Here is a 45,039-nt window from a genome sequence, read left to right as displayed (position 1 = left end):
CGCTGGCCAAACCCGCGTTTTTGTCACTTTTCGTACTGGATCTGGCTAAATTCCTGGGCAAAGCGGTCGACCTGTTGCCAATCTGTGTACTCCACTTCCTTACTGGTATCCGTTTCACCGCCCGTCATACGCATAATGAATTGAATCATGATGCGATCGAACCAGCGATAGCGCGGATAACGCAATGCGCCGGCAAACACCGCGCACTGTTTTGGCTGCCACGGCGAAGCCAACAGGAACTTGCGGGTATAGGCGTTGGTTTGTGGCGAACGCTTTTCCGGTTTACGCGCGGTCAGGTTGACGGCAAAGAATGCGCTCGGCATCCGATTCAACTGCTCGGCATGACGCTTGACGAATTTATCCAGCACCGAGTTAAAGTGCCCATAACGGATAGAAGCGCCGATCATCACCTGCTGATATTGGCTAAGATCGACCTGTTCTGCCTGCAGCAGATCGATCACCTCACAACGCAGCGTGTCCTGCAACTTGCTTGCTATATAAGAAGCGATAGCACGTGTTTGCCCGTCACGGCTCGAATAAAGTATCAATGCCTTCATGGCGTACTCCTTATATCAGGCTTACTCACGCCAGAAGGTTGGCGTGAACAGCACCAGCAATGTAAATACTTCCAGGCGCCCGAACAGCATCGTCACCACCAGGACCCACTTGGCCGCCGCCGGCATCGTGGTGAAGTTATCCGCCACTACGCCCAGGCCGGGGCCAAGGTTATTGAGCGTTGCCGTCACTGCGGCGAACGCGGAAAAGTCGTCAACGCCGGTGGCAATGATCGCCAGCATGCTGACGATAAACACCAGCGCATAGGCAGAGAAGAATCCCCACACCGCCTCCAGAATGCGTTCCGGCAGCGCGCGGTTGCCCAATTTGATGGTATAGACCGCGTTGGGGTGCACCAGCCTTTTCAACTCACGCGAGCCTTGCAGGTACAGAAGCAGGATACGGATCACCTTCAGGCCGCCGCCGGTCGAGCCGGCGCAACCGCCGATGAACGCCGAGCACAGCAACAACATCGGCAGGAACAGCGGCCACTTGGCGATGCTGTCGGTCGTGAAACCGGCCGTAGTCGCCATCGATACCACCTGGAAGAACGCCTGATTGAGCGTTTCCATACCGCTCTTATAGACGCCATGTCCCCAGAGCACCAACGTACACACCACCACCAGCGTCAACTGAACGAAGATAAACATGCGGAATTCAGGATCGCGCCCATACACCTTCAGGCTGCGGCCGCTCAGCAAAGCGAAGTGCAGGCCGTAGTTACAGCCGGAAATCAGCAGGAACACGGCGATGATGGTGTTGATGGTCGGGCTGGCGTAATAACCGATACTGGCGTCGTGGGTAGAAAAACCGCCGATGGCGATGGTCGAGAAACTGTGGCCGATGGCATCGAACACCGACATCCCAGCCCCCCAGAGCGCCAGCGCACAGGCGACGGTTAGCAACACATAGATTAGCCACAGGGTTTTGGCGGTTTCGGCGATGCGTGGACGCATCTTGTTATCTTTCAGCGGCCCGGGCATTTCCGCCCGATACAGCTGCATGCCGCCGACGCCGAGTATCGGCAGTATCGCCACCGCCAACACGATGATCCCCATGCCGCCCATCCATTGCAGCATTTGGCGATAGAAAAGAATAGCCTTCGGCAGCGAGTCCAACCCCACCAGCGTCGTCGCACCGGTGGTCGTCAATCCCGAGAAGGATTCAAAGAAGGCGTCGGTCAGCGACAAATTGGGCCGTTCCGAAAACAGGAACGGCAATGCCCCCACGCTGCCCAGCACGGTCCAGAACAGCACGACGATCAGGAAGCCTTCACGCGGCTTCAGCTCGTGTTTTTGCTTGCGGTTCGGCCACCACAGCATCAGCCCGATGGTCAGCGCCACGAAGAACGTTTGGCTGAACGCGCGCCCCGCCCCATCGCGATAAATCAATGCCACCAGGCCGGGAATAAACATCGTCCCGGAGAACAGGATGACCAGCAGACCAACGATACGGGTTATGGCGCGAAAATGCATTTCAGCACGATCCTTAGCAATTCAATTGGGAGGAATTATTGCGAAATGGGGGTTAATTGCAAATTACCGCGACTGAGATCACGCAATTTATTCCCAAACAGCTCGACCTCGGTGGCCGGCAACGCCAGATGCAGCACGACGGCGGCACCGTATTCGCCCTGCAGGATCCGACCTGCGGTTTGCTGCAGCAAGTTCTCCACCAGCGCCAACTGCGCATAGTCGCACTGCAAGATATATTCGGCTTCCGGCACCTTTTCTACCAACACCAGCTGCTTCAACGCCTGTTGAACACCGTTGCCATAGGCTTTCACCAGCCCGCCGGTGCCCAACTTGACGCCGCCATAGTAACGAACGACCACGGCGGTCACTTCGCCGATACCGCTGCCCATCAGCTGCGCGAGGATCGGTTTGCCAGCGGTGCCCGACGGTTCTCCATCGTCGGAGAACCCCAGCTGCTGTGAGTCATCGGGGCTACCGGCGACGAAGGCCCAACAATGGTGCCGCGCCGCCGGGTGCTCATCCCGCACCTGCTGAATAAACGCCTTTGCCGCTTCTACCCCGCTGGTTGGCGCCAGCAGGGTGATAAAACGGCTCTTCTTTATTTCTTCGGTAAAGCGGGTTGCTTCCGCCGGTATCGGGTACGGCCGCATCAGGCCAGGTTCAGATCGCGCGTCATGTTCTCGATACGCTTTTCATGGATCACGATGTTGTCTTCGATGCGAATACCGCCATACGGTTTCAGCGCATCGATGCGATCCCAGGCGAAGTGCTGCTTGAACTCACCGCTGCGCCACGGCGCCAACAGAGATTCGATGAAGTACAGACCCGGCTCGATGGTCAACACCATGCCCGGCTGCAACACGCGGGTACAACGCAGGAACGGATACTTGGACGGCGCCGCCAGATGGGTGCCTTGCTCATCCTGCATAAAGCCAGCGGCGTCGTGCACCTGCAGGCCCAACGGATGGCCCAACCCGTGCGGCAGGAACGGCGTGGTGATGCCCGTTTCAACCATCGCCTCTTCGCTGAGGCCATTCACCAGTTTGTGATTCTTGAGCAACTTGGCGATGCGCTGGTGCATCTGCACATGGTAGTCGGTATAGCGCACGCCGGTTTTAATGGTGTCGATCAGCGCCAGCTGTTCACTATTGAGATCTTTCACCAGATGAGCGAACTCGCTGCCGCTTTGCGCCGCATAGGTACGCGTCAGATCGGCGGCGTAGCCGTTATATTCTGCCCCGGCGTCGATCAGAAAACTCAGGGACTCGGCCGGCGGCTGATGATCCAGCTTGGTGTAGTGCAGCACCGAAGCGTGCTCGTTCAACGCCACGATGTTGTCGTAAGGCACATCGGTATCGCGGTGGCCGGTCGCCGTCAGGTAGGCCAGATTGATGTCGAATTCGCTCATGCCGGAGAGGAAGGCCTCATGCGCGGCACGATGGCCGGTTACCGCCGTCTTCTGCGCTTCGCGCATGCAGGCCAGCTCATAGCCGGTTTTAATCGAACGGTGGAAATCCAGGTAGTTCAGCACCGCTTTCGGGTTGATGTTTTCCGAAGGGATGCCGAGATCGCGGGCGCGCTGTTGGGCATAACCGATATAGCCGACGCGCTCACGCTGCGGCGGCAGCTGCTGCGCGATGGCGTCGGCGTTGGCCAGCGGCATCAATTCGAGGGATTTGGTCCAGAAACTGTCCGGCAGCGGCTCTACGCTGTGCCAGTAGTCAACCGGGGAGTAGAACCACAGCTTCGGCTTGTTGACGCCATCTATCCACAACCAGCAGTTCGGCACCGACGTCACCGGCACCCAGGCTTTGAAATGCGCGTTCACTTTGAACGGATAGCTATGGTCGTCCAAAAATACCTTTTGCAGTTCCCCGGAGTGAATCAGCAGCGCATCCAACTTGTTGCGCTCCAGCACTTCGCGCGCGCGTTTTTGCAGCTCTGCTAGGTGGTCGTTATACAAAGAAGCCAGCGTTTCCATCACAGTACCCTTATGCCTTAGCACGAAAGAAGTCATCTTAACACAGCGCTCCGACGCTCCAACCTCATCGCGTTGGGCATGCGGAGCAGCTCGCAATTCCCTGCAAATGCCGTTACATCCGCAGCTTAACCATTAACCAGCCGCCCAAACCGAGCAGCGCTATCGCCAGCGCCCACAGGCCATGGTGTTCCAACAACACCGCACCGGCCGCGGCGACGCCCGCCAGACACTGCTGCAGAAAGCCGCACAGCGCCATCGCATAGGCACCGTACTCTTTGGCATCGCTGACCGCCATCGCCATGCTGTTGGGAAACAGCACCGCCTGGCCAAAAATGGTCAGGCAATACAGCGCAATGAACAGCGCCATACCGGAAAGGCCGGCCAGGACGCCGCTCCACCACAGCAGCAGGATCGCCGCCGTCGCCAGCGCCACGATGCCGCTGCCGGCCTGCATCAGTTTTTTCCCGCCGAGACGCGCCACCGTACGGTTCACCGTCAGCGCCCCGCTGAAGTAGGCGACGCCGATCACCAGCCCCAGCGCGCCGAACGCCGTGACGTTGAGACCAAACCCCTGCTGCATGACGAACGGACTCACTTCCTGCAGTGTCACCGTGGTGGCAAAACCCAGCCCACCGACGCAGGCCGGCCAAAAAAATCCCGGCCGCCGCAGGATGGCGAAGTAGGTGGCCGCCATCGCCGGACGTGGCCCACGAGCGCGCCCTGCCTCCAGCGGCAGCGTCGCCATCAGCGCCAGAATGGCCAAACCGGTGGCGCCCATCAAGACGAAGCCCATCTGCCAGTGTGAATATTGGCTGAGCAGGCCGCCGACGAACTGGCCGCCGCCCAGCGCGGTGATAAAAGCGATGGAGAGCACCGACAGCCGTCGCGCCAGCTCGTCACCGCTCCAGTTATCCCGCACGATGATACGCGCGATGATCGCCGCACCGCCGGCACCCACGCCCTGCAGCGCACGCAGCGTCAGCAATTGGGCGCCGTTGCTGCACAGAGCCAACAGCCCGCTGCAGCCAATGAAAAGAAACAAAGACAGCGTCAGGGGCGCGCGGCGGCCAAAGCGATCGGCGGCCGCGCCCCAAAACAGCACCGGCAAGGCGGCGCCGATGACGAAGATTGAAATGGACAGCTCGGTGGCACGCCGGCTCATCGCCAGCTCCCGCATCACCGTTGGCAGCGAAGGCAAATACACGGTCGTCGCCATTTGCGCCATAAACACCAACAGACACGCCAGCGCCATGGTTCTGGCGGGAATGCTCCACAAGCCGCTGCGTTTAACACAAGCCGCCTTAGTCATGCGTAACCTCGTCTGAATGTTCATTCGCTGCGAGCAAGTGTATGAGTGCCGACACACTCCAGCAAATGCCGATAGCACATAAAATATAACTTCGTTTCAAATCAAAAAACTAACTTGGCGACATGTGATCCGACCAGCAAATATGCAATCTCTCATTTGCATATTTTTAACATAAAAACCACACTCCTCTTCATCTGGTCATACCAGATCATACGCTGATTCAGGAGATAGACATGCTCTACCAAGGCGAAACATTACAACTGCACTGGCTCGATAACGGCATCGCCGAGCTGGTGTTCAACGCATCAGGCTCGGTCAACAAGCTGGACACCCGTACCGTCGCCAGCCTGGGTGAAGCGCTCACCGTGCTGGAAAACCAGCCTGAGCTCAAGGGGTTGCTGCTGCGCTCCTCCAAAGCCGCGTTTATCGTCGGCGCCGATATCACCGAATTCCTTTCTCTGTTCGCCGCACCGGCTGAAAAGCTGCACGAGTGGCTGGTATTCGCCAACAACGTCTTTAACCGGCTGGAAGATTTGCCGGTACCGACCATTTCGGCCATTAACGGCTATGCACTCGGCGGCGGTTGCGAATGCATTCTGGCGACCGATTTCCGCGTCGCCTCACCGGACGCGCGCATCGGCCTGCCGGAAACCAAATTGGGCATTATGCCGGGCTTCGGCGGTTCCGTCCGCCTGCCACGCCTGCTGGGTAACGACAGCGCGCTGGAAATCATCGCCGCCGGCAAAGACGTCAGCGCCAAAGACGCGTTGAAAGTCGGCCTGGTGGATGCGGTGGTAGCACCGGAAAAACTGGCCGAAGCGGCGCTGAAAATGCTGCAACAGGCGATCGACGGCAAGCTGGACTGGCGCGCCGCACGTCAACCTAAGCTGGAGCCGCTGAAGCTCAGCCCGATCGAAGCGGCAATGAGCTTCACCACCGCCAAAGGCATGGTGCTGCAGACCGCCGGTAAACATTACCCGGCACCGATGACCGCGGTGAAAACCATTGAAGCCGCCGCCAAGCTGGGCCGCGATGAGGCACTGAAACTGGAAACCGCCAGCTTCGTGCCGTTGGCACGATCCAACGAAGCGCGTGCGCTGGTCGGCATCTTCCTTAACGATCAGTTCGTGAAAGGCCAGGCGAAAAAGCTGGCCAAGAATGTGGACGCGCCGAAACAGGCGGCGGTGCTGGGCGCCGGCATCATGGGCGGTGGCATCGCCTACCAATCGGCGCTGAAAGGCGTGCCGGTGATCATGAAGGACATCAGCGACAAATCACTGACGCTGGGCATGAACGAAGCGGCCAAGCTGCTCAATAAGCAGCTGGAACGCGGCAAACTGGATGGCCTGAAAATGGCGCAGGTGCTGTCGACCATTCAACCAACGTTGGACTACGCCGGCATCGAGCGCGCGCAGGTGATCGTCGAAGCGGTCGTGGAGAACCCGAAGGTCAAAGCCGCCGTACTGTCGGAAGTGGAAAACCTGATCGGCGAAGAGACCGTTCTGGCGTCGAACACCTCGACCATTCCGATTAATCACCTGGCAAAATCGTTGAAGCGCCCGCAAAACTTCTGCGGCATGCACTTCTTTAACCCGGTACACCGCATGCCGCTGGTTGAAATCATCCGCGGCGAACAAACCAGCGACGAGACCATTGCCAAAGTGGTGGCCTACGCCAGCCGCATGGGCAAAACGCCGATCGTGGTGAACGACTGCCCGGGCTTCTTCGTCAACCGCGTGCTGTTCCCATACTTCGCCGGTTTCAGCCTGCTGCTGCGCGACGGCGCCGACTTCCGTCAGATCGATAAAGTGATGGAAAAACAGTTCGGTTGGCCGATGGGCCCGGCCTACCTGCTCGACGTGGTGGGCATCGACACCGCACACCACGCGCAAGCGGTAATGGCGGCCGGCTTCCCGGAGCGCATGAGCAAAGACTATCGCGATGCCATTGACGTGATGTTCGACAACCAGCGCTTCGGTCAGAAAAACCAGCTGGGCTTCTACCGCTACAGCCAGGACAACAAAGGTAAGCCGCGCAAGGACAACGACGAGCAGACCGATGCGCTGCTGGCCGAAGTGAGCCAACCGCGCCAGACCATCAGCGACGAAGAGATCGTTGCGCGCATGATGATCCCGATGATCAACGAAGTGGTGCGTTGCCTGGAAGAGAAGATCGTCGCCAGCCCGGCGGAAGCCGATATGGCACTGGTGTACGGCATCGGCTTCCCTCCGTTCCATGGCGGCGCATTCCGCTACCTGGATACGCTCGGCACCGCCAACTACGTTGAGCTGGCCCAGCGTTACGCACACCTCGGCGCCCTGTATCAGGTGCCGGCCGGTCTGCGCGCCAAGGCCGAGCGCAATGAAAGCTACTACCCGGTGGCGACACCGCTGTCCGACGTCGCTACCCGCCAACCGGCATGAGGTCATAAAGATGGAAAACGTAGTTATTGTTGATGCCGTACGCACGCCGATGGGCCGCTCCAAGGGCGGCGCCTTCCGCCAGGTGCGCGCCGAAGATCTCTCCGCTCACCTGATGCGTGAAGTGTTGAGCCGTAACCCGGCGCTGGACGCCGCCGAGATCGATGACATTTACTGGGGCTGCGTGCAGCAGACGCTGGAGCAAGGCTTCAACATCGCCCGCAACGCCGCACTGCTGGCCGAAATCCCGCACCGCGTGCCGGCGGTGACCGTCAACCGCCTGTGCGGCTCTTCGATGCAGGCATTGCACGACGCGGCGCGCGCCATCATGGTTGGCGACGCACACGTCAGCCTGATCGGCGGCGTGGAACACATGGGCCATGTGCCGATGAACCACGGCGTGGATTTCCATCCGGGGCTGAGCCGCAGCGTGGCAAAAGCCGCCGGGATGATGGGGCTGACCGCCGAAATGCTGGCCAAGATGCACAACATCAGCCGCCAGATGCAGGATGAGTTTGCTGCCCGCTCCCACCAGCGCGCACATGCAGCGACGCTGGCGGGTTACTTCAAAAACGAGATCATTCCGACCAACGGCCACGACGCCGACGGCGTGCTGACCCGTTACGATTTCGATGAAGTCATTCGCCCGGAAACCACCGTCGAAAGCCTGTCGGCCCTGCGTCCGGCGTTCGATCCGGTCAACGGCACCGTCACCGCTGGCAGTTCTTCCGCCCTGTCGGACGGCGCTTCCGCCATGCTGCTGATGAGCGAGTCGCGCGCCAAAGCGCTCGGTTTGAAGGCCCGCGCCCGCATTCGCTCGATGGCGGTCGTCGGCTGCGATCCTTCCATCATGGGCTACGGCCCGGTGCCGGCCAGCAAGCTGGCGCTGAAACGCGCCGGTCTGAGCGTGCAGGACATCGATCTGTTCGAACTGAACGAAGCGTTCGCCGCCCAGTCGCTGCCGTGCATCAAAGATCTGGGGCTGATGGACAGTATCGACGACAAGATCAACCTGAACGGCGGCGCCATCGCGCTCGGCCACCCGCTGGGCTGTTCAGGCTCCCGCATCTCGACCACCCTGTTGAACAACATGGAACGTCGCGACGCACAGTTCGGTCTGGCGACCATGTGCATCGGCCTAGGCCAGGGCATCGCCACCGTATTTGAACGCGTTTAGCTGTGTCTATCTTGGGATGACCGCGTCACCACTTCAAATCGCGGCATCCCGCCAAGTTTAGTTGCCGTTCTTCCCGCCTGTCAGGGGCGGGTTTTTTATGCCTGAAGTTTGCCGGCGCCCAAATAAAAACGGGGCGACCCTCGGCCACCCCGTTCACTGCGTATCGCCTCGGTCAGATAAACGAAAACGCGTCGCCAAACATATGCGCTTCCTGCGCGCCGCGTTCGGCGCAGAAACGCTCGCGGGCGATTTTCGCCATCTCGAAACGCCCGGCGATGTAGATGTCGTGCTCCGCCAGCGTACCGAAATCCTGCAGCACCGCGCTGAGCACGGTGCCGCTGCGGCCGCGCCATTCGGCTTCCGGCTGCTCGACCACCGGGATCACCTTCAGATTCGGATGCTGCAACGACAGCGCTTCCAGCTCGCTCAAATCGTACAGGTGCTTCAGCTCACGCCCGCCCCAGTAGATTGAAATGTCGCGATCGGGCTGCTGCTCCAGCGCGGTCAACAAGATTGAACGCGCGTAAGAGAAACCGGTGCCGCCGGCGATCAGCACCAGCGGACGGCTGCCCTCTTCCCGCAGCCAGGCGTCGCCGTGCGGCACGTCAACGGTGATCGCCTGCTCTTTCAGGATGCGATCCATCACCGCCATGGCGTACAGATTCAGCTCCGAAGCACCGATATGCAGCTCGATGTACTCTTGCTGCGTCGGGGTTGATGCCAGCGAGAACGGGCGCTTGTCGCGCTCGTCCATCACCACCATCAGATATTGCCCTGCCTTGAAAGAAAACGGCTGCTCGGGCACCAGACGTACCCGATAAACCGTATCGGTAATGGCCTCTACCGAGGTCACTTTACAGCTCAATATTGTCATGCGTTCCCTCTGTCGGGTCATCAATGCAAAGCTGAGAACAGGGCCTGACGCTACAGCGTCGGTTCCCTGTCACTGAAGATTGCGAGCTCATCCCAGATTTCGTCGACGCGCGCACGTACCTTTTCATCCATCTGAATCGGACGGCCCCATTCGCGATCGGTTTCACCCGGCCATTTATTGGTGGCGTCCAGCCCCATCTTCGAACCCAGACCGGAAACCGGCGAGGCGAAGTCCAGATAGTCGATCGGCGTATTCTCCACCAGAACGGTATCCCTTGCCGGATCCATTCGTGTGGTGATCGCCCAAATTACGTCGTTCCAGTCGCGCGCATTGACGTCGTCATCGCAGACGATAACAAATTTGGTGTACATAAACTGCCGCAGGAACGACCAGACGCCCATCATCACGCGTTTCGCATGGCCGGCGTACTGTTTTTTCATGGTCACTACCGCCAGGCGGTACGAGCACCCTTCCGGCGGCAGATAGAAATCGACGATTTCCGGGAACTGTTTTTGCAGGATCGGCACGAACACTTCATTCAGCGCCACGCCCAGGATCGCCGGCTCATCCGGCGGGCGGCCGGTATAGGTCGAGTGGTAGATGGCGTTGCGGCGCTGGGTGATGTGGGTGACGGTGAACACCGGGAACTGGTCGATTTCATTGTAGTAACCGGTGTGGTCGCCGTAGGGGCCTTCCGGCGCCATTTCACCCGGCTCGATATAACCTTCCAGCACGATTTCGGCGCTGGCTGGCACTTCCAGATCGTTGGAAAGACACTTGACCACTTCGGTTTTATTGCCGCGCAGCAGCCCGGCAAAGGCATATTCAGACAGGGTATCCGGCACCGGCGTGACCGCACCGAGGATAGTGGCGGGATCGGCACCCAGCGCCACCGCAACCGGGAAACGCTCACCCGGGTGCGCCTGGCACCACTCCTGATAATCCAGCGCGCCGCCGCGATGCGACAGCCAGCGCATGATCACTTTATTCTTACCCAGCACCTGCTGACGATAGATGCCGAGGTTTTGCCGTTCCTTATGCGGGCCACGGGTCACCGTCAGCCCCCAGGTGATCAGCGGCGCGGCGTCTTCCGGCCAGCAGTGCATCACCGGAATACGGCCCAGATCGACATCCTCACCCTGCCATACCTGCTCCTGACAAGGCGCGGACCCCAGCACCTTGGTCGGCATGTTCAGCACCTGCTTGAACTTCGGCATTTTGTCGAACAGATCGCGGAAGCCTTTCGGTGGCTCCGGTTCTTTGAGAAACGCCAGCAGTTTGCCGACTTCGCGCAGCGCGCTGATGTCTTCCTGCCCCATGCCCATCGCCACGCGATTGGCGGTGCCGAACAGGTTGCACAGCACCGGCATGTCGTACCCTTTCGGGTTTTCAAACAGCAATGCCGGGCCGCCTGCCCGCAGGGTGCGATCGGCAATCTCCGTCATTTCCAGGTAAGGATCGATCGGCTGGCTGATGCGTTTTAGTTCCCCTCTCTTCTCCAGCAACGAGAGGAAATCGCGTAAGTCACGGTATTTCATGCTGATCATTATAACGGCCTGTGGGGAGGGCATTATAAGCCCTCTTCACGGTTGTTGCTGCAATTTTGTTAACGCCGCCCGCTGCCGGGTGGCTCTCAGCCGCAGTTGAACGGCACCAGCGCAGCCAGCGCGCGCGTATCCTGATATTCGCGCGTCTCCTCGCCATGGCGGAACACCTTGAAGCCCTGCCCATTAGCGCAGAAGTAACGCAGCGCATTGCCTTCAACATGCAGCAGGCTGCCTTCCCGCAGCGCCACCACCGATTCGCTCGGGTTGATCGCGCAGAACTCCGCCAGGCGCTCGTCACGGGTTTCGCCCATGTGGCCGCTGATGTGCGCGTCGATGTAATGCGGGTTGATCTGTACCGGGAACAGCCCCAGCGCCGACAGCACCACGCTGCAGCGCACCGGCATGTCATTGGTGGTGCGAATGCTCGGCGTGGCCACATTGCAACCGGCGCTCCAGCCGACGTAAGGCACTTCACGCTCGCGCACCGCGCGCTGGATAGGCACGATCAGGCCTTGCTCATGCAGCATTTGGTTCAGCAACCAGGTATTGCCGCCGCTGACCAAAATGCATTCCGCCTGCGCGATCGCCGCCGCCGGTGAAGCGGCGTGGTGGATGCTGGTGACTTCGATGCCCAGCGTTTGCGCCAGTTCCTGCGCACGCTGGTCGTAGTCGTAACGGATCAGGGCGTAAGGGATAAAGACGGCGGATTTGATGCCACGACGCGCAATCATCGCCAGCAGTTGGCTTTTAGCGTACCCCAGCAGCTCGGCTTCACCAGACAGCTTGCCGTTGCTCAACAGAAACAGCTCCATTTCTTTCTCCCTCGGTCGAAAACGATGAATAGCGTCACAGCCGGTAGCGCAACGCCTTGCCATACTGTGACGGTAACAAATTTTTAGCCCTCTGTTATACCAGCGCCGTATCGATAAGTGTGTGACCCCTCGCTAATAGCCGCAGATTCATAGAGATAGGTGATGTTACACGCTGAAACTTGCATCACTATGTATCCGGAATAGCTTTTGATATGCTTACCGGCTGGCAGAAAGGCATGTGAAACTATGGAATCCTGGTATCTACTTTATTGCAAACGCGGTCAGCTGTTGCGAGCGCAGGAACATCTGGAGCGGCAGCAGGTAAACTGCCTCAGCCCGATCATCACGCTGGAAAAGATCGTGCGTGGTAAGCGCATCGCGGTCAGCGAACCCCTGTTTCCCAACTATCTGTTTGTGGAGTTCGACCCGGAGCGCATTCACACCACCACCATCAGCGCTACCCGTGGCGTCAGCCACTTCGTGCGTTTCGGCACGTTGCCGAGCGTCATCCCGAGCAAGGTGATCGATGAACTGCGCACGCACGCCTGCGAAACCTATGTCGATCCGGAAACCCCACAGCCGGGGGATACCGTTCTGATCGTCGACGGCGTGTTCGAAGGGCTGCAGGCGATCTACACCGAGCCGGACGGCGAGGCGCGTTCCATGTTGTTGCTGAACCTGATCAACAAGCAGGTCAGTCAAAGCATCGACAACCGACAGTTCCAGAAGATGTAATGCAAAAGGCGCCCTCAGGCGCCTTTTTGTTGGCTCATGTTCCGCTTAGCGGCGCATCGCGTCGTCGTGCAGCCACTGGGCGACACGCTTGGCGAAGTAGGTCAGCACGCCGTCGGCGCCGGCGCGTTTGAAGCACATCAACGACTCCATCACCGCAGGTTGCTCCTGCAGCCAGCCGTTCTGAATCGCCGCCATGTGCATGGCGTACTCGCCGGACACTTGATAAGCGAAAGTCGGCACACCGAAGGTATCCTTCACGCGGCGCACCACGTCCAGGTAAGGCATGCCCGGTTTCACCATCACCATGTCCGCACCTTCCTGCAGATCCTGCGCAATCTCCTGCAGCGCTTCGTCACTGTTGGCCGGATCCATCTGATAGGTTTTTTTGTTGCCGCCCTTCAGGTTGCCGCTGGAACCCAGCGCATCGCGGAACGGACCGTAGTAGCAGGAAGCATACTTGGCGGAGTAGGCCATAATCTGGGTATTCACCAAACCCTGCAGTTCCAGACGATCGCGGATCGCCCCGATACGGCCGTCCATCATGTCGCTCGGCGCCACGATTTCTGCGCCTGCTTCGGCATGAGACAGCGCCTGACGCACCAGAATGTCTTTGGTCACGTCGTTAATCACGTAGCCCTGCTCATCGATCACTCCGTCCTGCCCGTGGGTGGTGTAGGGATCGAGCGCGACGTCGGTCAGAATGCCCAGCTCAGGCACCGCGTCTTTCAGCGCGCGCACCGTGCGCTGTACCAGCCCTTCTGGGTTATAGGCTTCTTCCGCATGCAGCGATTTCAGACCCGGCTCGATCACAGGGAACAGGGAGATCACCGGCACGCCGAGTTTGGCGATGGTTTCCGCTTCCTTAATCAGCAGATCGATCGTCATGCGCGATACGCCCGGCATCGAGGCCACTTCTTCCTGGCGGTTACTGCCTTCCATGACAAACACCGGATAAATCAGGTCATTGACCGTCAGTTGGTTCTCGGCGACCAGGCGGCGGCTGAAGTCATGACGGCGCACGCGGCGCATACGACGACCAGGGAAGGTACCCGGAAATGCATAGCTCATAGTTTTCTCCTAGCTCAAACCAGCCGGAATAGCCGGCGGGCGTTCTCATCGGTTTTTTGCCCCAGCCATTGCGGCTCTTCCTGTCGCCAGACGGCGACCTGATGCACGATATGGGGCAGGAAACAGGGTTCGTTGCGGCGAGATGCGGGTTTAGGCTGTAAATCCCGGGGCAACAGATAAGGGGCGTCCGTTTCCAGCAGCAGACGCTCGGCCGGGATCTGCGGCAACAGGGCACGCAACTCCAGGCCGCGCCGCTCGTCGCAGACCCAACCGGTAATCCCGATCGACAGGCCTAGCGACAGGCAGCTTGCTAATTCTTCGGCGGTGCCGGTGAAGCAGTGCACCACGGCCGCGGGCAGTTTATCCAACCACGGCGTCAGTAGCTCGGCAAAACGTGCGTGTGCGTCGCGGCAATGAAGAAACACCGGCAATGCCAACTCCGCTGCCAGCGCCAGTTGCGCAATGAACGCCGCTTCCTGCTGCTCCGGCGTCGAGAAGTTGCGGTTGAAATCCAGACCGCATTCACCGATCGCCACCACTTCTGGGCCGGCGGCCAGGGCATAAATCTGCTCGGCGCTGTGTTCATCCCAGCTGCTGGCGTTATGCGGATGCACACCGGCGGTGGACCAGCAATAGCCCGCATGCTGCTGCGCCAGTTTGGCGGCCTCGCGGCTCTCAGGCAGATCGGTGCCGGTAATCAACATCCCGGTAACACCCGCCGTGCGAGCGCGCTCCACCACGGTCTCGCGGTCTTTGGCGAATTGGCTGCTGGTGAGGTTAACGCCGATATCAAACATGGTTTTTTCCAAAGCAAAAGCCGCCCAATGGGCGGCTTAGCAATCAAGATGGATCAGGGGGCAGGGGGTTCGTCACCCTCGTCTTCTTCTTCCGCCTGTGGACGACGTTTTCCGGTATAGAAGCGAGCGAAGAACACCCCCACTTCAAACAGCAGATACATCGGTATCGCCAACAGGGTTTGCGAGAACACGTCCGGCGGCGTCAACAACATGCCGACCACAAACGCGCCAACCAACACATACGGCCGTTTCTTCTTCAGATCTTCCGGCGAGGTGACGCCACTCCAGCACAGCAGAATGATGGCGACCGGCACTTCGAAAGCGACGCCAAACGCCATAAACAGCGCCATGACGAAATCGAGGTAGTTTTTGATATCGGTCGCAATGGTCACCCCCATTGGCGCGGTCTTGGCGAAGAAACCGAAGGCCAGCGGGAACACGATGAAGTAGGCGAAAGCCATGCCGAGGTAGAACAACAGGCTGCTGGACACCAGCAGCGGCATCATCAGGCGGCGTTCATGCTTGTACAGCGCCGGCGCGATGAATGCCCACACCTGATACAGGATCATCGGCGCAGAGACGAACACCGAGACGATCATGGTCAGCTTGATCGGCGTAAAGAACGGCGACGCCACGTCGGTAGCGATCATGCTCGCTCCGGCCGGCAGCTGCTTGAGCAGCGGCGCAGAGACCAGCTGGTAGATGTCGTTGGCGAAAAACACCAGCACCACGAACACCGCCAGCACGCAAATAATCGAGTTAAGCAGCCGCTTGCGCAGCTCTATCAGGTGACTGATAAGGGGTTGGGTATCTTCAACAGCCATGTATTAACGATCGCCACTAGGTTGGTGAGACGCTGGGGTTTTATCCGCAACAGGTTCGACAGGAGCAGGCACGGTTTCCACCGGCGCTTTAGCCGGTTGCGCCGCCACGACGGCTTCAGGTTCCACTGCCGGTTTAGGCACCGCGGCGGGCGCGCTGGCGCTGGTTGCCGCTTCCGCCGGCGTCACGCCGTCGTGCAAAGCTTCCGGATCGATGGCCTGCGGGTTATGAATGGTGTTCGCCAGCTCTTCTTTCTCGCCCCGGTAGGTGCGTTTCAAAGATTCCGTCGCGTCTTTCAGCTCATCCATCGACGCCTTCAACTCCGGCGTCAGGTTCTGCAGGCCGGCCTGTTCGGCTTTTTTCAGGCTGTCCTGCAGCTCCTGCAGCTTCAGCTCCTGAGACAGTTCGTGCTGCACCGAGGCCGCCAGCGAGCGCAGCGCGCGGATCCAGCCCGATACCGTTCTGACCGCAACCGGCAAGCGTTCCGGCCCCAGAACAACCAGGCCGATCACCAGCACCAGCAGCAGCTCACTAAACCCAATGTCAAACACGGTTTATACCTGCTCTTTGTTCTTCGACTCTTCCGGTTTCACTTCCGGCTGCTTATCGGTAATAGGCTTGGCCGAGAAGTCAGCATCATCCAGGCTGCTTTTTTCAGCCGTATTGGGGGTCGACGGCGTATCGTCACCGATCGCTTTTTTGAAGCCCTTGATCGAGGCGCCGAGATCGGAGCCCAGCGTGCGCAGTTTTTTGGTACCGAACAGCAGCACCACGATCACTGCGATGATCAACAATTGCGTAATACTAATACCGCCCATTTTAATTACCTCTAATTTTAAAGGGTCTTTTAAAGCCAGCCCGCATTATAGAGCCGACTTTACCAGAGTAACGAATTAAATCAGGTGGTTCGCTTCCAGCCAATCACCCAGCATACGATGCCGGCGGCCATCATCCAGGCGGGAAACACCTCGATTTGCCCCAGCAGCAACAGCGTGCCGCTTACCAACAGTGTAGCGCCAACGCCGAACAAATAACGTGACTGCCCCTGACGAACCCGCTGAGCCTGCATCTGGTTGGTCAGCTTATCAACGCTTTGTTGCAACAGTTTATGCTGCTGCAGGCTGTCGTAAAACAGCTCGGGCAGTTCGGGCAGTTTCTCCGCCCAGAACGGCGCTTTCTCTTTCAACGCACGCACCACGGCGGGAATGCCGACCTGATCGCGCAGCCAGCTCTCGAGGAACGGCTTGGCGGTGGTCCACAGATCCAGCTGCGGGTAGAGCTGACGCCCCAGCCCTTCAACATACAGCAAGGTCTTCTGCAATAACACCAGCTGTGGCTGCACTTCCATATTGAAGCGGCGCGCGGTGTTAAACAGATTCAGCAGCACGTTGCCGAAGGAAATCTCCGCCAGCGGCTTCTCGAAAATCGGTTCGCACACGGTACGGATGGCGAATTCGAAATCTTCCACGTTGGTGTCACGCGGCACCCAACCGGAGTCGACGTGCAGTTCCGCCACCTTGCGGTAATCGCGGTTGAAGAAGGCGATGAAGTTTTCCGCCAGATAGCGTTTGTCATCCTTGTTCAACGAACCCACGATGCCGCAGTCGATGCCGATGTAGCAGGGATCTTCCGGATGTTCGTAGCTGACGAAAATATTACCGGGATGCATGTCCGCATGGAAGAAGCTGTCGCGGAAGACCTGGGTAAAGAACACCTGAACGCCACGTTCCGCCAACAGTTTCATGTTGGTGCCCTGCTGCTCCAGCGTGGCGATGTCCGAGACCGGAATGCCGTAGATACGCTCCATCACCAACACGCTTTCGCGGCAGTAGTCGGAGTAGACTTCAGGCACGTACAGCATCGGGCTGCCGTCGAAATTGCGACGCAGCTGAATGGCGTTGGCCGCTTCACGCAGCAGATTCAATTCGTCCAGCAGGGTTTTCTCGTACTCGCGTACCACTTCGCGCGGACGCAGGCGGCGGCCGTCCGGCAACAGCTTCGGCACCCAACCGGCCAGCCGGTACATCAAGCGCACATCGGCTTTGATAATCGGCCCGATATCCGGCCGGATCACCTTCAGCACCACTTCCTGGCCGGTGGTTTTCAACCGCGCAGTATGCACCTGCGCGATCGAGGCAGAGGCCAGCGGCTGCTGATCGAAGTCGTCGAACCAGGCTTCCAGCGGGCCGCCCATCGCCAGCTCGATATGCTTGCGCGCCAGCGCACCGTCGAAAGGCGCCACCCGATCCTGCAGCAGCGTCAGCTGATCGGCAATGTGCGGCGGGAACAGATCGCGGCGGGTCGACATCATCTGGCCGAACTTGATCCAGACTGGCCCCAATTCCTGCAGCGCCAGCCGCAGACGTTCGCCCAGCGGTTTGTCCTTGTGCCGATTAGGCATCCAGAACAGCAGCCGGCGGCCGAAGCGCAGCGGCAGCGTCAAACGCATTGTCGGGATCAGCTCGTCCAGCCCATAGCTGAGAAAAACGCGGACGATAAAATACAAACGACGCAGTTCGCCTGGGGTCATCGCTTGCCCTCCAACTTATCCATGCGGGCAATCAGCGCTTCCGCGCCGCGGGCGAGCGCATCCACTTCTTCATTGAACCACACCACTTCCAGCGGCCCCGGCGCCAGACGCCACTCTTCAGTCAGCGCCTCAGCCATGTCTTGCTGCCGACGCATCAATCCGGCCTTGAGTAACGAAGCGCCTTTGCCCAGCGCCTGCGTAATGCCCTGAGCGGCGATATCGCCGATATAAGGTGCCAGCCATTCCGCCGGATCCCACTCCGCCAGATCGAGCAGGCCAACCAGCTGTTGCACCACCTGAATATCGCCTTCCACCGTCAATTCGCCGCTGCGCATCAGCACTGGCAACTGCTGGCGATCGCGCAGCTTCAGTAAGGCGGGAATGCGGCTGCGCACGGTGCAATCGGCACTGTCTTCAGACTGCCCCAGCACGTCCACACGCAGTTCGCTGAACACCAGCACCAGCGGTGAAGCCAACTCTTCCAGTTCGATGCGCAGCACCTTGCCCGCCAGGCGTTGGCGAGCGGCTTTCATGCTGCGATCGCGAAACAGCAGGTTATTCAGCGAGGTTTCCAGCGCACCGGTCAGCAGAGGGGTAAACAGCATCGGCATCTCCCTCTCAGAACTTGAAGCCGCGATGCAGGGCGACAATCCCACCGGTCAGGTTGAAATAGGTGACGTTTTCAAAACCGGCGTTGCCCATCATGCCTTTCAGGGTTTCCTGATCGGGGTGCATACGGATCGATTCCGCCAGGTAACGGTAACTGTCCGGATCTTTCACCACCAGCTCGCCAATCTTCGGCAACACATGGAAGGAGTAGGCATCATAAGCCTTGCTCAGCGGAGCCAGCAGCGGCTTGGAGAATTCCAGCACCAACAGGCGCCCGCCCGGCTTCAGCACGCGGAACATCGAGCGCAGCGCTTTGTCTTTGTCGGTCACGTTACGCAGGCCAAAGGAGATGGTGATGCAATCGAAGTAGTTATCCGGGAACGGCAACGCCTCGGCGTTGGCCTGCACGTAATTGATATTGCCGACGATGCCGCGATCGCGCAGCTTCTCGCGCCCCATCTTCAGCATCGAATCGTTGATGTCCGCCAGCACCACCTGCCCCTGCTCGCCGACCATGCGGGAGAACTTGGCCGCCAGGTCGCCGGTACCGCCGGCCAGATCCAGCACGCGCTGCCCACGGCGCACGCCGCTGCAGTCAATGGTGAAACGCTTCCAGATACGGTGGATGCCGAACGACATCAGGTCGTTCATCACGTCATACTTTGCCGCTACCGAATGAAAAACGTCCGCCACCATGGCCTGTTTTTCGTCTCTAGCGACGGTGCGAAAACCGAAATCGGTGGTTTCCTGCGGTTGATCTGCCATTGTCCTGCCTGCTATTCAGTCAATTTTGTGTTGATGAGTGTACCAGAAGCCTGGGGAATACCCCACCTCGCCACGGCCTCAGCCGTGCGAAACGAAGCCCGGCTCCCCGGCGGTATCGTCATCGTCTTTCGTCTGCGGCAGCGCGGCGACATCATCGTCGTTCGCCTCTTCCGCGTCATCGTGTTGCGCGCCGGCTTGCTGCGCCAGCAGCGGGTTGATCGGCCGTTTGACCTCAACCCCCAGCGCGCGGAAACCTTCAATTTGGCCGATAAGATTACCACGGCCTTCGCTCAGTTTGTTCATCGCCTGACGATAACTGCCCTGCGCCTTGTCCAGGCTCTGCCCCAGCGCGGACATATCGTCCACGAACAGCCGCATCTTGTCATACAGTTTCGCCGCGCGATCGGCGATGCGCTGGGCATTTTGGCTCTGATGCTCATAACGCCACAGGTTGGTGATGGTACGCAGCGCCACCAGCAGCGTGGTCGGGCTGACCAGCATGATGTTGTGCTTGAGCGCTTCGCTGATCAACTCCGGCTCGCGATCGATAGCCAGCAGGAAGGCGGGCTCGACCGGAATGAACATCAGCACATAGTCCAGCGAGCGCAGCCCCGGCAGTTGCTGATAGTCCTTGCGGCCCAGCATGCGGATGTGGCCGCGCAGCGAGGCGATATGTTCGCTCAGCGCCGCCTCGCGCTCCGCCTCATCCTCGCCGTTGAAATAGCGCTCGTAGGCGATCAGCGACATCTTGGCGTCGATCACCACATCCTTGCCCTGCGGCAGGCGTACGATCACATCGGGCTGCATGCGGCTCTGGTGATCCACCCGCACGTTGACCTGCGTTTCATACTCATGCCCTTCGCGCAGGCCAGAGGCTTCCAGCACCCGGCTCAGCACCACCTCGCCCCAGTTGCCCTGCGTTTTGTTGTCGCCTTTCAGCGCCTTGGTGAGGTTGATCGCCTCGCGTGCCATCTGCGCGTTCAACTGCTGCAGATTGCGTATCTCGTGCGTCAGCGTGTGGCGCTCCCGCGCCTCCTGGCCAAAGCTGTCCTGAACCTGGCGGCGGAAACCGTCCAGCTGTTCGCGCAGCGGCAGCAGTAAACGATCCAGGCTTTGCTTATTTTGCTCGTCCACCTTGCGGCCGCTGTGTTCAAAAATGCGGTTGGCGAGATTTTCAAACTGGGTGGTGAGGCGCTGTTCGCTGTTGATCAGCAGGCGTTGCTTCTCCTCCGCCGCCATACGCGTCTCTTCCAGACGGATGGTGACTTCGCGCAGCTCGGCCTCCTGCGCGCTGTTAACCTCGCGCTGAGCGCGCAGCTCCTGATTGAGCAGCTCGCATTCGTTGCGCCAATGATTGAGCTGTTGCAGCTTCTCATGTCCGGCCGCCAGCTGGCTGTGCAGGTTGCGCAGCTCCAGCTCGCTCTGGCGCAACTGCTGCTCGTGACGCTGCAGGGTATCCTGCCGCACGGCCGTTTCCTGCTGCGCCTGCTGCAATGCTTGCTCCAGCAACCGCAGTTCGGTTTCATGTTGCGCATTCGTCTGCTGCACCCGCAGACTGGCGATCAGCCACCCCAACAGCATGCCGATCGCGACGCCGCCAATCCCATAAATCAGACTGGTATCCACCCTGCCTCCTGTTGCACCTTGCCGTTCCGGCGTTTCGCACGCCCATTGCCCGTCACGTTAAGGGGAGGCTGTATGGATGTCCAGCCTGATTTTGCCCGCCGCGCACAATATTGCGCGGCGCTACGCAATTTAGCGAGAAATCAGCCCAGCCACTGGCTGAGCCACTTGATGCCGAATGCCCCCGGCGCCAGAATGCCGAACGCCCAGATCATCGCCGACGTGACGTTGGCCAGTTGGAAATAGCGCTGCGGCATGCCGCAAATGCCGCCCACCAGCGGCACCACGGCGCGCAGCGGGCCGAAAAAGCGGCCGATGAAAATGCCCAGCACGCCCCAGCGCTCAAAGAAGGCATGGCCGCGCGCCAGCAGCTGCGGATTGCGCGACAGTGGCCACATATGGGCCACGCGATCCTGATAGTGATAGCCGATCCAGTAAGAGAGCCAGTCGCCGAAAAACGCCCCGGCGGCGGCGGCGGCCCAAATCGGCCAAAAGGCGATGCCGCTTTCGCCGATCAGCGCGCCCAGCGCCAGCAGGATCACCGTGGCCGGCAGCAGCAGCGACAAAAACGCCAGCGACTCACCGAACGCCAGGAAGAAGATGATGGGAATGGCCCAGCCTTCGTGCTGACGCACGACGTCGCTGACCCAGTTGATAACGTCATTGAGGCTCAATGCAGGGCTCCTGATACGCGATGGTTCGCCGCCTAGGATAAGCCGGGGCGAGTTAAACCCCGGCTAAACACGCGGTAATTTACTCGAGGTAAAACGCCTGCAGCGCTTCGCGCTGGGCCGCGCCCAGGCCGTATTCCGCTTCCAGCCAGCGGTCAGTGGAGCCGTATTGCTGACGGATGCAGCCCAGCGCCGTCATCAGGAACTCCTCGCGCGCGCTGAGCACGTAGGCGAATTGCTCCAGCGCCGCCGCATTCAGCTTGATAGACAGCTGATCCAGCATCTGCTCGCGGAAAGTGGCCAGCGTGGTTTCAGTCAGCAGATAGTCTTCCAGCACCGTCGCTTCGTCGGCGCCCAGCGCGAACAGCACCAGCGCCGAACCGACGCCAGTGCGATCCTTGCCGACCGCGCAGTGCTGCACGATCGCGCCGCCGCCAGGGTTGCTCAACAGCTGCGCCAGCCGCTGATAGGCCGCATTGCCGAACGGCAGGCGGCGATACAGCTCCAGCATGAACGCCCGGGCGTCGAAAGCGGCCAGCGTTTCGTTGGTGAGCTTTTCCAGGTTGGCGTTAACTTCGCTGCTCAGCGGGTTAGCCGGCACGTGGTGATAGTCGGCGCCATTCCACAGAATATCCGGTTTGGCCTGCACCTCGTCGGCATCGCGGTAGTCCAGCACGGAACGTACCGGCACTCCAGCGAGGAAAGTACAGTCGTTTTCCGTCAGCCGCTCGAGAGAACCGGAGCGGAACAGCAGGCCGCGTTTGATGCGGCGCCCGTCGGCCACGCCGTTGCCACCGAAGTCGCGGAAATTGATGCCACCGTCGAGCGGCGCAAGCGAAGGATGAAGCAGGATCTGGGCGGTCATAAACGTCCTCGTTGTTTTTGTTATGACAACGCGCGGCAGCCATCGGCGCAGCGCTGAGGAGTATCACCGTAACAGATTCGCCGCGAATGGAAAAACGGGCCGCGTCAGCGGCCCGTTCAGTTCGTTGACAAAGGAGGAAAAAACGCGGTTTTTCCTCCTTTGTGGTCATCAGCCGAAAATCAATGAATTGATTTTCCCTGTTTGTTATCCGCAGCTCTTTGCAAACCCGGCAATGGCATGAGGTTTGTCATCAACCTCAACGGGCCGCGTCAGCGGCCCGTTGAGGGAAGGTGATTACAGCAGACGGCGGGCGGCATCCACCACGATCTGCACCGCTTTGCTTTCCGTGTTTTTCATGGTTTCGGCGTTCGGGATCTCTTGCTGGGTGCGGTTAACGATCACCCCAGCCACCATGCCGGCGCGCAGGCCCTGGCTGGCGCACATGGTCAGCAGCGTGGCGGATTCCATTTCATAGTTCATCACGCCCATCGCCTGCCACTCTTCCATCGAGCCTTTAAAACGGCTGACCACGCGGCCGGAGTAGGTGTCGTAACGTTCCTGGCCCGGGTAGAAAGTATCGGAAGAGGCGGTCACGCCAATGTGGGTGGTCGCGCCGCTGGCCTTGGCCGCTTCCACCAGCGCAGTGGTGCAGGCGAAGTCCGCGACCGCCGGAAACTCCATCGGCGCAAAGTGCAGGCTGGCACCGTCGAGGCGTACCGCCGCCGTAGTCACCAGCACGTCACCGACGTTGATATTGGCCTGAATGGCGCCGGTGGTGCCGATGCGCAGGAAGGTGCGAATGCCCAGCTGCGCCAGCTCTTCCACCGCGATAGAGGTAGACGGGCCGCCGATACCGGTGGAGCAGACGATCACCGCCTTGCCGTCCAGCTCTGCGCGCCAGGTGGTGAATTCACGATGGGAGGCCAGATGCACCGGATTTTCCATCAGCTTGGCAATCTTCTCTACGCGCTGCGGATCGCCCGGCACGATGGCAAGCTGGGCCCCTTGTAAATCGTTCTTGGTGAGGCCGAGATGAAAAACATCAGACTGAGACATACGAGACTCCTCATGGATCATGTTTATTGGGAGGAACAAAAAAGCACTCTACTGAAAATCGCCGCTTAATTTCGTGACGATAGTCACTATGAAAAGAGAAACAAATCACATGCTACATATTTTTTGTGATTTTTATCACGAAAAAAATCACTATGACGCATCCAGAACGCACCGCTAAATCTCAGTCTAGCCGACAAACCTTGCCGCTCCCTGCCCGTTGGTTGCCGACTGAAACTATTTAGCTCATCAATTCGAAATACCCCCATCTTATCGGTTGCTTAGGGACAAAAAAGCCCTCTAACGCACCTTATGGCACTTACGTGGGCCAAAACGCGTAATAACATGATAAAAAGCGCTTAAAAATGCCGCAAAGCCAGATAATTAGCCGTTTTTTATCGACTTGTCCGAAAGTGCGCCACGCAGCGCCAATAATGGGTAATCTTTCCTATAGTTAATCTCAGCGCTTTTTTCTATTGCACGGAGACCGCAATGAAAACCGAACATGTGATGACATTAGAACAGGCTCAGGGGGGATTCGCCCCGGCCGCCGCGCCGTTGGCCGCCTCCGCGATTATCACCGACGAACAGGGCATTCACGCCGGGCAAACGACCATCCCTTCTCAGGGCGACGCGCTGCCGGCCTATGTCGCCAAACCCGCCGACCATAACGGCCCCTTCCCCATCGTGCTGGTGGTACAGGAAATCTTCGGCGTCCATGAGCACATTCAGGATCTGTGCCGTCGCCTGGCCAAGCAGGGCTATCTGGCAATCGCGCCCGAGCTCTATTTCCGTCAGGGCGACGCCAACGACTACACCGATATCGGCGAACTGTTCCAGCAGTTGGTGACCAAGGTGCCGGATCGTCAGGTGCTGTCGGATCTGGATCACGCCGCGCACTGGGCTATCCGCCACGGCGGCGACGCCGGCAAGCTGGCGATCACCGGTTTCTGCTGGGGCGGCCGCATTACCTGGCTGTACGCGGCGCACAACCCGCAGTTGAAGGCGGCGGTCGCCTGGTACGGCAAACTGGTCGGCGAGAAAACGCTGAATTCACCGAAGCATCCGGTCGATGTCGCCACCCACCTGTCAACGCCGGTGCTGGGGCTGTATGGCGGGCAGGACAGCGGCATTCCGCTGGAGACGGTGGAAACCATGCGTCAGGCGATCCGCGCCGCCAACGCCGAGGCCGAAATCGTGGTATATCCTGGCGTCGGGCACGCATTCAACGCCGACTATCGCCCCAGCTACAACGCCGAAGCGGCGGAGGACGGCTGGCAGCGCATGCTGGCGTGGTTCGCCCAGCACGGCGTCAAATAATTTCCCGCGCATAAAAAAGGGCGCCGAAGCGCCCAATCATCACACCAGTAAATCTATAAGCGGCGGTTTACCCGCCGCACGGCATCACGCGTGCTCGCGCAGGCGCTGTGCCGCCAATACCATGTTGGCCAGCGACTGCCGGGTTTCCGGCCAGCCACGGGTTTTCAGGCCGCAATCCGGATTGACCCACAGGCGTTCCGCCGGGATGTTCTGCGCCGCTTTACGCAGCAACGCTTCAATCCATTCCACGCTCGGCACGTTCGGCGAGTGGATATCGTAGACACCCGGCCCGATTTCGTTCGGGTATTCGAACTCTTTGAAGGCTTCCAGCAGATCCATATCGGAACGCGAGGTCTCGATAGTGATCACATCGGCGTCCAGCGCGGCGATGGAGTCCATGATGTCGTTGAACTCGCAGTAACACATGTGGGTGTGGATCTGGGTGTCATCCTGCGCCACGGCGGCATTCAGTTTGAAGGCGTCCACCGCCCAATTCAGGTAGGCGGCCCAGTCGGATTGGCGCAGCGGCAGCCCCTCGCGCAGCGCAGGCTCGTCGATCTGGATGATGCCGATACCGGCTTTTTCCAGATCTTCCACCTCGTCGCGCAGCGCCAGCGCAATCTGCTTGGCGATCACTTCGCGGGTCACGTCTTCACGCGGGAACGACCAGCACAGGATGGTCACCGGCCCGGTCAACATGCCTTTTACCGGCTTGTCGGTCAGCGACTGGGCGAATTTGGCCCATTCGACGGTGATGGCTTCCGGGCGGCTGACGTCACCGATGATGACCGGCGGCTTCACGCAGCGGGAGCCGTAGCTCTGCACCCAGCCATTCTGGGTAAACACGAAGCCGTCCAGGTTCTCGCCGAAATATTCCACCATGTCATTGCGCTCGGCTTCACCGTGCACCAGTACGTCAAGCCCGAGGCGCTCCTGCTCGACGATCGCCTGTTTGATGTGCTCACCGATGCTGGTGCGGTAGTTGTTGCCGTCCAAACGGCCCTGTTTGAAGTCCAGACGCAGGCCGCGGATCTCGGTGGTCTGCGGGAACGAACCGATGGTGGTGGTCGGCCAGGCCGGCAGGTTGAAACGCTCGCGCTGCGCCCTGGCGCGCTCGGCGTAAGCGCTGTGGCGTTCGCTGTCCTGCGCGGTGATCGCGGCCAGCCGGCGCTCAACCTGTGGGTTATGCACGCGGCTCGACTGACGGCGGGCGCGGATCGGCGCGCTGTAGGCGTCCAGTTCAGCCTGTTTCGTCGTGTCAGGCGCGTTCAGCGCCGAGCTTAATAGCGCCAGCTCGGCGCATTTTTGCAGCGCGAAGGCGAACCAGCTTTTCACTTCTTCGTCCAGACGGCTTTCCACGCTCAGGTCGATCGGACTGTGCAGCAGTGAACAGGAGGAGCCAATCCACAGCGGGCGGGTGCCCACCAGCGGCTGCAGACGTTCAAACCAGCGGCTCAGATCGGCGCGCCAAACGTTGCGGCCGTTGATCACCCCCAGCGACAGCAGCCAGTCTTGCGGCAATGCGGCGCTCAGCGTGGCGATATCGTCATGACCGGCGACCAGATCGACATGCAGCCCCTGCACCGGCAGCGTGCGAATGGTGTCGAGGTTGTGGCCTACGCTGTCGAAATACGTGGTCAACAGCAGCTTCACCTGCCCCTGCAGCGCGTCGTAAGCCGGTTTGAACGCGTCCAGCCAGGCTTGCGGCAGCTCCAGCACCAGCGCAGGCTCGTCAATTTGCACCCACTCGACGCCGCGCTTCGCCAGCTCGGCCAGCACCTGCTGGTAAACCGGCAGGATCTCTTTCAGCAGCGACAGGCGGTCGAACGGCTCGCCCTTCACTTTCCCTAACCACAGATAAGTCACCGGGCCAAGCAGCACCGGCTTGATGCGATGGCCGAGCGCCAGCGCTTCATCCACTTCGTCCAACAGCTGAGTCCAGCCCAGTTTGAACTGCTGGCCTTGCTGGAATTCGGGCACCATGTAGTGATAGTTGGTGTTAAACCATTTGGTCATTTCCGCCGCGGCCGCCGGCTCGCCGGTCGGTGCGCGGCCACGGCCGATGCGGAACAGCGTGTCCAAATCGATCGAGCCATCCGCATTCTGATGGCGCGCCGGCACGTTGCCCAGCAGCAGGCTGGTGGTCAACACATGATCGTACCAGGCGAAATCGCCGACCGGCACCAAATCCACCCCGGCCTGCTGTTGCTGTTGCCAATGACGAGCGCGCAGCTCGCGGCCAACCGCCAACAGCTCTTCCTGCGTTGAGTTGCCTGCCCAGTAGCTTTCCTGAGCTTTTTTCAGCTCACGTCGTAGCCCAACGCGAGGAAAACCCAGTGTGTGATTCAAAATTGCCATCGTCATATTCCCCATTTAGCCGTCCAGATGTTTACACATCCATAATCAGCAGGTACTGTATTAACCACAAGCGCAATTTATTCACTGTCAATGTGAAGGACTCTCATGATCGAACTGAAACATTTACGGACGCTGCAGGCCCTGCGCAACAGCGGTTCGCTGGCGGGGGCGGCGGCCCAACTTCACCAGACGCAGTCTGCCCTGTCGCACCAGTTCAGCGATCTTGAGCAACGTCTGGGCTTCAAGCTGTTCGTGCGCAAGAGCCAGCCCTTGCGCTTCACCGCCCAGGGCGAGATCCTGCTGCAGCTGGCGGAGCAGGTCCTCCCGCAGATCCAACAGGCGCTGCAGGCCTGCCACGAGCCGCATCAGACCACGCTGCGCATCGCCATCGAATGCCACAGCTGCATTCAGTGGCTGACGCCGGCGCTGGACAACTTCCGCCAGCGTTTCCCGCAGGTGGTGATGGACTTCACCTCCGGCGTCACTTTCGATCCGCAGCCGGCCCTGCAACAGGGCGAGCTGGATCTGGTGATGACGTCGGATATTCTGCCGCGCAGCGGCCTGCACTATTCGCCGATGTTCGATTTCGAGGTGCGTCTGGTGCTGGCGCCGGATCATCCGCTCGCCGGCAAGCCGCACATCGAGCCGGAAGACTTGAGCGATGAAACACTGTTGATTTACCCGGTGCAGCGCCAACGGCTGGATATCTGGCGGCATTTCCTGCAGCCGGCGGGCGTCAACCCGGCATTGAAGAACGTCGATAACACGCTGCTGCTGATCCAGATGGTATCGGCGCGGATGGGGATTGCGGCGCTGCCGCACTGGGTGGTGGAGAGTTTCGAACGGCAGGGGCTGGTGGTGACCAAAACCCTGGGTGACGGCCTGTGGAGCCGCCTCTACGCCGCCGTGCGCGACGGTGAACAGCGCCAGGCGGTGACCGAAGCCTTTATCCGCTCGGCCCGCCAGCACGCCTGCGATCATCTGCCGTTCGTGCGCGACGCCGCACGCCCTGGCGCGACCGGCGCCAAAGCGTTGGCGGCCGGCGTATAAACTGCCGGCCCCCGTTTAGCCGAGCTGCTTCGGCGCCACCCAGCGTCGATGCACCCACAGTGAAGCGACGATCACCGCCCCGCCGATGATAAAGCTCGGCCAGTGCGGCTGCTGCTGCCAGATGGCCAGATTGACCAGCAGCCCGGCCGGCACATGCATGTTGTTCATGATGCCGAGCGTGCCGGCATCGACCTGCGTCGCGCCATAGTTCCACATGAAGTAACCCAGTCCCGACGCCACCACGCCCAGCCAGATCAGCACGCCCCACTGCAGGTTGGTGGTTGGCAGCTGCTGCGGGTTACCCCACAGGAACCAGGCCACCACCGCCACCACCGCCGCCCCCAGGTAGAACCAGGAAAAGGCGGTGTGCTGCGGCAAGGGGTGCACTTCCATCAGGCGCTTATAGCCGACCATGCCGATGGCGAAGCTGATATTCGCCGCCTGCACCAACAGCAGCCCCCACCAGAAGTGTTCACTCAGTTGGTGATAGCGAATGATCGCCGCGCCCAGCACCGCCAGCAGCGCGCTGAAGACGTAGCCCCAACGCAGGCGTCGGCCGCTCAGCAAGTCGTAGATCAACGTGATATACAACGGCGTCAACACGGTGAACAGCAGGAATTCGGGTACCGTCAGGTAGAGATAGGCGCGGAAGCTGAACAGGTACATTATGCCCAGCTGGAAGGCCCCCACCAGCATATACAGCAGGATCACCTTGAGTTTGATGTTGCGCCAACGCAGAAACGGCAGAAACACCAGCGCCGCCAGCCCGATGCGCACCAGCGCCGAGAATCCGCTGTCGACGTGGCCCGCCAGGTACTCGCCAATCAGGCTGAAAGAAAATGCCCACAGAATGGTGGTTATAACCAAAAGCAGCACGATGGGTTCACCCTAAAAAGACCGAAAGGGCGATTGTAACGGAAGATGGACGCCTAAGGGGATGAAAGGCAGTTTACATCTGAACAAAAGACAAACTACCGGCAAAATTTCACCGTTGGGTTAGGCTTAATAAAAAGGCGAGGTAACCATCATGAAAACGTCTCACATTCTGTTCGCTCTGCTGTTGCTGCCTGGGTTGGCGGCGGCGGCCAACGGCGTAACCGACCTGCGCTCACAGCAGCAGTTACTCAACCAAAACAACCAGCAAGCGCAGCAACAGCGCCTGTTGAACAACCGGCAGATGGATCAACGCCGCCTGCAGCAGCAGCGACAGTTCGACAATCAGCGGCAACAGCTGATGCAAACCACGCCGAACGGCGGGCAGTTGCTGCCTAACGGCAACCAGCCGCGCGATCCGTTCAACCGCACCGCACCGGCGGTGCCGCAGGCGCCGATGCCGGCTATGCCCGCACGCCCATAACGGTGAGGATCAGCGGCGTGGTGATCGCCGCCAGCACGGTAGACATCACCAGGCTGGTGGCGGCCGGGCCGGTGAGCGTATTGAACTGGCGCGACATCAGGTAGACGTTCACCCCCACCGCCATCGATCCAAGTAGCACAACAACGCGGGTTTCCATCGGCGGCAGATCCATCATCCAGGCCAGCAGCCAAATCACTAGCGGCTGCACCAACAACTTCAGCACGCAGATGGCGCTGCTCAGCTGCCAGCCTTCGCTGATGCGGTACTCGGCAAGCCCCATGCCAAGCACCACCAGCGACAGCGGCGCCGCCACCTGGCCGAGCATGCTGACCGGTCGATCGACGAAGTCCGGCAGCGGCAAGCCGGTCAGGCTAAACAGCGTGCCGGACAAAATGCCGACGATCAGCGGGTTGGTCAGCACGCTGCGCGCGGTTTTAGCGAAACCACTCAACGTCGGCGAGCCGTTGCGCGCCCATTCGATCGACACCGTCACCAGCGTCCACAGGATCAGGCCGTTGAACACCAGCACCAGCGCCACCGACGGGATCGCCGCCTGCCCCAGCATTACGCTGGCGATAGGTAAACCGAGCATCACGTTATTGGAGAAAATACCGCCTAACGCAAACACCGATCCGGCGACGCCATCCAACCGGAAGAGGTGCCGGGCGACCAGGCGGCCAAGCACAAATACGATCAGGCAGCTGCCAAAGAACGCGATCAGCAGCCGGGCGTCGACCGCCGGGCGCTGCGAGAAGTCGCACATCATGCGAAACAGCATGGCGGGCAAGGCGAGGGAAAACACGAAGCGCGTCAGGCCATCGGTGATGCTGGAGGGCCATTTCCCCCAGCGAATCAGCCCATAACCCAATGCGATCAGGACGAACAGCGGTAAAGACAGCACGATCTGGTGCCACAGTGACAGGATAAAGCCAGGCATCGCATTCCTTCCGGTGGTGCGGCGGCAAGGCTTGTCGTCGCGGGATTCATCGGCGCCGGATTAAAAAGCCGGGCCAATCAAATCTATCCGGTCGGTGCAAATGCAGTCAACGCCCCAGTCGAGCAGCAGGCGCGCGCGATCCGGTTGGTTGACGGTATACACCAAAATACGCAGCCCGGCGTCTTTCAACGCTTTCACCCGCTCGGCGGTCAGCGCTTTGTGGTCGATATGCAGCGAGACGCAGTCCAGACGCTCCGTCAGCTCGCGCCAGTTGTCGTCCCAGGCCTCCAGCAGCAAGCCGCGCGGCAAATCCGGCACGGTGCGCTGCGCCGCCGCCAGCGCTTCTACCGAGAAGGAAGAAAGCAGCGGATCGGTCTGCCCTTGCCACAGCAACCGCGCCGCCAGTGCCACCACCCGGCCGGTTTCATCGTCGCTGCCGGTGGTCGGTTTGATCTCGATATTGGCCATCAGGCCGTGTTCCCGGCAGCGTTCCGCCACCTCCGACAGCAGCGGCAACCGCTCGCCCTTGAAGGCCGAGCTGTACCAGTTGCCGGCGTCCAGCTGCACCAGTTTGTCCCACGGCAGCTCGCCCGCCACGCCCCAACCGTTGCTGGTGCGATCCAGCGTGTCGTCGTGCAGCAGGAAAATTTGCCCGTCCTGCGCCAGCTTGGCGTCGAACTCGATCATCTTGTGGCCGTGGCGCGCGCCGACGTCGATCGCCGCCAGGGTATTTTCCGGCGCCAGAGAACCGCCGCCGCGGTGGGCGACAATATGAGGGTAAGGCCAGGGTCTTGTCATCAATCCATCCGTAATCCGCTGTGGGTGTCAAAGAAGTGCAGCGCCTGAGCAGGCAGCTGCAAATATAGCGTACTGCCCGCCGTCGGCAAGGTTTCATGCGACAGCCGCGCGATCACCCCGTGACCGCCCCACTGGCCGTGCGCCAGATTGTCGGCTCCCAGCAGTTCCAGCGTCTGCAGCTGCAGCGGCACGCCCTGGCCTTGCGCCACCAATTGAATATGCTCCGGCCGAATACCCAGCGTCAACGGCCGCCCCGCCCACTGCGGCTTGGCCGCCGGCAACGGCAGCGTCATGCCGTCCGCCAACAGCAGCTGGCCGCCGTCGGCGCTCAGGGTGCCGGGCAGCAGGTTCATCGCCGGCGAGCCGATAAAGCCGGCGACGAACAGCGAAGCCGGCCGTTGGTACACTTCACTCGGCGTGCCGATCTGCTCCGCCACGCCCTTATTCATCACGATCACCCGCTGCGCCAGCGTCATCGCCTCCACCTGGTCGTGAGTCACGTACAGGCTGGTGGTTTTCAGACGGCGGTGCAGCTGTTGCAGCTCCAGGCGCATCTGCACCCGCAGCTTGGCGTCCAGGTTGGACAGCGGCTCATCGAACAGGAATACCGCCGGTTCGCGCACGATGGCGCGCCCCATCGCCACCCGCTGGCGCTGGCCGCCGGAAAGTTCGCGCGGTTTGCGCTTGAGCAGCGGCTCCAGCTCCAGGATGCGCGCCGCCTCCTCCACCCGCTGGCGGATATGTTCCTTGCTGAAACCGCGGATCTTGAGGCCGTAAGCCATGTTGTCGTACACGCTCATGTGCGGATAGAGCGCGTAGTTCTGGAACACCATCGCGATGCCGCGATCCTTGGGCTCCAGATCGGTCACGCGCCGGGTATCGATATAGATATCGCCGCTGGTAGTGCGCTCCAGCCCGGCCACCATACGCAGCAGCGTAGATTTGCCGCAGCCGGACGGGCCGACCATCACGATGAATTCACCGTCCGCCACGTCGAGGTCGATCTGTTTGATCACCGGCGTTTTACCGTCGTAAGACTTGGTGACCGCCTGTAGTTTTAATCCTGCCATCGTCGTTATTTCTCGCTATCAACCAGACCGCGCACAAACCAGCGCTGCATCAGAAGCACCACCGCCAGCGGTGGCAATAAAGTTAGAATCATCGCCGCCATCACCTGGTTCCACTGGGTCGGCGCGCCGGAAGTGGAGATCATGCTCTTGATGCCCGCCACCGCGGTGCCCATCGAAGCGTCGCTGGTGATCAGGATCGGCCACAGATATTGGTTCCAGCCGTAGATAAAGGTGATGACAAACAGCGCCGCCAGATTGGTTTTCGACAGCGGCAGCACGATGTCCCAGAAGAAACGCATCGGCCCGGCGCCGTCGATGCGCGCCGCCTCCAGCAGCTCATCCGGCAGCGTCATGAAGAACTGGCGCAGCAGGAAGGTCGCGGTGGCCGAGGCCATCAGCGGCAGCGTCAGGCCGGTGTAGCTGTCCAGCAGGTTGAGGTTGGAGATCACCTCCACCGTCGGGAAAATGCGCACTTCCACCGGCAACATCAGGGTGAGGAAAATCAGCCAGAAAAACAGGCTGCGCAGCGGGAAACGGAAATACACGATGGCGTAAGCCGACAGTACCGACACCGCGATTTTGCCGCAGGTGATCGCCAACGCCATGATCACGCTGTTGAGCAGCAGCAGCGAGAACGGCACCTTGAGGTTGCCCACGCCGCCCTGCCAGATATTGCGAATGTTCTCCCACAGGTGGCCGCCGGGCACCAGCGTCATCGGCACCTGAAACACCTGTTTGTCATCCAGCGTGGCGGCGACAAAGGCCACGTACAGCGGGAACAGCACCACCAGCACGCCGATAACCAGCATCACATGGCTGAAGATGTCCAGCCCGCGTCGATTCTCAATCATTGATAGCGCACCTTACGTTCAACGAAGCGGAACTGGATCACCGTCAGGCCGATCACCAACAGCATCAGGATCACCGACTGTGCGGCGGAGCTGGAGAGGTCCAGCCCGGCGAAGCCTTCGCGGTAGATCTTGTAGATCAACGTGGTGGTGGACTGCACCGGCCCGCCGCCGGTGGCGGCGTCGATCACCGGGAAGGTATCGAAGAAGGCGTACACCAGATTGACCACCAGCAGGAAGAAGCTCACCGGCGCGATCAGCGGCAGCACCAGATGGAAGAAGCGCCGCACCGGGCCGGCGCCATCGATGGCTGCCGCTTCCACCAGCGAACGCGGGATAGACTGCAGCGCCGCGAGGAAAAACAGGAAGTTATAGCTTATCTGCTGCCATACCGAGGCCAGCACCACCAGGAACATCGCCTGGCCGCTGTTTTGCGCATGGTTCCAGTTATAGCCCAGCCCGTTGAGGAAATGGGTGATCAACCCCAGGCCGGGGTTGAACAGAAAGATCCACAATACCGCCGCCACCGCCGGCGCCACCGCGTAGGGCAGGATCATCAGCGTGCGATAGAGGCGGCTGCCGCGCAGCACGTAGTCCACCAGCGCGGCGAAGAACAGCGAAACCGCCAGCCCGATGCCCGCCACCAGGAAGCTGAAGATCAGCGTGGTGTAGAACGAGTCGAGGTAGTAAGGATCCTGGAACAGCTGTTTAAAGTTATCCAGCCCGACAAACTGGCTGGAGAGGCCGAACGGATCGAGGCTCTGCACCGAATACCACAGCGCTTCGCCGGCGGGCCATAAAAAGAAGACGGCGGTAATCAGCAGCTGCGGCAGCACCAATGCATAGGGCAACCAGCTGCAGCCGAAACCGGGACGGGAAGATGACATAGCAGTTAAACCATTGATCGGGTAAGGAAGGATCGGCGTGAAGATGCGAGCCCGGTCTGTCGGGCTCGCGACGCAGGGTTACTTGGTCGATGCTTCGAAGCGGCGCAGCAGCACGTCACCGCGCTGTACGGCGGCGTCCAACGCCTGCTGTGGCGTTTTCTTGCCGGTCCACACGCCTTCCAGCTCCTCATCCACCACGCTGCGGATCTGTGGCATGTTGCCCAGGCGCAGGCCCTTGGTGAACGGCAACGGCGGCTTGTTCAGCATCTGGCGAGTGGCGACGTCGGCACCCGGGTTCTTGTCGTAGAAGCCCTGCTGCTTGGTCAGATCGTAAGCCGCGGTGGTGATCGGCAGATAGCCGGTCTTCTGGTGCCATTCGGCGGCGATTTCCGGCTGCGCCAGGTACTGCAGGAACTCGGCCACGCCCTTGTAGGTGGCGGCGTCTTTGCCGTTCATCACCCACAGACTGGCCCCGCCGATGATGGCGTTCTGCGGCGCGTTTTTCGCGTCGGCGTCGTACGGCATCATGCCGACGCCGTAGTTGAATTTGGCGTAGTGCTTGATGTCCGCCAGCGAACCGGAAGAGGCGGTGGTGATGGCGCAGTCGCCGTTATAGAACTTCTCGGTGGATTCGTCTTTGCGGCCAAAGTAGGTAAAGTCGCCCTTCTTGTTCATCGCCTCCAGCAGCGCGATGTGCTTGACCTGCAGCGGTTGGTTGAACTCCAGCTTGGCGTTGGTGCCGCCGAAACCGTTGTTTTCACTGGCGAACGGCACGCCGTGCCAAGCGCTGAAGTTCTCCAGCTGGATCCAACCCTGCCAGCCGCTGGCGTAGCCGCACTTCATGCCGGCCTCACGCAGCTTGGCGGTATCCGCCGCCAGCTCCTGCCAGGTTTTCGGCGGCTGGTCCGGGTTTAGGCCGGCCTTTTTGAAGGCATCTTTGTTGTAGTACAGCACCGGCGTGGAGCTGTTGAACGGCTGCGACAGCAGATGTCCGCTCTTGTTGTCGGTGTAATAGCCGGCCACCGTCGGCACGAACACCGACTCGTCGAAGTTGATGCCGGCCTCTTTAAACACTTCATAGACCGGTTTGATGGCTTTGCTGGCCATCATGGTGGCGGTGCCCACCTCGTAAACCTGCAGGATCGCCGGCGCCTTGCCGGAGCGGTAAGCAGCGATGCCCGCCGCCAGGCTCTGTTCGTAGTTGCCTTTATAAACCGGCACAATCTTGACGTCGCTGTGCGACTGATTGAAGCGATCCGCCAGGGAATCCACTTCCTTACCCAGTTCACCTTCCATTGAATGCCAGAACGGGATTTCTGTCGCCGCCAGCGCCTGAGTGCTGACCGCCAGGGTCAACGCGACGCACAGCGTGGTTTTGCGAATAGCGTAGGTGAGCATGCCTAACTCCTGAAAAAGCTGGTGTAAAAGCGCGTGAGCGAAAAGAATCAGTTTTTTGTTCGGAAGCTAACATGCCATGCGCGGATGACAGAAAAATAACCGTTATATGACAGCCACATGACGGCAAGGTGAAGTGAAGATGGCGGTTTGATGTCGGCGGCGGGCATGGGCTCCGCCGCCGCGAGGATTACAGCGAACGGCGCAGGCGCGCCACCGCTTCTTGCATCTGCTGCTCGGTGGCGGTGGCGAACGACAGGCGGAAGGTTGAACGATCCGGGTTGTCGGAGAAGAAGTATTCCCCCGGCACGAACACCACACCCTGCTGCAAGGTCGTGTTCAGCCATTCGGTGGCGTTGAACGGCTGGCGGAAGCGCGCCCACAGGAACATGCCGCCCTTCGGCTTATCGAAGGTGATGTAGTCGCCCAGCTCCTGCTCCACCAAACCGGCCAGGATCTCGCCCTTTTGCTTGTAAGCGGCGCGGATCTTGTCGATCTGCGCCGGCAGGCGATCCAGGCCGAGATAGCATTCGACGATGCTCTGCGACAACGCGCTGGCGTGCAGATCCGCCGCCTGTTTGATGATCGCCACTTTGTGCAGCAGGAACGGCGGCAGGATCGCCCAGCCCAAGCGCAGGCCCGGCGCCAGGATCTTGGAGAAGGTCGAGGTATAGATGATGTGGTCAGTGTTGCCCAGCACCTGCTGTGACACCTGATGCAGCGTCGGGTGGCGCTCTTCGGTGAAACGCAATTCGCCGTACGGATCGTCTTCGATGATCAGGAAGTTATGTTCAGCAGCCAGCTTCACCAGCAGTTCACGGCGCGCGGCGCTGAGGGTGATGCCGCTGGGGTTGCCGAAGTTCGGCACCACGTACACGCCCTTGATGCGCTGGGTTTTCAGCAGCTCGGCCAGCTCTTCCACCACCATGCCGTCGCTGTCGGACGAGACCGACATGATGTTGGCCTCCGCCAGCTCCAGCGTTTGCAGCGCCGCCAGGTAGGTCGGGCGCTCCACCACGAACACATCGCCTGGGTTGACGATGGCGCGCATCACCAAATCCAGAGCCTGCTGAGAGCCGGCGGTGACCATTACCTCTTCCGCGCCAGCGGTGACGCCGCGCTCGGCGCACAGCGCGCAAATACGCTCACGCAGCAGCGGGCTGCCTTCGGTCAGGCCATACTGGAACGCGCTTTTCGGCTGTTCGGTGATCGCCTGCTGGGTGGCGATGCTCAATCCTTCGAAATCGAACAGCGCATCAGAGGGGATGCCGCCCGCCAGCGAAATGACGTGTTCCATCTTGCTGTGCTTAAGCAATTCACGGATGGCCGAACTTTTTACGTTAACGATGCGCTGCGCGAGTAACCCTTCTGTCTTCATTTCTTCTTCTCGTACCTGATTATTTTAATTCGTAGGGGGGCGGATTAACCGCCCAGATACGCCGACCTCACTGCTTCGTTGGCTAACAATGCAGCCCCCGTATCTTCCAACACCACGCGGCCGTTTTCCAGCACATAACCGCGGTCCGCCAATTTCAGCGCCTGATTGGCGTTTTGCTCCACCAGGAAGATGGTCATGCCCTCTTCCCGCAGTTGCTGAATGATGTCGAAAATCTGCTGGATAATGATCGGCGCCAGCCCCAGCGAGGGCTCGTCGAGCAGCAGCAGCTTCGGCTGACTCATCAGCGCGCGGCCGATGGCCAACATCTGCTGTTCGCCGCCGGACATGGTGCCGGCACGCTGGCTTCGGCGCTCCAGCAGGCGCGGGAACAGCGTGAACACCCGTTCAATGCGCTGTTGATACTGCTGGCGATCGGCGAAGAAGCCGCCCATCGCCAGGTTTTCTTCCACCGTCATGCGCGAGAAGACGCGCCGCCCTTCCGGCACGATCGCCACCGCTTCGCGCATGATGCGCGAGGTTTGCCACTGGGTGATGTCCTGGTCCTGAAAGACGATGCTGCCTTCGCTGGCGCGCGGTTCGCCGCACAGGGTGCCGAGCAACGTGGTTTTACCGGCGCCGTTGGCGCCGATTAACGTCACGATTTCGCCCTGACTTATCGTGAGACTGACCTGATGCAGCGCCTGAATTTTGCCGTAATGGGCGGATACCTGATTGAATGACAACATATTATTCTTCGCCCAAATAAGCCCGGATCACGTCCGGGTTGTTGCGGATCTCCGCCGGTGTGCCCTGCGCCAGCGGCGTGCCCTGATTCACCACGTAAATGCGGTCGGAAATGCCCATCACCAGCTTCATGTCGTGCTCGATCAGCAACACCGAGACCTTATGCCGATCGCGCAGCTCGACGATCAGGTGATCCAGCTCGTCGGTCTCTTTCGGGTTGAGGCCGGCGGCCGGTTCGTCCAGCATCAGCAGCTCCGGCCGGGTCACCATGCAGCGGGCGATCTCCAGCCGCCGCTGCTGCCCGTAGGCCAGGTTGCCCGCCGAACGGTTGGCCATCTCCAGCAGGCCGACGCGCTCCAGCCACTCCGCCGCACGCGCCAGCGCCTCAGCTTCGGCGCGGCGGAAGGCCGGAGTTTTCAGCAGCCCGGCGAACACGCCGCTTTTCAGGTGCTGATGCTGCGCCACCAGCAGGTTCTCAATCACCGTCATTTCACGGAACAGCCGCACATGCTGGAAGGTGCGCACCACGCCCATGCGGGCGATGGCCTGCCCCGCCAACCCTTCCAGGTGGCGATCGCGCAATTTGATGGTGCCGCCGGTCGGGCGGTAAAAACCGGTCAGGCAGTTGAACACCGTGGTCTTACCGGCGCCGTTGGGGCCGATCAGCGACACGATTTCGCCTTCGTTCAGCGTCAGCGCCACATTGTTGACCGCCAGTAGCCCGCCGAAACGCATCGACAGGCCCTCTACCTGCAGTAAAGGTTGAACGCTCATGCCTGTTCCCCCTTGCCCGCGTGAATGTCCGCCGCCTGCAGCTTCAACTGCGGCCGTTTCATCGGCAACAGCCCCTGCGGCCGCCAAATCATCATCAGCACCATCAGCGCACCCAGCAGCAACATGCTGTACTCATTCAGATCGCGCATCAGCTCGCGCGACACCACCAGCAGGATTGCCGCCAGAATGACCGCGAACTGCGAGCCCATACCCCCCAGTACGACGATCGCCAACACGAAGGCCGACTCGACGAAGGTGAAGGATTCCGGGCTGACGAACCCCTGGCGCGCGGCAAACAGCGTGCCGGCAAACCCGGCGAAAGCGGCGCTGATGGTAAAGGCGGTCAGCTTGATGCGCGTCGGGCTGAGGCCCAGCGAGCGGCAGGCGATCTCGTCTTCGCGCAGCGCTTCCCAGGCGCGCCCGAGCGGCATGCGCAGCAGGCGGTTGATGACGAACAGCGTCAGCACCACCAGCAGCAGCGCCACCAGGTACAGGAATACGATGCGATCGCTCGGATCGTATTTCAGGCCGAAGAAGTTATGGAAGGTATCCCAGCCGCCGTCGCGCAGGCTGCGGTTGAACTCCAGGCCGAAGAAGGTCGGTTTCGGGATCTGGCTGATGCCGTTCGGCCCGCCGGTGATCTCGGTATTGTTCAGCAGCAGGATGCGCACGATTTCGCCGAAGCCGAGCGTCACGATCGCCAGATAGTCGCCGCGCAGCCGCAGCACCGGGAAACCGAGCAGGAAGCCGAAAGCGGCGGTGACGATACCCGCCAGCGGCAGGCTCTCCCAAAAGCCGAGGCCGTAATAGTGATTCAGCAGCGCATAGGTGTAGGCGCCGATGGCGTAGAAACCGCCGTAGCCGAGCACCAGCAGACCGGACAAGCCCACCACCACGTTGAGGCCGAGGCCCAGCATCACGTAGATCAGCGTCAGGGTGGCGATATCCACCGTGCCGCGCGAGACCAGGAACGGCCAGGCGACCGCCGCGACGATGAGCAAAGCCGCCAGCAGCTTTTGCCGCGGCGTGGTGCCGTCGAAGCTCGGCAGCACGAACGCCGGGCCGGAGACTTTTTTCAATCCCTGCTGCAGCAGCGGGCGCAACAGCTGGAAGAAAAAGACGATGACGCAGCCGATGCCGATCCACATCCAGCGCACTTCCGCCGCGCCGTGCACCACCAGCTTGGTGCCGTCCAGGCTGAGCTGCATGCCCATCAGGAACGACGCCATCACGAACAGCACCGCCGTGGCGATCAGCGCATTGAGCAGATTGAGTTTCATACTTTCTCAACCTCCGGACGCCCGAGGATGCCGGTCGGCATGATCAGCAGCACCACGATCAGCAGCGCGAACGACACCACGTCTTTGTATTCGGTGCTCAGGTAGGCAGAGGTCAGCGCTTCCGCCACGCCCAGTACCAGGCCGCCAATCATCGCGCCGGGAATGCTGCCGATGCCGCCCAGAACCGCGGCGGTGAAGGCTTTCATACCGGCCATAAACCCGATGTAAGGGTTGATGACGCCGTAGAACTGGCCGAGCAACACCCCGGCCACCGCCGCCATCACCGCACCGATAACGAAGGTCAGCGAGATCACCCGGTCGGTGTTGATGCCCAGCAGGCTGGCCATCTTCAGATCTTCCGCACAGGCGCGGCAGGCGCGGCCCATGCGTGAATAGCGGATAAACAGCGTCAGCGCCAGCATCGCCAGGAAGGTCACGAGCCAGATGGTCAGCTGCATGGTGCTGATGGTGGCGGCGAAGCCGTTGCTTTCTCCCAGCACCCACTGGCCGGTCACTAGGCTAGGCAGCGCCAGATCGCGTGAGCCCTGCGTCAGGCTGACGTAGTTTTGCAGGAATATCGACATGCCGATGGCCGAGATCAGCGCAATCAGGCGCTTGGAGTTGCGCACCGGCTTGTAGGCCACCCGTTCGATGCTCCAGCCGTAGGCACTGGCGATAACGATCGAGACCAGGAACGCGGCGCCGATCAGCAGCCAACCGACGTCGATGCCGAGCATCATCAGGGCGGCGATAACGATAAAGGAGACATAGCTGCCGATCATGTACACCTCGCCGTGGGCGAAGTTGATCATGCCGATGATGCCGTAAACCATGGTGTAACCGATGGCGATCAATGCATAGGTGCTGCCCAACGTTAAACCGTTGAACATCTGCTGCAGAAAATAGAGGAGTTGCTCTGACATACTCTGAACCCTTGGCTGCGAAACCCGCCGGCGCAGAACCGGCGGGTAAAGGGAGACGGGGCCGGCAAGCCGGCCCGCCGGGCGCAACAAGCCGCGCCCCACCCTAATCATTATGGCTTATTTGATCGGTGTGGACGTGCCGTTGGCATGCCATTCGAACACGCCGAACTCGAAGCCTTTCAGATCGCCCTTGTCATCCCAGGTCAGCGGCCCCATCACGGTCTCCACCGGCTTGCCGGTTTTCAGATCCTTGACGATGTCCGCCGGCTCCTGGCTGCCGCTGCGCTCCATGCCGGTGGTCAGCGACTGCAGCGCAGCATAGGTGGTCCAGACGAACGGGCCGGTCGGATCCAGCTTCTTGGCTTTCAGCGCATCGACGATCGGCTGGTTGGCAGGCACCTGATCGTAGCGTTTCGGCAGCGTCACCAGCATGCCTTCCGAGGCGGCGCCGGCGATGTTGGACAGCGAGGAGTTGCCCACGCCTTCCGGCCCCATGAAGCGAGTGGTCAACCCGGCCTGCTTGGCCTGACGCAGGATCTGCCCCATTTCCGGGTAGTAACCGCCGAAGTACACGAAGTCGATATTTTCTTTCTTCAGGCGCGCCACCAAGGTGGAGAAGTCTTTGTCGCCGGCGGTGATGCCTTCGAACATCGCCACTTCGGTGCCCTGTTTTTTCAGGCTGTCGCGCACCGAGCGCGCCAGGCCTTCGCCGTATTGCTGCTTGTCGTGCACCACGGCGATGCGCTTCGGCTTGATGTCGCTGAGGATGTATTTGGCGGCGGTCGGGCCCTGATCCGAATCCAGGCCGGTGGTGCGGAGGATCATCTTGTAGCCACGGGTAGTCAGATCCGCGTTGGTGGCCGCCGGGGTAATCATGATCACGCCTTCGTCTTCATAGATATCGGACGCCGGCTGGGTGGATGAGGAGCACAGGTGGCCGATCACGTAGCGAATGCCGTCGTTGATCACCTTGTTGGCGACCGCAACTGCCTGTTTCGGGTCGCAGGCGTCGTCGTATTCCACGCCGACCAGCTTGTCGCCCTTGATGCCGCCCTTGGCGTTAATGTCGGCAATCGCCTGGCGCGCGCCGGTAAACTCCATGTCGCCATACTGCGCGACCGGGCCGGACATTGCCCCGACGATCGCCACCTTGATGTCTTTCGCCATGGCCGCCTGGCTCATGGCCATCGCAATACAACCCGCCAGCAGTGCCTTACCTGTTGTTAATTTCATCCGCAAATCCCCATCTGTCGTTGTGAACGTACCTGTTGTGTTTGCCTGCGCCCGATCGTTATTGACCGCTTTTGTTATAAGTAATAATGATTTAGGCGTTTTGTCGGCATTATTTTCTAATAAGACTTTATTTTTCATGCCATTAAACAGGAATTTTCTTCTGCAAATCAACTTCATCTGGCAGAAACAAGCGGTGTAAACAGGATAAAATTCGAATTAAATCTGCGCTCTTTACCTTTAGGCGTAGTGCGTTGTGCTGGTTAACAATCCGTTTACTAACTATTTACTCGGAAAATGCCCCGTGCAAAAAACATATTGCACAGTAATCGTACAGAAAAACTTACACAACGCTCTGCACAAGATCTATTACACTGTCGACATCATTTAGCTGCGCGGAAATTCTGCATGAAACTGACCATCGAGCGCCTGACCGCGCTGTCCCCGCAAGACCTTATCGACCTCGGTAAAATTTGGCCGCACCAGCAGCCGGAACAGTGGCAAGGCTGGCTGAGCGACGGCAAGGCGCTGTTTGCCGCCCGCTTCAACGAGCGTCTGCTGGGTGCGGTGAAAATTGCGCTGCAGGACGACCGCGCCGAACTACAGGATCTGCTGGTACGCGAAGTGACGCGCCGCCGCGGCGTCGGTCTTTATCTGGTGCAGGATGCACAGCGTCAGCTGCCGCAGGTCGCCCACTGGCAGCTGTCGACCGCCGGCCTGGCGCCGCGTGAACGTGGGGAAGTCGATAACTTCATGCGCGCCTGCGGCTTCGCGCCGCAGGGCGATCTCTGGCAAAAATGAAGCGCCGGCTGGCGGCGCTGGTCTTGATTGCGCTGGGGTTGGCGGCCTGGTTCGCCGGGCGCCAGCAGGCGCAGCGCCTGGCCTCAGGCTGGGATCAGCAGGTTTATGTCTGGCAGCGAGTTTGGACGCCGCAGCACGCCGATGCGCTGGCGAGCAGCCGCGATCTGTTCGCCAAGCTGCGGGTGCTGGCGTTGCAGGTGCATCCGCGTGAAGGCTGGCGGGAAATCCCGGCCGATCTCAGCCTGCTGAAGCAGGACGGCCGCCCACTCTGGCTGGTAGCCCGCCTCGACGGCCAGCTGCCGCAGCTGGATCAAGAGGCCATTATCCAGCGCCTGCTGGCGCTCACCCAGCGCTGGCAGGCGGCCGGGCTGCCCGTCACCGGCATCGAGATCGATCATGATGCCGCCACCGCCCGCCTGCCGGACTACCAACGCTTTCTGCAGCGGCTGCGCCAACGGCTGCCCGCCGCTTTGCAACTCGGCATCACCGCCCTGCCGGCCTGGATCGGCTCACCCAACCTGCCCGGCGTACTGCAACAGGCCGACAGTTCCGTCCTGCAGGTGCACGCGGTGCTCTCGCCGCAGCAGGGGCTGTTTGACGGCCCGCTGGCGCTGCGCTGGGTGCGGCAGTACGCTGCCGTCACACCGAAGCCGTTTCGCGTCGCGCTGCCGGCCTACGGCATGGCGTTGTTGGGTTTTGATGCGCAAGGCGCGCAGGTGGAGAGCGAATCCTCGCTGCGCATGGCGGGCAACGGCCGTGAGCTGACGGTCGCGCCGCAGCAGATCGCCGATTTTCTGCAAACGCTGGCGCAGCAAACGCCGCCCCGGCTGCGCGGCATTATCTGGTTCCGACTGCCGCTGGCGGACGATCGGCGCGCCTGGTCGCTCGCCACGCTGCGAGCAGTGATCGAACGGCGGCCGCTGAATGTCGACTGGCAAGTAAAATTTAGGCCCCAGCCACAGCAAAACGGGCTGTATGATCTGATAATTCACAACAACGGGCCGGTGGATGCCCCGCTGCCGCAAGAGGTGGTCATCCGCGCCGACGACTGCCTGGCGGCGGACGCGGTCGGCCACTACCGGCCGGAATCCGCACCGCAACAGCAACGCTTTATTCGCATCAGCAGCGACCAACTGCGCGCCGGGCAATCCCGGCCGTTGGGCTGGCTGCGCTGCCAACAACTGACGCCAGGAGGCACCCTTGTCACACCTTGATTCGCGCGCGGCACGGAACACCCGCCGCCTTCTTCCGCTGGCCATGCTGATCGGCGCCGCGCTGGCGCTGCCGCTGAACGGCTATGCCTGCGGCCCGGATTTTCCTAACCGGCTGCTGATCGACCGCAACGGCACCCTGCTGTATATGCCGGAGGGCAATTTCGCCTTCGAAGCCGGCCGGCTGGTGCCGATGGATAAACAGTTGCCGCACTGGCAAGCCCCGCCGCCGCCGATGCCGCCGAAACCGATGCCGCAATCGCCGGAAACGATCGCGATCGGTAAAATGCGCGCAGCCAAAACGGTGGAAGAGGCTGACGCCGTCAATGCGCAGGGGTTGTCCAACGCCGCGCGTCTCTATCAACTGGGCGCCGTCGCTTTCGCCAGCCACGATCCGCGCGCCACAGACTATTTCCAGCAGGTGCTGAAGCTACCGGCCGCCGAGCAGAGCGACTGGGGACTGCGGGCGCAGTATTCGCTTGGCCGCGTCCTGATGGCTGACCACGGTACACCGGTGAATGAATCCGGTGAAGCGGTTCCCGCCGCCGAGCATCCGCCTAAAGCCGAACTTGAACAGGCGCTGACGGCATTCCAGCAGGTGATCGACCGGGTGAAAAACGGCGCAGCCGATCCCGATCAGTTGGCGCTGAGCAGCCTTGGGCAGCAGGCGCGCATCCACCTGTGGCTGGGTGACGTCGCCCCCGCCGCCCACCTCTATGCGCAACAGGCGGCGCAGGGCGATCCGAGCGGCGGGCAGTCGCTGCAGTACGTCTCCAGCTTCCTGGTCAACCCCGACCATTTGGACACGCTGAAACAGATTATCGGCGATCCGTTGATCCAGCAGTTGGTGACCATTGAGTTGTTCGCGCGCAGCGGCAACCTGCAAATGGCGGATACCGACGGCAACGGCCGCTCCGCCCAGATCATCAGCCAGATCCTGACGCTGCTGGACGGCTCAGTGAAAAGCGGCTTCGCCGGCAGCGATCGGCT

Annotated in this window: 43 protein-coding genes (1 of these 43 only partly in view); 9 read left to right on the top strand and 34 right to left on the bottom strand. The window is 60.6% G+C overall.

Features of this window, described 5'->3' with window-relative positions:
* Positions 1-23: 23 nt before the first annotated feature.
* The 5 genes from hemG to ACJ8J4_RS18440 all read right to left on the bottom strand — a co-directional run bounded on the left by hemG (position 24) and on the right by ACJ8J4_RS18440 (position 5,320).
* A complete protein-coding gene (hemG, locus tag ACJ8J4_RS18460; protein WP_089181541.1) occupies positions 24-557 on the bottom strand; it encodes a menaquinone-dependent protoporphyrinogen IX dehydrogenase in 534 nt (177 codons plus the stop codon).
* A 21-nt stretch (positions 558-578) separates the two neighbouring features.
* Entirely contained in the window at positions 579-2,030 is a 1,452-nt protein-coding gene (trkH, locus tag ACJ8J4_RS18455) for a Trk system potassium transporter TrkH (protein ID WP_025304932.1), read from the bottom strand.
* A gap of 35 nt (positions 2,031-2,065) precedes the next feature.
* Positions 2,066-2,680: an IMPACT family protein gene (locus tag ACJ8J4_RS18450; RefSeq protein ID WP_016929437.1), complete on the bottom strand. Its 615-nt coding sequence runs from the start codon at positions 2,678-2,680 to the stop codon at positions 2,066-2,068.
* The gene (pepQ, locus tag ACJ8J4_RS18445) at positions 2,680-4,011 is read right to left on the bottom strand and encodes a Xaa-Pro dipeptidase (RefSeq protein ID WP_025304931.1); all 1,332 of its coding nucleotides are present in this window, start codon (positions 4,009-4,011) and stop codon (positions 2,680-2,682) included. Before pepQ ends, ACJ8J4_RS18450 begins: the two co-directional genes overlap by 1 nt.
* A gap of 112 nt (positions 4,012-4,123) precedes the next feature.
* Complete coding sequence (locus tag ACJ8J4_RS18440) at positions 4,124-5,320, bottom strand: MFS transporter (RefSeq protein WP_043137482.1); 1,197 nt, start codon at positions 5,318-5,320, stop codon at positions 4,124-4,126.
* Positions 5,321-5,553: 233 nt separating this feature from the next.
* Here ACJ8J4_RS18440 and fadB point away from each other — a divergent pair, with 233 nt between their 5' ends.
* Positions 5,554-7,743 (top strand): fatty acid oxidation complex subunit alpha FadB, encoded by a 2,190-nt coding sequence (gene fadB / locus ACJ8J4_RS18435; RefSeq protein ID WP_049203622.1) that lies wholly within the window; start codon positions 5,554-5,556, stop codon positions 7,741-7,743.
* A gap of 10 nt (positions 7,744-7,753) precedes the next feature.
* A complete protein-coding gene (fadA, locus tag ACJ8J4_RS18430) occupies positions 7,754-8,917 on the top strand; it encodes an acetyl-CoA C-acyltransferase FadA (RefSeq protein WP_025304928.1) in 1,164 nt (387 codons plus the stop codon).
* 172 nt (positions 8,918-9,089) lie between these two features.
* Here fadA and fre read toward each other — a convergent pair whose 3' ends face one another.
* From fre to pepE, 3 genes are all read right to left on the bottom strand, one after another.
* Complete coding sequence (gene fre / locus ACJ8J4_RS18425; protein ID WP_025304927.1) at positions 9,090-9,791, bottom strand: NAD(P)H-flavin reductase; 702 nt, start codon at positions 9,789-9,791, stop codon at positions 9,090-9,092.
* Between the two features lie 50 nt (positions 9,792-9,841).
* Positions 9,842-11,338, bottom strand: coding sequence for a 4-hydroxy-3-polyprenylbenzoate decarboxylase (gene ubiD / locus ACJ8J4_RS18420; protein WP_025304926.1), 1,497 nt, complete (start codon positions 11,336-11,338; stop codon positions 9,842-9,844).
* An 86-nt stretch (positions 11,339-11,424) separates the two neighbouring features.
* On the bottom strand, positions 11,425-12,150 hold the full coding sequence (pepE, locus tag ACJ8J4_RS18415) for a dipeptidase PepE (RefSeq protein ID WP_049209370.1): 726 nt from the start codon (positions 12,148-12,150) through the stop codon (positions 11,425-11,427).
* Positions 12,151-12,396: 246 nt separating this feature from the next.
* Between pepE and rfaH the strand changes: the two genes are divergently transcribed.
* The gene (gene rfaH, locus ACJ8J4_RS18410; RefSeq protein ID WP_025304924.1) at positions 12,397-12,885 is read left to right on the top strand and encodes a transcription/translation regulatory transformer protein RfaH; all 489 of its coding nucleotides are present in this window, start codon (positions 12,397-12,399) and stop codon (positions 12,883-12,885) included.
* A gap of 45 nt (positions 12,886-12,930) precedes the next feature.
* On the opposite strand, the gene hemB is transcribed toward rfaH, so the two are convergent.
* From hemB to udp, 12 genes are all read right to left on the bottom strand, one after another.
* The gene (gene hemB, locus ACJ8J4_RS18405) at positions 12,931-13,953 is read right to left on the bottom strand and encodes a porphobilinogen synthase (RefSeq protein WP_025304923.1); all 1,023 of its coding nucleotides are present in this window, start codon (positions 13,951-13,953) and stop codon (positions 12,931-12,933) included.
* A gap of 14 nt (positions 13,954-13,967) precedes the next feature.
* A complete protein-coding gene (gene tatD, locus ACJ8J4_RS18400) occupies positions 13,968-14,750 on the bottom strand; it encodes a 3'-5' ssDNA/RNA exonuclease TatD (RefSeq protein WP_049209372.1) in 783 nt (260 codons plus the stop codon).
* Between the two features lie 53 nt (positions 14,751-14,803).
* Complete coding sequence (gene tatC / locus ACJ8J4_RS18395; RefSeq protein ID WP_004934456.1) at positions 14,804-15,574, bottom strand: Sec-independent protein translocase subunit TatC; 771 nt, start codon at positions 15,572-15,574, stop codon at positions 14,804-14,806.
* 3 nt (positions 15,575-15,577) lie between these two features.
* Positions 15,578-16,123 (bottom strand): Sec-independent protein translocase protein TatB, encoded by a 546-nt coding sequence (gene tatB / locus ACJ8J4_RS18390; protein ID WP_025304921.1) that lies wholly within the window; start codon positions 16,121-16,123, stop codon positions 15,578-15,580.
* Positions 16,124-16,126: 3 nt separating this feature from the next.
* Positions 16,127-16,390, bottom strand: a complete 264-nt coding sequence (gene tatA, locus ACJ8J4_RS18385) for a Sec-independent protein translocase subunit TatA (RefSeq protein ID WP_004934452.1) — start codon at positions 16,388-16,390, stop codon at positions 16,127-16,129.
* An 80-nt stretch (positions 16,391-16,470) separates the two neighbouring features.
* The gene (ubiB, locus tag ACJ8J4_RS18380; protein WP_025304920.1) at positions 16,471-18,102 is read right to left on the bottom strand and encodes a ubiquinone biosynthesis regulatory protein kinase UbiB; all 1,632 of its coding nucleotides are present in this window, start codon (positions 18,100-18,102) and stop codon (positions 16,471-16,473) included.
* Positions 18,099-18,707 (bottom strand): ubiquinone biosynthesis protein UbiJ, encoded by a 609-nt coding sequence (ubiJ, locus tag ACJ8J4_RS18375; RefSeq protein ID WP_025304919.1) that lies wholly within the window; start codon positions 18,705-18,707, stop codon positions 18,099-18,101. Before ubiJ ends, ubiB begins: the two co-directional genes overlap by 4 nt.
* 13 nt (positions 18,708-18,720) lie before the next feature.
* Positions 18,721-19,476, bottom strand: coding sequence for a bifunctional demethylmenaquinone methyltransferase/2-methoxy-6-polyprenyl-1,4-benzoquinol methylase UbiE (gene ubiE, locus ACJ8J4_RS18370; RefSeq protein ID WP_025304918.1), 756 nt, complete (start codon positions 19,474-19,476; stop codon positions 18,721-18,723).
* A gap of 78 nt (positions 19,477-19,554) precedes the next feature.
* The gene (gene rmuC, locus ACJ8J4_RS18365; RefSeq protein WP_049209369.1) at positions 19,555-21,102 is read right to left on the bottom strand and encodes a DNA recombination protein RmuC; all 1,548 of its coding nucleotides are present in this window, start codon (positions 21,100-21,102) and stop codon (positions 19,555-19,557) included.
* 140 nt (positions 21,103-21,242) lie between these two features.
* Positions 21,243-21,773 (bottom strand): DedA family protein, encoded by a 531-nt coding sequence (locus ACJ8J4_RS18360; protein ID WP_004934438.1) that lies wholly within the window; start codon positions 21,771-21,773, stop codon positions 21,243-21,245.
* A 79-nt stretch (positions 21,774-21,852) separates the two neighbouring features.
* Positions 21,853-22,635: a tyrosine-protein phosphatase gene (locus ACJ8J4_RS18355; protein WP_049209368.1), complete on the bottom strand. Its 783-nt coding sequence runs from the start codon at positions 22,633-22,635 to the stop codon at positions 21,853-21,855.
* A 294-nt stretch (positions 22,636-22,929) separates the two neighbouring features.
* Complete coding sequence (gene udp / locus ACJ8J4_RS18350) at positions 22,930-23,691, bottom strand: uridine phosphorylase (protein WP_004934432.1); 762 nt, start codon at positions 23,689-23,691, stop codon at positions 22,930-22,932.
* A gap of 489 nt (positions 23,692-24,180) precedes the next feature.
* On the opposite strand from udp, the gene ACJ8J4_RS18345 reads away from it, so the two are divergent.
* Positions 24,181-25,008: a dienelactone hydrolase family protein gene (locus ACJ8J4_RS18345; RefSeq protein WP_025304915.1), complete on the top strand. Its 828-nt coding sequence runs from the start codon at positions 24,181-24,183 to the stop codon at positions 25,006-25,008.
* Positions 25,009-25,092: 84 nt separating this feature from the next.
* On the opposite strand, the gene metE is transcribed toward ACJ8J4_RS18345, so the two are convergent.
* Complete coding sequence (gene metE, locus ACJ8J4_RS18340; RefSeq protein WP_072070321.1) at positions 25,093-27,381, bottom strand: 5-methyltetrahydropteroyltriglutamate--homocysteine S-methyltransferase; 2,289 nt, start codon at positions 27,379-27,381, stop codon at positions 25,093-25,095.
* Between the two features lie 90 nt (positions 27,382-27,471).
* Between metE and metR the strand changes: the two genes are divergently transcribed.
* Positions 27,472-28,416, top strand: a complete 945-nt coding sequence (gene metR, locus ACJ8J4_RS18335; protein WP_016929455.1) for an HTH-type transcriptional regulator MetR — start codon at positions 27,472-27,474, stop codon at positions 28,414-28,416.
* Between the two features lie 15 nt (positions 28,417-28,431).
* On the opposite strand, the gene ACJ8J4_RS18330 is transcribed toward metR, so the two are convergent.
* Entirely contained in the window at positions 28,432-29,292 is an 861-nt protein-coding gene (locus ACJ8J4_RS18330; RefSeq protein WP_025304913.1) for a carboxylate/amino acid/amine transporter, read from the bottom strand.
* Positions 29,293-29,443: 151 nt separating this feature from the next.
* Between ACJ8J4_RS18330 and ACJ8J4_RS18325 the strand changes: the two genes are divergently transcribed.
* Positions 29,444-29,773 (top strand): hypothetical protein, encoded by a 330-nt coding sequence (locus tag ACJ8J4_RS18325; protein ID WP_060434764.1) that lies wholly within the window; start codon positions 29,444-29,446, stop codon positions 29,771-29,773.
* Here ACJ8J4_RS18325 and ACJ8J4_RS18320 read toward each other — a convergent pair.
* From ACJ8J4_RS18320 to ACJ8J4_RS18265, 12 genes are all read right to left on the bottom strand, one after another.
* Positions 29,754-30,710, bottom strand: coding sequence for an AEC family transporter (locus ACJ8J4_RS18320; RefSeq protein WP_025304911.1), 957 nt, complete (start codon positions 30,708-30,710; stop codon positions 29,754-29,756). The genes ACJ8J4_RS18325 and ACJ8J4_RS18320 overlap by 20 nt on opposite strands.
* A 60-nt stretch (positions 30,711-30,770) precedes the next feature.
* Complete coding sequence (ugpQ, locus tag ACJ8J4_RS18315) at positions 30,771-31,508, bottom strand: glycerophosphodiester phosphodiesterase (RefSeq protein WP_025304910.1); 738 nt, start codon at positions 31,506-31,508, stop codon at positions 30,771-30,773.
* The gene (locus ACJ8J4_RS18310; protein WP_025304909.1) at positions 31,508-32,578 is read right to left on the bottom strand and encodes a sn-glycerol-3-phosphate import ATP-binding protein UgpC; all 1,071 of its coding nucleotides are present in this window, start codon (positions 32,576-32,578) and stop codon (positions 31,508-31,510) included. The genes ugpQ and ACJ8J4_RS18310 overlap by 1 nt, the downstream gene beginning before the upstream one ends.
* A gap of 5 nt (positions 32,579-32,583) precedes the next feature.
* Positions 32,584-33,429 carry a sn-glycerol-3-phosphate ABC transporter permease UgpE gene (ugpE, locus tag ACJ8J4_RS18305; RefSeq protein ID WP_025304908.1) on the bottom strand — a complete coding sequence of 282 codons (846 nt, stop codon included), beginning with the start codon at positions 33,427-33,429 and terminating at the stop codon, positions 32,584-32,586.
* Positions 33,426-34,313 carry a sn-glycerol-3-phosphate ABC transporter permease UgpA gene (gene ugpA / locus ACJ8J4_RS18300; protein ID WP_015376293.1) on the bottom strand — a complete coding sequence of 296 codons (888 nt, stop codon included), beginning with the start codon at positions 34,311-34,313 and terminating at the stop codon, positions 33,426-33,428. The genes ugpE and ugpA overlap by 4 nt, the downstream gene beginning before the upstream one ends.
* Before the next feature lie 78 nt (positions 34,314-34,391).
* Positions 34,392-35,711 (bottom strand): sn-glycerol-3-phosphate ABC transporter substrate-binding protein UgpB, encoded by a 1,320-nt coding sequence (gene ugpB / locus ACJ8J4_RS18295; protein ID WP_049209367.1) that lies wholly within the window; start codon positions 35,709-35,711, stop codon positions 34,392-34,394.
* Between the two features lie 187 nt (positions 35,712-35,898).
* Positions 35,899-37,086, bottom strand: coding sequence for an aminotransferase-like domain-containing protein (locus tag ACJ8J4_RS18290; protein WP_025304906.1), 1,188 nt, complete (start codon positions 37,084-37,086; stop codon positions 35,899-35,901).
* Positions 37,087-37,130: 44 nt separating this feature from the next.
* Entirely contained in the window at positions 37,131-37,832 is a 702-nt protein-coding gene (gene livF, locus ACJ8J4_RS18285) for a high-affinity branched-chain amino acid ABC transporter ATP-binding protein LivF (protein ID WP_025304905.1), read from the bottom strand.
* A gap of 1 nt (position 37,833) precedes the next feature.
* The gene (gene livG / locus ACJ8J4_RS18280; RefSeq protein WP_025304904.1) at positions 37,834-38,604 is read right to left on the bottom strand and encodes a high-affinity branched-chain amino acid ABC transporter ATP-binding protein LivG; all 771 of its coding nucleotides are present in this window, start codon (positions 38,602-38,604) and stop codon (positions 37,834-37,836) included.
* Complete coding sequence (locus tag ACJ8J4_RS18275) at positions 38,601-39,884, bottom strand: high-affinity branched-chain amino acid ABC transporter permease LivM (protein WP_025304903.1); 1,284 nt, start codon at positions 39,882-39,884, stop codon at positions 38,601-38,603. The genes livG and ACJ8J4_RS18275 overlap by 4 nt, the downstream gene beginning before the upstream one ends.
* Positions 39,881-40,807, bottom strand: a complete 927-nt coding sequence (gene livH / locus ACJ8J4_RS18270) for a high-affinity branched-chain amino acid ABC transporter permease LivH (protein ID WP_015376290.1) — start codon at positions 40,805-40,807, stop codon at positions 39,881-39,883. The genes ACJ8J4_RS18275 and livH overlap by 4 nt, the downstream gene beginning before the upstream one ends.
* A 117-nt stretch (positions 40,808-40,924) precedes the next feature.
* Positions 40,925-42,040 (bottom strand): branched-chain amino acid ABC transporter substrate-binding protein, encoded by a 1,116-nt coding sequence (locus ACJ8J4_RS18265; RefSeq protein ID WP_025304902.1) that lies wholly within the window; start codon positions 42,038-42,040, stop codon positions 40,925-40,927.
* 405 nt (positions 42,041-42,445) lie between these two features.
* Between ACJ8J4_RS18265 and panM the strand changes: the two genes are divergently transcribed.
* The 3 genes in view from panM to ACJ8J4_RS18250 are tightly spaced (at most 43 nt apart) and all read left to right on the top strand, a layout consistent with a single transcriptional unit that may run on beyond the window.
* Positions 42,446-42,838, top strand: coding sequence for an aspartate 1-decarboxylase autocleavage activator PanM (panM, locus tag ACJ8J4_RS18260; protein WP_049209366.1), 393 nt, complete (start codon positions 42,446-42,448; stop codon positions 42,836-42,838).
* Complete coding sequence (locus tag ACJ8J4_RS18255) at positions 42,835-44,052, top strand: DUF3142 domain-containing protein (protein WP_197836272.1); 1,218 nt, start codon at positions 42,835-42,837, stop codon at positions 44,050-44,052. The genes panM and ACJ8J4_RS18255 overlap by 4 nt, the downstream gene beginning before the upstream one ends.
* A 43-nt stretch (positions 44,053-44,095) precedes the next feature.
* Positions 44,096-45,039, top strand: partial view of a hypothetical protein gene (locus ACJ8J4_RS18250; protein WP_425531525.1) — the start only. 1,075 nt of this gene lie beyond the right edge of the window; only the first 944 of its 2,019 coding nucleotides appear in the window; the start codon lies at positions 44,096-44,098; the stop codon falls past the right edge of the window.

The organism is Serratia sp. CY47280, assembly GCF_052168655.1.
In the GTDB taxonomy this organism is placed as follows: Bacteria; Pseudomonadota; Gammaproteobacteria; order Enterobacterales; family Enterobacteriaceae; genus Serratia; species Serratia bockelmannii.
This window is presented reverse-complemented; position numbering and strand designations above follow the sequence as displayed.

Excerpts from the sequence above, each read along its gene's own strand:
- hemG (WP_089181541.1), bottom strand. The coding sequence starts at position 557 with ATGAAGGCATTGATACTTTATTCGAGCCGTGACGGGCAAACACGTGCT.
- trkH (WP_025304932.1), bottom strand. The coding sequence starts at position 2,030 with ATGCATTTTCGCGCCATAACCCGTATCGTTGGTCTGCTGGTCATCCTG.
- ACJ8J4_RS18450 (WP_016929437.1), bottom strand. The coding sequence starts at position 2,680 with ATGCGGCCGTACCCGATACCGGCGGAAGCAACCCGCTTTACCGAAGAA.
- pepQ (WP_025304931.1), bottom strand. The coding sequence starts at position 4,011 with ATGGAAACGCTGGCTTCTTTGTATAACGACCACCTAGCAGAGCTGCAA.
- ACJ8J4_RS18440 (WP_043137482.1), bottom strand. The coding sequence starts at position 5,320 with ATGACTAAGGCGGCTTGTGTTAAACGCAGCGGCTTGTGGAGCATTCCC.
- fadB (WP_049203622.1), top strand. The coding sequence starts at position 5,554 with ATGCTCTACCAAGGCGAAACATTACAACTGCACTGGCTCGATAACGGC.
- fadA (WP_025304928.1), top strand. The coding sequence starts at position 7,754 with ATGGAAAACGTAGTTATTGTTGATGCCGTACGCACGCCGATGGGCCGC.
- fre (WP_025304927.1), bottom strand. The coding sequence starts at position 9,791 with ATGACAATATTGAGCTGTAAAGTGACCTCGGTAGAGGCCATTACCGAT.
- ubiD (WP_025304926.1), bottom strand. The coding sequence starts at position 11,338 with ATGATCAGCATGAAATACCGTGACTTACGCGATTTCCTCTCGTTGCTG.
- pepE (WP_049209370.1), bottom strand. The coding sequence starts at position 12,150 with ATGGAGCTGTTTCTGTTGAGCAACGGCAAGCTGTCTGGTGAAGCCGAG.
- rfaH (WP_025304924.1), top strand. The coding sequence starts at position 12,397 with ATGGAATCCTGGTATCTACTTTATTGCAAACGCGGTCAGCTGTTGCGA.
- hemB (WP_025304923.1), bottom strand. The coding sequence starts at position 13,953 with ATGAGCTATGCATTTCCGGGTACCTTCCCTGGTCGTCGTATGCGCCGC.
- tatD (WP_049209372.1), bottom strand. The coding sequence starts at position 14,750 with ATGTTTGATATCGGCGTTAACCTCACCAGCAGCCAATTCGCCAAAGAC.
- tatC (WP_004934456.1), bottom strand. The coding sequence starts at position 15,574 with ATGGCTGTTGAAGATACCCAACCCCTTATCAGTCACCTGATAGAGCTG.
- tatA (WP_004934452.1), bottom strand. The coding sequence starts at position 16,390 with ATGGGCGGTATTAGTATTACGCAATTGTTGATCATCGCAGTGATCGTG.
- ubiB (WP_025304920.1), bottom strand. The coding sequence starts at position 18,102 with ATGACCCCAGGCGAACTGCGTCGTTTGTATTTTATCGTCCGCGTTTTT.
- ubiJ (WP_025304919.1), bottom strand. The coding sequence starts at position 18,707 with ATGCTGTTTACCCCTCTGCTGACCGGTGCGCTGGAAACCTCGCTGAAT.
- ubiE (WP_025304918.1), bottom strand. The coding sequence starts at position 19,476 with ATGGCAGATCAACCGCAGGAAACCACCGATTTCGGTTTTCGCACCGTC.
- ACJ8J4_RS18355 (WP_049209368.1), bottom strand. The coding sequence starts at position 22,635 with ATGACCGCCCAGATCCTGCTTCATCCTTCGCTTGCGCCGCTCGACGGT.
- udp (WP_004934432.1), bottom strand. The coding sequence starts at position 23,691 with ATGTCTCAGTCTGATGTTTTTCATCTCGGCCTCACCAAGAACGATTTA.
- ACJ8J4_RS18345 (WP_025304915.1), top strand. The coding sequence starts at position 24,181 with ATGAAAACCGAACATGTGATGACATTAGAACAGGCTCAGGGGGGATTC.
- metE (WP_072070321.1), bottom strand. The coding sequence starts at position 27,381 with ATGGGGAATATGACGATGGCAATTTTGAATCACACACTGGGTTTTCCT.
- metR (WP_016929455.1), top strand. The coding sequence starts at position 27,472 with ATGATCGAACTGAAACATTTACGGACGCTGCAGGCCCTGCGCAACAGC.
- ACJ8J4_RS18325 (WP_060434764.1), top strand. The coding sequence starts at position 29,444 with ATGAAAACGTCTCACATTCTGTTCGCTCTGCTGTTGCTGCCTGGGTTG.
- ACJ8J4_RS18320 (WP_025304911.1), bottom strand. The coding sequence starts at position 30,710 with ATGCCTGGCTTTATCCTGTCACTGTGGCACCAGATCGTGCTGTCTTTA.
- ugpQ (WP_025304910.1), bottom strand. The coding sequence starts at position 31,508 with ATGACAAGACCCTGGCCTTACCCTCATATTGTCGCCCACCGCGGCGGC.
- ACJ8J4_RS18310 (WP_025304909.1), bottom strand. The coding sequence starts at position 32,578 with ATGGCAGGATTAAAACTACAGGCGGTCACCAAGTCTTACGACGGTAAA.
- ugpE (WP_025304908.1), bottom strand. The coding sequence starts at position 33,429 with ATGATTGAGAATCGACGCGGGCTGGACATCTTCAGCCATGTGATGCTG.
- ugpA (WP_015376293.1), bottom strand. The coding sequence starts at position 34,313 with ATGTCATCTTCCCGTCCCGGTTTCGGCTGCAGCTGGTTGCCCTATGCA.
- ugpB (WP_049209367.1), bottom strand. The coding sequence starts at position 35,711 with ATGCTCACCTACGCTATTCGCAAAACCACGCTGTGCGTCGCGTTGACC.
- ACJ8J4_RS18290 (WP_025304906.1), bottom strand. The coding sequence starts at position 37,086 with ATGAAGACAGAAGGGTTACTCGCGCAGCGCATCGTTAACGTAAAAAGT.
- livF (WP_025304905.1), bottom strand. The coding sequence starts at position 37,832 with ATGTTGTCATTCAATCAGGTATCCGCCCATTACGGCAAAATTCAGGCG.
- livG (WP_025304904.1), bottom strand. The coding sequence starts at position 38,604 with ATGAGCGTTCAACCTTTACTGCAGGTAGAGGGCCTGTCGATGCGTTTC.
- ACJ8J4_RS18275 (WP_025304903.1), bottom strand. The coding sequence starts at position 39,884 with ATGAAACTCAATCTGCTCAATGCGCTGATCGCCACGGCGGTGCTGTTC.
- livH (WP_015376290.1), bottom strand. The coding sequence starts at position 40,807 with ATGTCAGAGCAACTCCTCTATTTTCTGCAGCAGATGTTCAACGGTTTA.
- ACJ8J4_RS18265 (WP_025304902.1), bottom strand. The coding sequence starts at position 42,040 with ATGAAATTAACAACAGGTAAGGCACTGCTGGCGGGTTGTATTGCGATG.
- panM (WP_049209366.1), top strand. The coding sequence starts at position 42,446 with ATGAAACTGACCATCGAGCGCCTGACCGCGCTGTCCCCGCAAGACCTT.
- ACJ8J4_RS18255 (WP_197836272.1), top strand. The coding sequence starts at position 42,835 with ATGAAGCGCCGGCTGGCGGCGCTGGTCTTGATTGCGCTGGGGTTGGCG.